This window comes from Pseudoalteromonas luteoviolacea, from assembly GCF_018100925.1.
Lineage (GTDB): Bacteria > Pseudomonadota > Gammaproteobacteria > Enterobacterales > Alteromonadaceae > Pseudoalteromonas > Pseudoalteromonas obscura.
In genome coordinates, this window is the sequence record NZ_JAGJEH010000007.1 from 1 (window position 1) to 57,671 (window position 57,671).

At 42.0% G+C, this 57,671-nt stretch carries 49 protein-coding genes (1 of these 49 running past the window's edge); 21 read left to right on the forward strand and 28 right to left on the reverse strand.

Going from position 1 to position 57,671, the window contains the following annotated elements; genetic code table 11:
- The 10 genes from J8M00_RS15635 to J8M00_RS15680 form a co-directional block, all read right to left on the reverse strand.
- Positions 1-5,069 (reverse strand): beta strand repeat-containing protein (locus J8M00_RS15635; protein WP_247687419.1); only part of this gene is annotated, 5,069 nt, incomplete at its 3' end.
- Positions 5,066-6,253 carry a TIGR03032 family protein gene (locus J8M00_RS15640; protein WP_211011475.1) on the reverse strand — a complete coding sequence of 396 codons (1,188 nt, stop codon included), beginning with the start codon at positions 6,251-6,253 and terminating at the stop codon, positions 5,066-5,068. The genes J8M00_RS15635 and J8M00_RS15640, both read right to left, overlap by 4 nt.
- Before the next feature lie 59 nt (positions 6,254-6,312).
- A complete protein-coding gene (locus J8M00_RS15645) occupies positions 6,313-7,281 on the reverse strand; it encodes a S8 family peptidase (RefSeq protein WP_211011476.1) in 969 nt (322 codons plus the stop codon).
- 191 nt (positions 7,282-7,472) lie between these two features.
- Positions 7,473-8,021 (reverse strand): phage tail protein, encoded by a 549-nt coding sequence (locus J8M00_RS15650; protein ID WP_211011477.1) that lies wholly within the window; start codon positions 8,019-8,021, stop codon positions 7,473-7,475.
- Positions 8,022-8,034: 13 nt separating this feature from the next.
- On the reverse strand, positions 8,035-8,562 hold the full coding sequence (locus tag J8M00_RS15655) for a phage tail protein (RefSeq protein WP_211011478.1): 528 nt from the start codon (positions 8,560-8,562) through the stop codon (positions 8,035-8,037).
- A 15-nt stretch (positions 8,563-8,577) separates the two neighbouring features.
- Positions 8,578-9,126, reverse strand: a complete 549-nt coding sequence (locus J8M00_RS15660) for a phage tail protein (RefSeq protein ID WP_211011479.1) — start codon at positions 9,124-9,126, stop codon at positions 8,578-8,580.
- Between the two features lie 29 nt (positions 9,127-9,155).
- Positions 9,156-9,461 (reverse strand): DUF6916 family protein, encoded by a 306-nt coding sequence (locus tag J8M00_RS15665; protein WP_211011480.1) that lies wholly within the window; start codon positions 9,459-9,461, stop codon positions 9,156-9,158.
- A 65-nt stretch (positions 9,462-9,526) separates the two neighbouring features.
- The gene (locus J8M00_RS15670; RefSeq protein WP_211011481.1) at positions 9,527-10,039 is read right to left on the reverse strand and encodes a GNAT family N-acetyltransferase; all 513 of its coding nucleotides are present in this window, start codon (positions 10,037-10,039) and stop codon (positions 9,527-9,529) included.
- Between the two features lie 42 nt (positions 10,040-10,081).
- Entirely contained in the window at positions 10,082-10,696 is a 615-nt protein-coding gene (locus J8M00_RS15675; protein WP_211011482.1) for an aspartyl/asparaginyl beta-hydroxylase domain-containing protein, read from the reverse strand.
- A gap of 5 nt (positions 10,697-10,701) precedes the next feature.
- Entirely contained in the window at positions 10,702-11,409 is a 708-nt protein-coding gene (locus J8M00_RS15680) for a hypothetical protein (RefSeq protein ID WP_211011483.1), read from the reverse strand.
- Between the two features lie 489 nt (positions 11,410-11,898).
- Here J8M00_RS15680 and J8M00_RS15685 point away from each other — a divergent pair, with 489 nt between their 5' ends.
- From J8M00_RS15685 to J8M00_RS15715, 7 genes are all read left to right on the forward strand, one after another.
- Positions 11,899-15,744, forward strand: coding sequence for a TOMM system kinase/cyclase fusion protein (locus J8M00_RS15685; protein ID WP_211011484.1), 3,846 nt, complete (start codon positions 11,899-11,901; stop codon positions 15,742-15,744).
- Complete coding sequence (locus tag J8M00_RS15690; RefSeq protein ID WP_211011485.1) at positions 15,745-15,984, forward strand: hypothetical protein; 240 nt, start codon at positions 15,745-15,747, stop codon at positions 15,982-15,984.
- A gap of 35 nt (positions 15,985-16,019) precedes the next feature.
- Complete coding sequence (locus tag J8M00_RS15695) at positions 16,020-16,976, forward strand: hypothetical protein (RefSeq protein WP_211011486.1); 957 nt, start codon at positions 16,020-16,022, stop codon at positions 16,974-16,976.
- Positions 16,973-18,532 carry a hypothetical protein gene (locus J8M00_RS15700; RefSeq protein WP_211011487.1) on the forward strand — a complete coding sequence of 520 codons (1,560 nt, stop codon included), beginning with the start codon at positions 16,973-16,975 and terminating at the stop codon, positions 18,530-18,532. Before J8M00_RS15695 ends, J8M00_RS15700 begins: the two co-directional genes overlap by 4 nt.
- Before the next feature lie 378 nt (positions 18,533-18,910).
- The gene (locus J8M00_RS15705; protein ID WP_211011488.1) at positions 18,911-20,251 is read left to right on the forward strand and encodes a hypothetical protein; all 1,341 of its coding nucleotides are present in this window, start codon (positions 18,911-18,913) and stop codon (positions 20,249-20,251) included.
- A gap of 15 nt (positions 20,252-20,266) precedes the next feature.
- Positions 20,267-21,085: a hypothetical protein gene (locus J8M00_RS15710; protein ID WP_211011489.1), complete on the forward strand. Its 819-nt coding sequence runs from the start codon at positions 20,267-20,269 to the stop codon at positions 21,083-21,085.
- 286 nt (positions 21,086-21,371) lie between these two features.
- On the forward strand, positions 21,372-21,977 hold the full coding sequence (locus tag J8M00_RS15715; protein WP_211011490.1) for an outer membrane beta-barrel protein: 606 nt from the start codon (positions 21,372-21,374) through the stop codon (positions 21,975-21,977).
- On the opposite strand, the gene J8M00_RS15720 is transcribed toward J8M00_RS15715, so the two are convergent.
- Positions 21,960-22,856, reverse strand: a complete 897-nt coding sequence (locus J8M00_RS15720) for a LysR family transcriptional regulator (protein ID WP_211011491.1) — start codon at positions 22,854-22,856, stop codon at positions 21,960-21,962. The genes J8M00_RS15715 and J8M00_RS15720 overlap by 18 nt on opposite strands.
- A gap of 103 nt (positions 22,857-22,959) precedes the next feature.
- Between J8M00_RS15720 and J8M00_RS15725 the strand changes: the two genes are divergently transcribed.
- The 3 genes from J8M00_RS15725 to J8M00_RS15735 all read left to right on the forward strand — a co-directional run bounded on the left by J8M00_RS15725 (position 22,960) and on the right by J8M00_RS15735 (position 26,802).
- Entirely contained in the window at positions 22,960-24,168 is a 1,209-nt protein-coding gene (locus J8M00_RS15725) for an MFS transporter (RefSeq protein ID WP_211011492.1), read from the forward strand.
- On the forward strand, positions 24,138-24,671 hold the full coding sequence (locus tag J8M00_RS15730; RefSeq protein ID WP_211011493.1) for a GNAT family N-acetyltransferase: 534 nt from the start codon (positions 24,138-24,140) through the stop codon (positions 24,669-24,671). Before J8M00_RS15725 ends, J8M00_RS15730 begins: the two co-directional genes overlap by 31 nt.
- A gap of 169 nt (positions 24,672-24,840) precedes the next feature.
- Complete coding sequence (locus J8M00_RS15735; protein WP_211011494.1) at positions 24,841-26,802, forward strand: methyl-accepting chemotaxis protein; 1,962 nt, start codon at positions 24,841-24,843, stop codon at positions 26,800-26,802.
- A gap of 17 nt (positions 26,803-26,819) precedes the next feature.
- Here J8M00_RS15735 and J8M00_RS15740 read toward each other — a convergent pair whose 3' ends face one another.
- The 4 genes from J8M00_RS15740 to J8M00_RS15755 form a co-directional block, all read right to left on the reverse strand.
- Entirely contained in the window at positions 26,820-27,884 is a 1,065-nt protein-coding gene (locus tag J8M00_RS15740; RefSeq protein ID WP_211011495.1) for a hypothetical protein, read from the reverse strand.
- Between the two features lie 5 nt (positions 27,885-27,889).
- Positions 27,890-28,969 carry a hypothetical protein gene (locus J8M00_RS15745; protein WP_211011801.1) on the reverse strand — a complete coding sequence of 360 codons (1,080 nt, stop codon included), beginning with the start codon at positions 28,967-28,969 and terminating at the stop codon, positions 27,890-27,892.
- 399 nt (positions 28,970-29,368) lie between these two features.
- Positions 29,369-30,412 (reverse strand): GGDEF domain-containing protein, encoded by a 1,044-nt coding sequence (locus J8M00_RS15750; RefSeq protein ID WP_211011496.1) that lies wholly within the window; start codon positions 30,410-30,412, stop codon positions 29,369-29,371.
- A gap of 274 nt (positions 30,413-30,686) precedes the next feature.
- Positions 30,687-31,430 carry a helix-turn-helix domain-containing protein gene (locus J8M00_RS15755; protein WP_211011497.1) on the reverse strand — a complete coding sequence of 248 codons (744 nt, stop codon included), beginning with the start codon at positions 31,428-31,430 and terminating at the stop codon, positions 30,687-30,689.
- Between the two features lie 115 nt (positions 31,431-31,545).
- Between J8M00_RS15755 and J8M00_RS15760 the strand changes: the two genes are divergently transcribed.
- Genes J8M00_RS15760 through yiaA form a run of 3 tightly spaced genes read left to right on the forward strand, consistent with a single transcriptional unit; the run spans position 31,546 to position 33,169 of the window.
- Positions 31,546-31,902, forward strand: a complete 357-nt coding sequence (locus J8M00_RS15760; protein ID WP_211011498.1) for a hypothetical protein — start codon at positions 31,546-31,548, stop codon at positions 31,900-31,902.
- Between the two features lie 2 nt (positions 31,903-31,904).
- A complete protein-coding gene (locus tag J8M00_RS15765; RefSeq protein WP_211011499.1) occupies positions 31,905-32,705 on the forward strand; it encodes a DUF2145 domain-containing protein in 801 nt (266 codons plus the stop codon).
- Positions 32,706-32,707: 2 nt separating this feature from the next.
- A complete protein-coding gene (gene yiaA / locus J8M00_RS15770; RefSeq protein WP_211011500.1) occupies positions 32,708-33,169 on the forward strand; it encodes an inner membrane protein YiaA in 462 nt (153 codons plus the stop codon).
- Between the two features lie 21 nt (positions 33,170-33,190).
- On the opposite strand, the gene J8M00_RS15775 is transcribed toward yiaA, so the two are convergent.
- Together J8M00_RS15775 and J8M00_RS15780 are read right to left on the reverse strand one after the other, a co-directional pair.
- Positions 33,191-33,625 carry a GNAT family N-acetyltransferase gene (locus J8M00_RS15775; protein ID WP_211011501.1) on the reverse strand — a complete coding sequence of 145 codons (435 nt, stop codon included), beginning with the start codon at positions 33,623-33,625 and terminating at the stop codon, positions 33,191-33,193.
- A 342-nt stretch (positions 33,626-33,967) separates the two neighbouring features.
- Complete coding sequence (locus J8M00_RS15780) at positions 33,968-34,936, reverse strand: LysR family transcriptional regulator (protein WP_211011502.1); 969 nt, start codon at positions 34,934-34,936, stop codon at positions 33,968-33,970.
- A gap of 155 nt (positions 34,937-35,091) precedes the next feature.
- On the opposite strand from J8M00_RS15780, the gene J8M00_RS15785 reads away from it, so the two are divergent.
- On the forward strand, positions 35,092-36,291 hold the full coding sequence (locus J8M00_RS15785) for an MFS transporter (protein WP_211011503.1): 1,200 nt from the start codon (positions 35,092-35,094) through the stop codon (positions 36,289-36,291).
- 9 nt (positions 36,292-36,300) lie between these two features.
- On the forward strand, positions 36,301-36,843 hold the full coding sequence (locus J8M00_RS15790; protein ID WP_211011504.1) for a hypothetical protein: 543 nt from the start codon (positions 36,301-36,303) through the stop codon (positions 36,841-36,843).
- 66 nt (positions 36,844-36,909) lie between these two features.
- Here J8M00_RS15790 and J8M00_RS15795 read toward each other — a convergent pair whose 3' ends face one another.
- Positions 36,910-37,389 carry a nuclear transport factor 2 family protein gene (locus J8M00_RS15795; protein WP_211011505.1) on the reverse strand — a complete coding sequence of 160 codons (480 nt, stop codon included), beginning with the start codon at positions 37,387-37,389 and terminating at the stop codon, positions 36,910-36,912.
- A 133-nt stretch (positions 37,390-37,522) separates the two neighbouring features.
- On the opposite strand from J8M00_RS15795, the gene J8M00_RS15800 reads away from it, so the two are divergent.
- Positions 37,523-37,927, forward strand: a complete 405-nt coding sequence (locus tag J8M00_RS15800) for a winged helix-turn-helix transcriptional regulator (RefSeq protein ID WP_211011506.1) — start codon at positions 37,523-37,525, stop codon at positions 37,925-37,927.
- 17 nt (positions 37,928-37,944) lie between these two features.
- Here J8M00_RS15800 and J8M00_RS15805 read toward each other — a convergent pair whose 3' ends face one another.
- Entirely contained in the window at positions 37,945-39,003 is a 1,059-nt protein-coding gene (locus J8M00_RS15805; protein ID WP_211011507.1) for a Kelch repeat-containing protein, read from the reverse strand.
- 266 nt (positions 39,004-39,269) lie between these two features.
- Positions 39,270-39,656: a thiol-disulfide oxidoreductase DCC family protein gene (locus J8M00_RS15810; RefSeq protein WP_211011508.1), complete on the reverse strand. Its 387-nt coding sequence runs from the start codon at positions 39,654-39,656 to the stop codon at positions 39,270-39,272.
- A 213-nt stretch (positions 39,657-39,869) separates the two neighbouring features.
- Between J8M00_RS15810 and arsH the strand changes: the two genes are divergently transcribed.
- The gene (gene arsH / locus J8M00_RS15815) at positions 39,870-40,613 is read left to right on the forward strand and encodes an arsenical resistance protein ArsH (protein WP_211011509.1); all 744 of its coding nucleotides are present in this window, start codon (positions 39,870-39,872) and stop codon (positions 40,611-40,613) included.
- 46 nt (positions 40,614-40,659) lie between these two features.
- Positions 40,660-41,235: an RNA polymerase sigma factor SigZ gene (gene sigZ / locus J8M00_RS15820; RefSeq protein WP_211011510.1), complete on the forward strand. Its 576-nt coding sequence runs from the start codon at positions 40,660-40,662 to the stop codon at positions 41,233-41,235.
- 47 nt (positions 41,236-41,282) lie between these two features.
- Here the strand turns inward: sigZ and J8M00_RS15825 are convergent, their stop codons facing one another.
- The 5 genes from J8M00_RS15825 to J8M00_RS15845 all read right to left on the reverse strand — a co-directional run bounded on the left by J8M00_RS15825 (position 41,283) and on the right by J8M00_RS15845 (position 45,142).
- Complete coding sequence (locus tag J8M00_RS15825) at positions 41,283-41,456, reverse strand: hypothetical protein (RefSeq protein WP_211011511.1); 174 nt, start codon at positions 41,454-41,456, stop codon at positions 41,283-41,285.
- Between the two features lie 69 nt (positions 41,457-41,525).
- On the reverse strand, positions 41,526-42,869 hold the full coding sequence (locus J8M00_RS15830; RefSeq protein ID WP_247687420.1) for an N-acetylmuramoyl-L-alanine amidase: 1,344 nt from the start codon (positions 42,867-42,869) through the stop codon (positions 41,526-41,528).
- A 468-nt stretch (positions 42,870-43,337) separates the two neighbouring features.
- Positions 43,338-44,051 carry an SAM-dependent methyltransferase gene (locus J8M00_RS15835; protein ID WP_211011513.1) on the reverse strand — a complete coding sequence of 238 codons (714 nt, stop codon included), beginning with the start codon at positions 44,049-44,051 and terminating at the stop codon, positions 43,338-43,340.
- A gap of 134 nt (positions 44,052-44,185) precedes the next feature.
- Positions 44,186-44,485 carry a DUF3088 family protein gene (locus J8M00_RS15840; RefSeq protein WP_211011514.1) on the reverse strand — a complete coding sequence of 100 codons (300 nt, stop codon included), beginning with the start codon at positions 44,483-44,485 and terminating at the stop codon, positions 44,186-44,188.
- 177 nt (positions 44,486-44,662) lie between these two features.
- Entirely contained in the window at positions 44,663-45,142 is a 480-nt protein-coding gene (locus J8M00_RS15845) for a DoxX family protein (protein WP_211011515.1), read from the reverse strand.
- A gap of 283 nt (positions 45,143-45,425) precedes the next feature.
- Between J8M00_RS15845 and J8M00_RS15850 the strand changes: the two genes are divergently transcribed.
- Together J8M00_RS15850 and J8M00_RS15855 are read left to right on the forward strand one after the other, a co-directional pair.
- Positions 45,426-45,908: a MarR family winged helix-turn-helix transcriptional regulator gene (locus J8M00_RS15850; protein ID WP_211011516.1), complete on the forward strand. Its 483-nt coding sequence runs from the start codon at positions 45,426-45,428 to the stop codon at positions 45,906-45,908.
- 47 nt (positions 45,909-45,955) lie between these two features.
- Positions 45,956-46,921 carry an MBL fold metallo-hydrolase gene (locus J8M00_RS15855; protein WP_211011517.1) on the forward strand — a complete coding sequence of 322 codons (966 nt, stop codon included), beginning with the start codon at positions 45,956-45,958 and terminating at the stop codon, positions 46,919-46,921.
- Between the two features lie 199 nt (positions 46,922-47,120).
- Here J8M00_RS15855 and J8M00_RS15860 read toward each other — a convergent pair whose 3' ends face one another.
- The gene (locus tag J8M00_RS15860) at positions 47,121-50,300 is read right to left on the reverse strand and encodes a methyl-accepting chemotaxis protein (protein ID WP_211011518.1); all 3,180 of its coding nucleotides are present in this window, start codon (positions 50,298-50,300) and stop codon (positions 47,121-47,123) included.
- Positions 50,301-50,708: 408 nt separating this feature from the next.
- Here J8M00_RS15860 and J8M00_RS15865 point away from each other — a divergent pair, with 408 nt between their 5' ends.
- Complete coding sequence (locus tag J8M00_RS15865; RefSeq protein ID WP_211011519.1) at positions 50,709-50,882, forward strand: hypothetical protein; 174 nt, start codon at positions 50,709-50,711, stop codon at positions 50,880-50,882.
- Between the two features lie 422 nt (positions 50,883-51,304).
- On the opposite strand, the gene J8M00_RS15870 is transcribed toward J8M00_RS15865, so the two are convergent.
- Both J8M00_RS15870 and J8M00_RS15875 read right to left on the reverse strand, forming a co-directional pair.
- Positions 51,305-57,337, reverse strand: coding sequence for a DNA repair ATPase (locus J8M00_RS15870; RefSeq protein WP_211011520.1), 6,033 nt, complete (start codon positions 57,335-57,337; stop codon positions 51,305-51,307).
- Positions 57,338-57,430: 93 nt separating this feature from the next.
- Positions 57,431-57,671, reverse strand: partial view of an SPFH domain-containing protein gene (locus tag J8M00_RS15875; RefSeq protein WP_211011521.1) — the final stretch only. The gene runs 1,859 nt beyond the window's last position; 241 of the gene's 2,100 nt are visible here — the last part of the coding sequence; its start codon lies beyond the right edge, outside the window; the stop codon is at positions 57,431-57,433.

A 57,671-nucleotide genomic window follows, 5' to 3' on the forward strand; every position in this document is an offset into this window, starting at 1 on the left:
CCCACTTCTGCGCTACTAAAGGTAAAGGACGCCGCTGTTTTTTCGGTGTTTGAATACGCGCTATCACCAAATGAAACACCGTGACCGCTCGGTGCTTGTGTATCTATAGTTAAAGATAAATTACTTGCCGAATTCGCAGTATTGCCCGCATTGTCGACAGATTGCGCCGAGATGGTATGGCTGCCAGTCTGTAAAGTAGAGGCTGTAATACTCCAGGCGCCACCAGACACAGTAGTACTCCCAATATTACCGTCGAGGCTAGACGACAAGTTAATTGTGTCACCAGTTGTGCCAGTACCTGTGATAGTCGGCGTCGTATCATTGGTAATATTATCTGTATTTGACGTGCCAGAGTCACTACTTGCGGACAGATCCGGCGTACTTGGTGCATTTGGCGCACTGGTGTCAATGGTTACATTTAGAGCACTAGAAGCACTACTCTCATTACTGCTTGCATCCGTCGCTTTTGCCGTAATGGCATGTGTAGTCGCAGAGAGCGTACTGGTCGTAATTTGCCAGTTGCCGCCCGTAGCCGTGCCACTTCCGATCACCGTACTGCCAGACTGATCACTATACAGTCTAACAGTGCTGCCAGACTCAGCTGTGCCACTAAATGTTGGCGTTGTATCTGAAGTGACATTATCAGTGTTGGATCCGCCGGTATCTGAAGCAGAATCTAGGTCCGGTGTTGATGGAGCGCTGGGCGCAACATTATCAACCACAGTAACAGTGAACGATTTTTGGAATGTTGTCGTTGCATCATTTGACTGAACACAAACAATGTAATCGCCAGCATTCAGGGCTGCCTGCGTTTGTAAGCTAGAGCCACTGATTTGGAAGCTACCATTGCCTGTGTGTGCAGAACAGGTACCATTTGCACTACTCCCGCTATTTACCAAGGTGTAGCTATGTGTGTTAGCACTATCAACGTCAGTAGTAGATAACGTACCCACATTAGCCCCTGAACTTGTGGCTGATTGATTAATGCTATTGGCTGACAACGCAATATCTGTTGGCGCATCATTTTGCGCTGTGATGTTTACTACCGCTTGATTGGAGCCTGTGCTATTGGCGGTACCATCATTAAATGTATAATCAAGTGTTACACTAGAAGGTGGATCTTCCGATGTATTCCCATAAGAAATAGATTGAATGACCCCATCGACTATAGCCGACGTTGCACTCGCATTAAATGTAAGCACCAATGTACCGGCTGAGTTGGTTGTCACAGTACCAACATTTGTGCCGTTGTATGTAAAAGAACTCCCTTGTGTTAGTGTTCCAAGTAAATTCAAGTTCGCGAAAACATCTTGTGAACTTGCCCCGCCATTTCTGGCTATTGTCAAAGACGCCCCGTTGTAGTTTCCGTTTCCACCATTTAACGCATCTAGTTCTGTATCAGCAACGGTTGCATCACTATCAATCGCAACTGCCGAACCATTTTCTGTAAACGTAGACAACCCGTTCAATGAACTGAATACCGGAGTATCATTCGCTGCAATTAGCGTAATGAGTGTATTGGCACCACTATCGGCAACTGTAAAGTCTAAGCCCGCACCTGGTGCGTTTGACAGCGTCAGTGCAACTTCCACGGCGGCAAAATCGGTCGCATCCGTATCCACCTGTAAAGTGCTGTTGCCGTTGAAGCGTACATTACTGGTAGTTAGGCCCGTCACACCAGTAATCGTTAGCGTATCACCAACTGCTAAATCGGCGATTGTATCGCCATTGAGATCCGCAGCAGCACCAATAAAATTATCGTTGCCACCATTACCTGTCATCGTATCGGTACCCGTACCAGGCCTTATAGTGTCAGCACTATCGCCGCCCGTTAATATATCGTTACCTGTTAAGTCAGTTGCAGCAATCACTAGGCTATCGCCAGCAAGCGCGGAAGCGTTGATTGTCACGCCAGCACTAATGGCCGCCCCAGACGTATTGCTGACTGTGATACTGCCACCATTGGTGGAGAAGTTATCAGGTATAGTCACAGAGAATACACTGTTAGAGCCAAGTGCAATCGTTTCAATGCTCGACACAGTGGTAGAGGCAAAATTAAATGTGCCACCATTTACCAATTGCAAGCTTTCGCTCCCCGCAGCACCACTAATCGCTGTTGAAAAGTCGCTGACGTTCTGTGCATCAAGGGTCACTGTAGCACCACTTGCAAGTGACAGCGTGCCAACGCTACTAAAGCTCGCCCCAGTAGTATCTGCGCCATCACTTGCCAACACAATATCAGCAACCGTCGCTTCACCAGTGAGACTGCCCGTAAAAGTATTTCCAGCGATATTAAAAGTAACCGCGTCACTAGATGAAGTTGCAGTTGCACTGGTTGTCGCGCCTACATTGACTGTCCTTGTATTTGAGCTGTCATCACCGATTACATAATTCTCAATGCCCGAAAGCACCGTTATATCTCCATCTCCTGTGATGTTGATCGTTTCGGTGCCAGCAGCCGTGATTGAACCGCTAAAGCTCTGGTTTTGGGACGCAGTCATAGTTACCGAGGCACCTGTCACTAAAGACAAATTGGTAATATTTGTTATCGTAGCGCCACTGATGTTGGCACCATTGGACATACTGAGCGTATCTGCAACTGTATTATCGCCGGTGAGAGTGCCTGTAAAAGTGAGTGTACCAACGTCAAATGTAATTGCATCACTACTACTTGTTGCGGTTACCGAGTGCCCGGCAGCGCTAAGCGTGACGGTTCTTGAGTTTGTGGTATCGTCATTGACTGTGTAATTCTCGACCCCCGAAACTGTCGCAATGTTCCCATCCCCACTTATCGACATTGTTTCTGTGCCTGCCGCCGTTACTGTCCCAGAAAATTGCGATAATTGGGCTGCGGTGAAACTCGCCGATGCCCCGCTAGACAATGTAAGGTTTTCAAAACCAGATACCGTGGCTGCGGCAATACTACCGCCATTCCCTATAGAAAGCGTATCGGTGCCTGAACCACCAGCAAGCGTTCCTGTCGCAACCAAGGTGCCCACAGTAACCGTGTCATTATTCGTACTGCCTGTAACATTTTGGCTCGCAGCACCCAGTGTAAACGAGTTTGCGACTGACAGAATGTAAGATTCAATTGCCGCATTACCAGTTAACCCATCTGTCGCCGCAGAGATAGTGATCGTGTCAGTGCCCGAAGCTGTAACAGAGCTAAAACTGTCATGCTGAGCTTCGGTCATAGTGACAGAAGCACCGGAGTTAAGCTCTAGCACTTCTGCATTTGATATCGTAGCCCCAGCAATATTTGACCCATTGGAAAGACGCAGCGTATCTCCTGTGCCTCCACCTGCGTTAAGTGTGCCTGTTGGGGTTAACGCTGCGACATTTATAACATCATTGGAGCTACTACCCGTTACATTTTGCGATGCGCTGCCCAAACTAAATGTCATAGCAGCATTTAGCACATATGTTTCAATATCGGGATCACCGGTTAATTCGCCATTGCCATTGGCACTGGAAAGCGTGAATTGGTTTGTGCCATCGCCATTGATCGTGGTGAAAGATTCATGCTGGGATTCGCTTAAGGTCAGATTGCCGTTGTTTGCAGCTGATAAAGTCTCAAAATTGGTTAAGGTAGTAAGGCCACTGATATCGACACTGTCTGAAACAGCTAGGGTGTCGGTCCCACCGCCGCCATCTGCGGTTGAGCCCGATGCATGGGACGTTTGCGCAATTGTCAGAGTTTCATTTTCACTGGTAAACAAAATAGCTGGATTTAAGTTGGCACCAGTTGTTGTATTAAATGACGCGCCAGACGATGTCGTCGACGTCACATTCGTGACACTGACGGTTGAAGTACGTGACACACTATTGTCAGTACCGTCATTTACGACCACAGTCACAGATCTAGCAGTCGTATTAGGCGTTGAAGATGTATTGTTATAAGTAATCGCATCTAAAAATGTTTGTACTTGAGCAAGCGTCGCGGTTGCCCCAGTAATTGAAATGGTATCTTGCAATGTGACATCTGATTTTCCTGAAATGCCATTTAAGGCATTTTGAGCGGCTCCAGTTACATTGAGTCCTTCAGAAGCACCATCTTGATCATTGGTCAATGAAACCGTGATTGTCTTAATGGTATCTGACTCTGCATCGGTCACGCTGGCGCTATTAGTAATGCCAACTCCGCCACTTCCTTCAGAAAACGCAGAAGATCTATCACTGCCCCCTGCAGCTGAATCTAGATCGACAACGGGAGCTGTGTTTGCCGCAGTCACTGTTGCACCCACTTTAAAGGTATATGTGCCTTCATTGGGATCATTGCTGGTTATCGTCACCGTTGCTTCAGGAGAGCCTACCGTTGTCGGATCAAGTTGAACGACAAAGGTTGTACTCGTTACGCCGTTTAGTGAACTAGACCCCGGTTGGCTCGAAATGGAAAAGTCATTTGATGCAGAAATACTGACTAGTGGCGATCCACTTAAAGTTAACGTAGAACTTGCAATCACATTTTCGATGGTAAACGTACGAGTAAAATTACTTGCGCCAGTTTGATGTGAACCAAAATCCGTGTGGTCACTGGCACTCGGTGTGTTATCCCCAGAGGTAATGGTTTGGTTGTTCCCTCTTAAGTTGATATCAGGATCTGGCGCAGCAGCAACGGTACAGTCATCAGTATCAGGAAACCAGACTCCTCCACCGGGGCCAGCCTCACAGCTATCTTTACTGAGATAGGCCGACGTACAGCCAAATGACACTCTACAAGATGCCGCAAGTTCTTTAGCAATACTGACTTCACCACTGACTTGCGTGGAGTTCATCCCCTCACTACTAAGTAACCCTTGCTCAGCTAAAAATGCCAGTGTCGCGGCTTTCGCATCTTCTCCATCACGCGATTTTGAACTTGTCTGCTGAGCGATGTTAAACACCTGAATAGGTATTTCATTCTCAGCAGAATGAAAGTGTGTATCATCACTCACTTTAATCGTATCTAGCGTCGGCACTTTATGGCTGGATGAAAAATAGCTCTCTGAAATATCTGAAGGCGGATTCGCAGCAACAAGAGAAGGGATCACGACTCCCAGTATTGAGGTGGTCATATCAAGCTTTTTCATTTCAATACTTCCTTCGTAAAATCGTACAAGTGCGCAGAAATAGCATCATCACCACTGACCATTTCGGGAAACGTAGAGTTGGGAATAATGCTCAGATCATAAAGCTGACTTACATCACCTTTAAATTGCAGTTTTGATAGGGTTTGTCCGTTATGTTTATTTACTATCCATATTCCACACACCGTATCCGTTTGGGTGTGCGCCGCCGTCAATGGGATATCGCTGAAAACCTTAGATGCGCGAACTTGGCTGGTAGCAACCAGCATTAAGTCACCAAAAAATGACAGTCCGCGGGTAAATCCAGGTAAAGTGCAAACTGTTGACACTTCACGGGTATCCGGGTTGTAACTAATAACTTCGCCTAAACCCGAATTACACAAGTAAACAAGTCCATCGTCACATCTAGGTGAGTGCGGCATTGATAATCCACTTAACAATATTTCATTGCTATCCACATCTATCAACGTACCATTTTGCTCAGTACGCCAAGAATCTTGACTATCTTGTGTATTAAAAGTGGTTACATATTTGGGACGGCCATTTTGCATCGCCATGCCGTTTAGATGACAGCGATCCTCAGCTTTTAACTCACTGATAAAATGCGGTTTCCATCGCGCTGTAAAGCCAGATTCAGACGACACTGTGGCAAGACAAGAAAAACTCGAATTCACTACCCACAAGCCTTCATCTCCCCAGGCGATATCATGGGTATTCAGGGTGCCCGTTGTAAGAGAAGAGCGCTCAGTAAATAATTTATCGCATTGCTTGATTGCACTGATCTGCTCCTCTCTTAATTGCTTAAACGAGGAAGTATCACGCTCTTCGTCTTGCAGCTTGCTGGCCAGCGAATCCAAATCGTCTAACTCTCCACGGCAAACGCTATCGCGAGACATATCACTCGATTTAAAATTCACAATGCGATTGACTGTGCTTACTAAAAAGCGATCTTCACTCACACAAATGCCCATTGGCCGAACAAACTTCTTAACGCTACAGCTAAGCGCATCAGCCCGACTGCGAAGCAACATGACTGCATGTGATTGGTAGCTTGAAACTACCAACGAAATACCTAATGCTTGAAGAATTTTAGGAAAATTCTCACTGTATTCACTTGCAAAATCAATGTTAACGAAATCAGATTTATCACCTGCCCTTCCGTAACCCTGTTCCCGATACCCTTGCATGTCTCTACTCCTTTGCGAGCGGCTGGATAACACCACTCAACAATCAAACAAGCTTAAAGTTAATTATTATTATTGAACCCAATTTCACTGCTCGATAGACCACAGCTAAGCAAGTAGGAGAGCTCCCCTGTTACCAAAGCTGCAGCAGTGGAAGTACCACTGGCTATAAAACTTGTGTTCTTTTTTTTCAGAGATAATGTCGCAGGCGCATACAGATCAACACACCTGCCAAAATTCGAAAATGGAGCCAAAGTGCCGTCACCCGACAGCGCTCCGACCGTTGTTACTCCCTTGACTTCAGATAGTTTATTACCGATACATGCATCCTTCCCATGGTTGCCAGCCGATACGACCACATAGGCTACGCCACCATGATTTAACCCTTGCTCAATGACCTCTGAAAGCAACTGAGAAACAAAAGGCAAAGTCCAGCTGCTGTTAATAATGTCTACATTCATTTTCAAAGAGATACTAAACGCCAAAATCATCGCCGAGTTAAGCGTACTCGCTTGTTTAATGGCAACGAGTTCCGCGTCTACTTTCGCCTTATTTTTTGTTTTAAATTGCAGCTGATGTGCAATAACACTGGCAATCATGTTGCCATGTGTCGCTTCTGATTTTGTTTTGGCAGAAATGATATTTTGGCTATCCGCGTCATAGGCAAGTAGAACATTAAAAAGTGAAAATGCGGATTCAGACAAATTAAAGCCATCATCTATGATGGCGATGCGACTGGGTTTTATCGATGAATTGCATTGATAATTTCGCAGGCGCTGTAGAGTTTGCGAACTTGCGTGATTATTAACCTTGCGCTTTTGTATTTGGGGAGACCGAACGATGGCAAAGTCCGGCTGCACAAAAGCGCCCTTCAAGCGGCTGATTGATTCATAAGTCGACAAAAATTCGTCTTGCGTCGGCGTAACAAGTACAATTTCGTTAAGTCGATCATTGGCAAGTACCTGCAAACTTAAGATTGATTCTATTCGTTCTAAGTGCTTTTTTTGCTCATTATTTACTTTAACAAGCATTTTTTCATTGAGGTAAAATTGCAGTCCAATATTACTGTTGTAAATATTCTTCTGGCTTGTTGAATACAATTGTATTGTTTCATTATTATTTATGAAGTTGATAAAGGGTGCCTTGGAGCCACTTTTAGCAGTAGCTCCAATACTTAAGAACACCATGAAACAAAATATAAACTTCACTACAAACAGCTCATCTAACTTCGCGGTGGAAAAATACCGTCCATACAAAGACAAAACTGTATTGCAAGATACGGTTGTCTATTTTCATGAGCTTGATTTTGGCCATTGCTCAATATTGCTTGAGAATTCAAAGTAATATTTGAGCCTCCTAAGTCATCAGAAGAATAAACTCGGGCTACACCACCGGTTGTTGCCCTTGCTGCTGACAATAACCCCGTACCATTTGACCTATCAACAAGGCCATCTTTAATGGTTTTACCCGCATTTAATTCATGGGTATGAGTAGGCAGTTCGCTTTCCAATAACACCACATCGGGCAACCCAACTCGATTTCCCAAATCGCCCGGAGATAAACCGGGCCCAGTGCCAAACATGGTTGGCGTTCGACCTTGTAAATCTGGTAACTGCATGTTTGTTTGACCATTGCCACCATAAGTCGTACCTATCACAGCAAACAACGCCTGATTTTGAGATATATCGACAAATTGGCCATCACAAAACGCATAGCTAACGGGAGCAAAGGTGTAAGGCAACATATCAACCTGACCAATAAATGGATCCATTTTAATTCTCCTTTTAGTTACGTGACGGATAGAGGCCGTTCATACAAATAATAAAGCCAAGGTAGAGCATTGGCATACGGTTTTCATGGGACTCGTCTCCACCAGCAGTGCCGATCGCTCTTGCACTAAATGGGTTGGTTTCTAGTCCCGCCGTTGTATCGGGTAAAAAGTGCAGCTCACTGCCAATATATGACTGCCCGTCTATTGGTGCTTGTAGCTCTGAAGTGGCACTTGTTACTTGCACTGGGTGGCTATGTGCCGGCAGTTGGCTCTCCGATAGCACGACTCGCTCAACGCCATACCTCTGTCCCAAAGATCGGTTAGTTAATCCCGGGCCCTGACCATCCCCCACAGGGACCCGCCCACGCATATCGGGTAGCCCATAAGTGGTACGCCCATCTCCCCCATAATTTGAGCCCAACAAGCTAAACAAAGACTCGTTGTCTGTGATTGCCTGCAACTGTCCGGCACAATAAGACCAATGGTAGGGGGAATATACGCCTGCAAACATGCGAATTTCACCTAAATATGCATCACTCATACTCTGCTCCTTTAATTAGTTTCGTGGCGGGTACGCGCCGTTAAGCGCAATGACAAAGCCAATTACAGTAGACGGCTGTAAATTAGTATGAGGCGCATTTTCACCAACGGTTTGAATACTTTGTGACGACAACGTATCGAGCCCACCAGAGTTTTGCGCATAAAACTTCTTCACGCCTGTTGGGAATTGCGTATTAGCCGTAGAAATCGTGTATCGAGCAGTTGGATTTGCATTACTGAAAGGTAAAAAGCTATCGCCTTCTAAGGAATCAACTTGAAAATCGTGACTGTGCCCTGTCTGAGCATTATTGAGCGTAACTTCCTCAAAGCCACCTTTTTGCCCTTGTTGAAAAATGTCATACTTTCCCGGAAAAACTGGCGTTCGGCCACGCATATCGGGTAACGCAAAATTCGTCCTTGCGTCACCGCCAAATGTATCTGACAACAAGGAGAACAAGGCGGGATTGTCATTGACTGGTATCAACGCACCATTACACGCCGCCCAATGCACAGGTGGAAAGTTGAAGGCAATCATTTGCATCATGCCTAAATAAGGATTAACCATAAAAACCACTCCTTAACTTTGACTTGGGTTTAACCCACTTCTTGAACACGTCTACGTGAAATAACTATCTGATATTTATCTTGATCATAAATACTCATAAACATCGGATATTCACCAAACGCACTATGCTTAAAAAGATAGTTGTCTTGCGGAAGCTGGTTGCTTGGGTCTCCCTTTAGCGAGATACAAAATGAGGTAAACTCATCAGTGTCTATGCGGCCATCTTCAACATTACTAATCGCTAATTTGCCAACTAACTGCTCGTTTTGTGTTGAAAACACCTCGACCTCTTCACCAACTAACGAATGCATTAACTCTTGTGTCACTTTTGTCATTGCTTGCTACTCTGCGTCTATTTTTTAAAACTTCTGATCAACCATAATTGCTGTGATTGCCTGCGTTATACACCAACAATGCTTTTCATTGCCGGGGGGTACCAAATGAGCAACTCATGGGGCGTTTGCACTTCCATCACTTGAAAGCCAAGCTCTAAATACAAGCGTTTAGCGGCTAAGTTGTGACTTAGAACCGCCAATGTAAGAGGGACAGCCGACTGTGCGGCGCAATGCTGGAACGACTGTACAATTGCGCGCCCGAAACCGTGACCTCGCGCAGCAATTAAAAAACCGATATCAATCAACCTGATCTCATTGTGGCCAAAATCCAATGTGGCTTTGCCAATAGGTTCACCGTGTTTTTCAATAATGAAATACATCGCATTGGGAAACTGAGCACCATAGCCTTGAGTTTGCGCTTTTAGCTGCATCTCGACGATTGATTCAATAAAATCACGCTCGCCATCAATACACTGCAAATCCTCTCTTACTTCTCTATGCAGCTTTTCGATAAATGGTTTATCAGTTGCCTTTGATGGGCGTATGTGTAGCCCTTCTGGTATGGTAAATTGCACCATTTTCCTTATCCTCTTTTGTGCACCTATTGAGTATATGCAGCATTAAAACTTTTGCTCGGAACTTTCTATTAAATTTTTCAGCCAAACACCTACTTTACAATCAATAACCAAATTGATTCTCGCTTCAGCTCCTAGGTTAGAAACACTGTGTTCTAAATCCGCATTGAGATACCATACTTCATTGCACTTCATCGGTACGATCCGGTTGTTTACGACAAACTCAACTTGTTCTGCACCGGCGATTGGCACATGTATCCGCGCCTCTCCATATTCCATCGACAAGTGGTGATCTCTGTGTGGCAAGATATGACTACCAGCCTCTAAACGCATTAACCTTATCGACTTAAACGAGCATTTAAATTGGGCTAGGAAGCTTTTCAATATGGGAAGCCTATTCATGATTGGTAAGGGAGCAAATTGAGCGTTCTGTTCTTCAATTGAAAAACACTGGAGGATCGGGTGTGCATTAACGTGGGCTTGATTGGCATAGAGTGGTAATACGTTCCAATGTCCTGAAAATCCAGAGGAGTTAACATGTGAGTACCAAGTCAGCTCATTTAATGCTAATACTTCCTCTTTCAACGCTGTAAAATCGCAGTTTAAAGCTAACTTAGCAAAAGCCACTGGATTATTATGCGTCCCTATATTGGTGCTCATTGCACTTAACCTATAAATCGACCTGAAATATCGAACTTATAGACTGTGTCTGCAAATTTTCCACCCACAACTTCTATAAAATCATAACCATCAATTGAGAGTAATTTAGGCCGATTAGTAAAACTTGTTGGCGCATAACTCATCAAATATACGCCTTGGCTGTCAAACTTCTTAATATTATTGGAGTAGGTGTTAAGAATATGGATATGACCCGCTTTGTCACATGTTATCGATTTAATGCCACTAAGCTGATGTTTAAGCTCAACGCCAAACTCACCAAAACTACCAAGTATTTCTCCGTTAAAGTCGAGCGTATATACGGTAAAAGTGGTTTCACCTATAACAAATATACGCTGTCGCTTTTCATCAATTGCAAAATCCTTAACGTGCACCACCAATGGTATTTCACTTATTTTTCTGCCATCTTCGTCATACATGTAAATGCTGTTCGAAGATTCAAATAAAATATAGGTCTTGTTTGAGTACCGTCTTGCGACCCTTGGCTTGAGCCTTACTTTGACGATTTTTTGTTGCGGGTTTTCTACTAAACTTGTGGGGTAATCTAACTTGCTCAATGATAATTTCTGCTCGCTCAATCGTTCAGTATATCTAAACTCAGAAGCCTTTGAGTGAGCTATAAATGACTTTGAAGTCATCAACATACCAGAGGTGCTCAATAACACAGATGACTTGATAAATGCCCGACGTTCCATTTTCTGTCCTTTGTTTCAACGGTAGATGCGATTATTACAGCATTATTAATAATAATAAATTACACGAAATTACATTATTGTAAATATTTGGGTTGATAAGCCCATACTTATGTCTAGAAACCCCCCCCCCTTTCCAAATAGAGTCGTACATAATTGCTACTACCAACTAAAGAACTAAGAAGCTAACAAATTTTTTATTGCAAATTTGTATATTTTGCACAAACCAACAATCCCAATTAATGCAATTATATAGATTAAAAACTAGAATTAGTGCTGTTTTGCGATTCAAAAAAGCCCATTTAATCCCGAAAAACTGAATAAAAACTTAAGGCAAGCTTTTCTTACTAGGTAAAAAATCGTATGTATTATGGATGTAAAATTAATTATAACTTGTAATCGTAAACGACTAAAAAACGATGTAATATCTACAACTCAATTGCTGTACCAAACGTTTCTTGGCAAAAATAATTAACTCGAAGAATAAGCATAATGTCATTAACACATTTTTCTGATCCATATATAGAGAATAACTTTGAATCCTCCCACTATGAGCTGCTTCATAAGATTGGTGAAGGTGGTTTTGGTAAAGTATATAAGGCAAGAAACAAAAATACTGAGCAAACTGTTGCAATTAAATTTCTTGCCCTTGAGCCCCATTTAGAAGAGTCAAAAAAGAAACGCTACGTTGAACGATTCAAGCGAGAAACCGCGCTGAGTGGGCAGTTAGAGCATCCACATATAGTGCGTCTTCTAGACAAAGGGCAAGTCAATGAACACCTTCTTTATGGTGTTTTTGAATATATCGAAGGTCTATCTCTACGTGAACATTTGATGCAAGAAGGAGCACTGGATGCTGTCGGTGCCACCGATATCATGCTGCAAGTGCTCGATGCGCTTATTCATGCACACAAAAAAGGGATTATTCACCGAGATATCAAACCCGCCAATATCATGCTTACACAAGCGGGGGCGAAAACACATGCCAAAATTCTAGATTTTGGTATCGGTACCTTGACCCAAGAAAACAGGCATCAAGACTTCTCAACTATCACTTTAACTCAAGAGACGATTGGTACCCCTTCTTATAGTGCTCCAGAGCAGTTAAGAGGAGAACCGGCTTCAGAAAAAACAGACTTATATGTGTGGGGTCTGGTATTACTAGAATGCCTAACAGGCATGCCAGCGGTGACGGGGTCGAGTGTAGCCTCGATTTATCACAAGCAGCTCAGTGATGTGCATATTCCCATCCCTAGTGCCTTGCTCGGCCACCCTTTGTCCGGATTACTGCGCAGAGTTCTACAGAAAAACGCCACTGAACGTGTTATTTCAGGAAAAGAGATATTTTCTGAACTTCACACCATGAACGTCTCCAACTTGGTAGGTATCTTGGCAGATGTGCAAGCGCAACATGGCTACGATGACCACACGGTTGTTTTGCGTAACGACGATCCGAATAGCCCAGTGTCGCAAGACTATACAACACTCACAGAACGTAAGCAGATCACCGTGTTGGCATTGCGCTTGAGTGCAAAAAGGCTGAACGAAAGCGCAAAAGACTTTGACGTTATCGACACCTTATTTAAATCTCAACGCAACCACTGTATCGATATAGCAACACGATTTGGGGCATACCATGTCGGCAACCTTGCCGATACAATGTTGTTTTATTTTGGTTATCCCGTAGCAAGCGACAATGATACCCGACTGAGTGCTAGAACAGCTTTAGATGTGATCAGTGAACTAGGTAAACGTAATGCACTGATGCAAGAAGCCCACGGGGTTCAACTCAATGCTCACATCGGTATACATTCGGGTATTTTCGTAACCTATGCCAACTCGGTACCTGAGGGCAATATTGCCAATATAGCTATGGATCTGGCAAGACTGGCAGGGGAAAGACAAATTCTCTGCTCAGCAGAGTCTCGAGCTATTTTAGAGCCCTATAGTGACTTCGACTATTTTGACAATATCCAACTTGGTTTATCTTTTGGGCAACTGTCCATATACAACTTAAAAGGTGAAAAGCGTATCGAAGCGTTTGGCTTTATGCGCGGTACCAAGAGTCACCATAAATTAATTGGTCGACAACTAGAGCTAGACAAAACACTGTCTGTAATTAATGGCGAAAACAATACCCGCATCGCCCATATCTATGGTGAAGCAGGTATTGGGAAGTCTCGATTACTGCAAGAAGTTAGGGATAATGCCAGCAAGTATCAACATTTGGTTGCTCAGTGTTTACCAGAACACCAAAACAGTGCTCTGTACCCAGTTCTCAATTTAGTTAAATACCTATTCAATACAGACAATCAAACGACAGATAATATCACGCAATTATTCACTGATGTCTTAACCGACTATGGCCAGTCCGATTCAGAAATCAATGCAACCATTCCTATCTTAATGGTATGGCTCGCTGTCGAATTACCTGAAGATATGCAACCATCTTCGCAATCACCAGACGAGCAAAAGCAGTTACTGTTTGCAGGTTTAAGTGCGCTGTTATTATCTCGTCAATCCAGTATCAGCGAATTTAAGCTCTATATCATAGAAGATATTCATTGGTCAGACTCTATCACCTTAGAGTTCTTACGCTATTTTGCCGCAAAGCTTCTAGATGGCAACGTTATGATAAGTACTTCAAGGCAAGCATGCCCGAGCAGCTTACATGACCTAACGCTGCTAGAGATCGAACTTAATAAACTTACTGCACAAGCTACAACAGACTTTATTGAACAGCTGTTCGACAGCAAAAATGTGTCCGACAATGTACGTTCTGTGCTGGTAAAACGAACCGATGGCATACCACTGTTTATCGAAGAGCTGGTCGATATGCTCAAAGAAAAGCAGCTCGTTCACGAGTCTGGTGGTGCTATCACATTTATCAGCCCTGACAGGCTGGAGCAAGTACCAAGCAGCTTACGTGAGTCGCTGCAACAAAAGCTTGATAACCTAGTGCATGCTAAAGAAACAGCTCAGCTTGCCGCCACCATTGGTAGAGAGTTTGAATACGAGTTGTTAGTTGCAACGTCTTCACTGAGCGAAGATCAAATTCAAAATGACTTGAACGAGTTACTTGAGCGAGAGTTAATCGTTCAACAAAGGCGCGTAAACAGTGATAGCTATGTATTTAAGCACGCCCTAGTCAGAGATGCTGCCTATGACTCACAAACTCATACAGAAGCCACAGCGAAACACGCACTATTTATAGATGCTTTAAAACGCTTGGATAGGTACACCGATCAACCATTTGTAACTGCATTTCATCTACAAAAAGTAAGTCAATTTGAAAGCGCTGCAACTTTGATGCTAGACAGCGCAAACGGTGCAAAGCAGCTGTTTGCAATCATGGAGGCCGAGTCATACTTACAAGAGGCTTTAAGAATCTGCCAAACAGGTGAACTGAGCGAAACCGAGCTGTACCTTAAAGTTAAAAATGATCTCGCGTCTGTCCGTATTGCAGGAAATGGCTGGGTAGATGAGCAAGCCAGTGATGCACTACATGAAAACTTTAAAGTGCTAAACGAAAATACAGATGCTAAAGAAAGGTTTACCACGACTCGTGGACTTTGGTTACAACTATACGCCACAGGCGAAACCGAGCAGGCCCACCAACTCGCATTGGATCTATACCAAAATAGTGAGTGGGTTCCTGACGAATTTAAGCCGGTTATTTATGAAATTCTTATTCAGACCTTATTCTCCAAAGCCGAGTTCTCAAAGATCATTACCGTACTCGATGAGATGCCAGACAATATATTCAAAAATGACTCCGAGACTATTTCAAATAACTTTGGTTTCTGCTCCGAATTAGTTTGTATCGGTTTTAGGGCGTTTGCAGAGCTTTATCTAGATAACCAAGCTCAGGCCGACAAACTGATCACACAACAAACAAAACTCGCTCATGAGGTTGGCATTGTCGATGTGCTATCGGCCACACACGGATTCCAAGCAGAATACCAATTAAACAAAGCTCTGTTGGCTGCCGATAAAACCACTTTTATCCAGTGTGCCGAAGAGGCAAAGCGCTTATCTCAAAAAGGTGTGGACTTGGCGAGAGAAGCAAAAAATGACGGCTGGAAAGGCTATTGTGAAATGCTGCATTTTATTGCCAGCGTCGATGCGGATATCTCAATTGAACAATTTGAGATGGGTATCAAACAGTTTTCTGGCTACTTGTCACATCGCGCCTTTTACTATTCCGTATTAGCCAAAATGACCTATTTATTGTGTGGCGAAACCAACACACAATTCCTTGATATTGCAGAAGAGTCTTCCGATGTATCAAGTTCACTTTATGTAAAACCTCAACTAAATACACTAAGGAAAATTTAGATGAAAACATATCCTAAAGGGCTACTGTCTTTTACTTATAACGCTGCAAACGATCCAGAAGTGAGAGAGCTAGTGTTACAAAACCTACCTCAGGCTATGGCGCTTTTCGACCTATCTGAATCACAAACAGAACTGGTACAGAAAGTAGTGAAAGAGTCATTCTTAACTGATGATCTATGGGCTCAGTACTGCGAAGAGCTTCGTCCAGAAATTGACGACGATATCGCCAAAATCTGGTAATGGAGACATGCGAGGCGCTTGCCTCGCATCACACTATGAATAATCTATCTCAACTACATCAGCAATTGTGCCACTCTCATGGCTTGTTAATTAATCAAAACAACCAAGAAGCAACCAAATATCTTGCTGACAAAATCCCCCAATTTACCAAAGGCGTTTGTTACGAATACCGGGCTGCTGAACTCAATCACCCATGTGACTTTCTCGTCGCCTATGACACGTCTGAAGAAACGCTTCTGCAACTTAGAGGTTTGTTTGATTCGATTGAACAACATCAATCCAAACAAATTAATGAATTTTTAGATCTCTATACTCAGCACCGCTGCCTAAGAGACATACCACTTATTTGGTTGAGCTTTGACTGGAGTAAAACCCACTACCCTATTATTCCGACATTTTATATAAGCACACAACACTATAGCTATGTAAAAGGAGAAAAGCTTAACGACACAATTAAGCATGCACTGTCGACATTGGCGCCCAACTCTCTTGCTCTAGGCGAAGCACTTGCCAGGAAATTAGAATACGGTAAGTTGAATCATATTGGGTTTACTTTTGCCAGAGATAGCCTAAAGACGAAATTCACAATCACATTAGAGTGTGAACACGTTTTGCCTCAGCTTGCGCTATTTGAGTGGCAAGGTGATGTAGCTCATTTACAAAGCGTATTGAACATTGCGTCTGAACTGAGCCACAAAGTACAAATCAGCATTTCATTCACTGATCAATTGAGCACAAAAATAGAAGTTGAGCTGCCTTGGGTGAGGCAGGAAAAAGATAACTATATTAACGACGAGTTTATTGAAAGAGTCATCGATATTTGTGACAAAGAGCCTAATTATCACAGGCTGAACGACGTATCTAAATGGCTTGAAAACAATCCAAATAACAAAGCTTTTTATACCAAGTTTTCAATCTTCGAAGATGGCAGCTGCAATCTGAAAAGTTATCTACATTCAAGCCCACAACCAAAAAGAAGATTATTCGGATGATTAAATCACTTACTCTAATTTCCAGCGTAACGCTTACAAGCATAATGAGTTTTCAAATAGCTGCCGAGCAACAGTACGCTACATTTCCAGATTGGTTGAGTAAAAACAGCTGTGATTATGAAAATCACAGTTTATTTTTACCTGACGATATTACAACACTGCCTTACTTTCCACCTGACGCCTATAACAAAAAAATCTGTAGAACGATAAAACCTCTCACGCCAAGTGATAGCAGTTACAATAAGAAGCTGGCATTTTTAACCAACCAGTATGACTTATTCTCTTGGGCTCAGTTTATAACTTTGAACCGAGAAGTGGATAAGCAGTTCAATGTCACGGCGAAGAACTTACAGGTATGCACAGGTGCAAACTGCAATACCCCTATTTGGTTTAACTGGAGAGATACAGACAGCGTTTTTATGGAAAATGGTTGTACACCAGATGGTTGGGATTTTACTAAAAACGCGTCTGTTAACCCAGCTTTAAAAGCCATTAGTCAAGTTGCCCCACTTGATATGGCAATAAGCCAAGCCATTTTGGTCGATCAAAACAATGAACCTGTTTATTACCAAAAGCTGCTGTCTCCGAATATATTTAATTTGGTCACGCAATTTGAAAACCAAAGTGCATTAGTTAAACCATACCAGCTCTATAATATAGATGGGCAAATTGACTATTTAAAAAGTTATGGCCAAGTTATCGCAAACACAGGTGGCTATGTTAATTGTCCGGATGATGTCAACAAGATCTGTAATAGCATTCCAGCGCTAGAAAACTATGGTCCGACAGATAATACTGGCGGACTGACCATTAAAGTAGCTTGGAAAGTGCTAGGTGAAAATGACGACCCGAGCAAGTTCATACATATGCAAAAAAGTGTCAAAGTGTATGAAAACCTGGACAATGGAGAGTATAGTAAGTCTGCTAAAAACGTCACTAAAACATTAGGTGTCGTCGGTTTTCATATCAGCCATAAAACCGTTTCTTCTCCAAACTGGGTGTTTACAACATTTAGCCACGAAGACAACATATCTGGCAGTAATCCATTGTTCAATGATCCCAACTGCCCAACCTGTGCTGTTAATCATGCAAATGGCGGTGAGACAAAAACACAGGTCACTAGATTGGAACAAATAGGCCCCATTACAAAACAGGTCAATCAGTTTGTAAAACAAAAGTTAGCTAAAGAAAAGTCTGTCCTTCAATATTACAACTTGGTCGGCACGCAGTTTTCAACCGACAGCAGCGATCCTGAGCGTGAAACTTTTCCAGGTAAAATTGCTAACTATTCTGGAGGCGCACCTCATCCGGTATTTCTAACCAATGAAGTGCTCGAAACGTTTCTTCAGCTTGGTAATACCCCAGTTGGTAAAGATAATAAGCTATTCTATAAAAGCTCATCATGTATGAACTGCCATGTGAGTGGTGGCTTTGCGCAGGCCGCAATCAACAATGTGCCAAAAGATCAGCTAAAATCGAGTTACTCCATTTCTCCAACTGACTTTATGTTCATTTTTGAAGATGCACATTGGCTAAACAGCCAAGCCTGTAAATAATCTCGTATAGGGCTATTTTTATAATAGCCTTACTTACAGAAACATAAAAAACTATAAATCGCTGCAATACAAAGCATTGCCAATATTACGTAGCAACAAATTTTCACACCGGCATGTTTGTCCACAGCTCTATTATCAACAAGCCACCTCACGCCGTAACGCCACAACACAAAAAACCAACTAAAAATTAACACTTTCATATTACCTGATGATAAATTAAACAACTCGTATTGTGATATCTCTTGTTGTCTTGCGGCAGTACAAATTTTCCACCGCACACTAACAAACAATATAAAGTTGTTGTTATTTAGCATTAAATATCAAAAGTTTAAGAAGTATTTTTAAATCCATATCTTTTCTAGTTTAAAAGGGAATTTGATGATTTATAGTGTACTTATCTATTTAACAGCGGTTGCTAGTTCTTCAGTGGATGTTGACCATGCCTATTTGCACCAACTCCCAACCCAGTGTGATAATTACACTCAATTGGCCAATCAAGGATATCGCATACTGCCCTGCTTCTTTGCTACATTGGGCAACAATCGGACAAACCAGTCAGTCATTCGCGATGCTTACCGACAATTTCATGCGTTAAATTGGGATGTATTGGAAGGCCTTCCTGGCGTTGCCGACTATCGCTCTAATTACCTATCTAAAAGAGACACATACCCGGTATGGCAATCATGGCCTAACTTAAACTCATTTTCCAAGTTAGATGACACATCTTGGCAAAAAGCCAAGAAAGAAATACCTGATATATGCCACGATTTTGTCTCATTTCAAGATCGCGCTTTGTTTGAAAAAAACCATCCAAATATAACCAATTTAAATACACCATTATTACTTGAAACGCTTTTAAACCCTCAAGGTAACATTCTAATAGATAGCAATGGTAACCCAGTCTACTACTCTATTCACATGAACAAAGTAGCATTTGACTACTTAAAAGATAATGAAACGGCTGACCCCAAAATATTTCCCGCAGCTGATGCATATGCAAACAAGAGAGGGTCAATTTTTGTTAAAGCCGCATGGCTAATAAGTTCTTTTTCAGATGCAGAAAACTACCATCGAGCGGCGGCATTTATCGTTGAAAAAGAGCAACAACAGGTAACAAATTGCAAACTAGCGGTTGTCAGTCTTTCTGCATTACACATAATCAATAAAAATAACCCGACGCCACAAGCTTTAGCGCCAGCAGATACAAGTTACAAACTGAATATGTGGAGCTGGGCAACATACCTGCACTCAGGCGCGGTTCCAACTAAACAGCAAAATTCAAAATCAGAGGTTGATCTGAATTCAAAGTACCCGCTTTTTAGTGAGCGTTTTATTACGATTAAAGAAAGCTGTTATGATCGGTCTGGCAATTTAAATACTCAACTTCCTACCTGTAAAATAAATAAGCCCACTTGCTACTCGAATGCTTCAGGTTGTGAACCCAGCGCTCTTTTAGGCCTTCTTTCTAATGAAGACAAAGATATCCTAACAATTTATAACGCTAAAACAGCGGAGCTGTTAAAGAGCTCTGTTTGGGGGAATTATCGTATTCTAAATAGTCAATGGTCAGATATGGGGATCATCAAACCAAAATATTTAGCCAACCCCATTTTAGAGCCATTCGATGGGCTAGATTCGAGCTGCAGCGGATGTCATTCCGATGCAAATACACAGAAATTTAATGACTTTGTATTTTCTACAAACCTAAAACTTAACTAGAATAGGGAATCTAATATGAAAAGAACTTTACTGTTTTCGGGTTTACTACTGGCATTTTCGGCTATCTCTGTTGAGGCTGTCGGCTCATCTTCTTATCAATTCAGCAAGCAAAACGCTTCAGTCCACTTAACCAGTCAACAATTATATAAATACAAAGACAGCCTTTGTGCCCTCCAAATCGTAAATACTATGGTGCTAGATGGTGATCTGCAGTCTGTTACAAGTACCATGTATCCACTTCTTAACAGTGATGCGAAAAATGCAGAGTTGCAGAAAGAAAAACTGAAAAATCTATACTACGTACCTTATTCAGAAGTAAGTGCGCAACAAGGCACATCTATTCACTACTTGATTGAAAAAGCTTATGGTCCCATCACTAAACTTACAAACGTCTATTTAAGCAATGAAATGGCTGACGAATTAGTTGCGCAAACAGCAAGCTACAATGCCCAAGCAAAATTGACTCTAACATTAGGGAATGCAGCAGTTAGAACGGCACTCACTCCAGATCATGGTGTTGCATATGAAGATGAAACTGAGCTTCACAATTATTCTGGAGACAGGAGCTTCATCTTAAACTCCCAAGATCAAAAAAACTTAGCGCTACTTTTGTTCTCAATTGCAAACAACAAAGCGCAATATGATAAATTCCAAGACCTACTTAAAAGTAAGAATATCAAAAAGATTAGCAATAACTTTAAGGCTATTGCACTTCCAAATAAACAATTTATCTCACAGACAGCAGCTGACAAACTGGCTTCTCTTACGGTAAAACACGACCATACTGAATTGGTATCTTTTATAGGCACTAATATTTATAAACCTTCTTGGTAAAGAGAGCGAATGTTCACCGTTTTAATTCGTAGATAACATTCAACCTTGAGTGACTGGATGTCACTCAAGGTTTTAAAATTTGACTTAGATTTATTTGCTTTATGCATAAGTACTTCCTCCTTCTAAAAGGCACTTTCGGAACTATGATGCTCGAATATACAAATTTAACCCATCTATACTGTGCTTAAAATAGATCTGATAACACATACAGTTTATTTATAACTGCTCTCCAATTATCTAAAAAATTATGCCAAAATATGCCCCAATACGCATAAAAGGATTATGTATGAAAAATATATTCTGCCTCATTACCTCTGTCGGTTTATTAAGTTCAGCTCAATTCGCACAAGCTGCGGATACCGGCTTTGGAGTATCCGTCTTCGGAGGACACTCTATCAATCACGACTTAACAACCAGTAAAGACCAAACAATCGACCTTGAAGACAATAGCCACTTCGGTATATCTGTCGATAGACTCATCAACCGAACACGCTATGGCATGTATTACAGCATCAATGAAACTGAGTTTGCTGATAACGCCATCGCAAAAGTTGACATGGAGTACTTACTATTTCAAAGCGCCATTGAGCTGCCTATCAATGACAGTTTATCAAGCTATGTTGGCGCACAGATTGGTGTAAACCGCATCACACCAAACTTTGCCGAAGCGGATGAGTTTTTTGCGTCGGGCTTGTTCACTGGCATCGACTACAATATTGGCGCTGGTTTTCACGCATTTACCGAGCTTAGATGGATGGCAACCATTGTAAAAAACACGTCTCAAGTTGTCTGCGACGATGACCCAAATACACAAGACAATTGTATTTGGCACTTCGATGGTGACGTACTAAGTCAGTTCCAATTTAGTGCTGGTCTAAATTACCGTTTTTAGTCGCGTTAAACTTTGCTTTAGTTCATCAATAAAAAGCCTAGTTTTATATGGGGTGAAGCGGGTGTTTGGGTAATAGGCCCACAATTGCTTCACCTCTGATTTCAAATCTGGCAGGACCGGAATTAAAACCCCTTGCTTTAGCTCTCTGGCGACATATTGCGGGGAGATAAAAATTAATCCCATCCCCTGAATGGCTGCCTTCATCAATGCATCAAGATGGTCGGAGACAAAATTGTAGTGACTAAAATCAAATAAGCTGCCGTCTTCTAAAATTATCCCGCCTTTCTTCTGGTAGTAATTACTCAACAACATTTTATGGGCTGCCAAATCTTCAATGGCCGTTATTTTTTCACATTGTGATAAATAGCTAGGTGCTCCGAATACCGTCATTTGATAGTCAGCCAATCGAATTCCTTTGTGAGCCGCAGAATCAAACTCTTCATAATAACTGGTGATCACCAGATCATGCTCGAGATCTGGCGGAGAGCCCGGCGTCAATATATTCAAATGAATTGTGAGGTTTTCATACTTGTCTAAAAATTGCTTAATGACAGGCATTAATAAACTACTGCCTATGGCCTGGGTCGCAGCTATTTTTAGGGTACCTTGCGGCTCAAGCTCACTCCCCTGTGCCTGCTCGATCATATCGTCAAACTGCCCTACCCAGTTTCTTGCATAGGACAAAAAGCGAATGCCGTTTTCGTTTAAGCTTACTTGCCTTGTCGTACGCACAAAAAGTGTTTGACCCAACTGTTTTTCAAGCCAGTCAATTCGCTTGCTCATTGCCGACGCAGACACACCTATGACATCTGCGGCCTTGGTAAAACTGCCCATATCCGATAATACAACAAAGCTGCGTACAGCACTTAGCCAATCCATATTATTTCCTATGAAGAAAAAGTCTTTTAATTATTACCTTATTTTTAGGACATTAAAAGCACGTTATAGTAGCGCCTATTGTGCCCCACCATGAGTAACTGCCTTGAATAGATATATTGCTTTGGCCGCTTTTTTACTGTCATGCTCTCAATTGGCCAGTCAAATATTTATGCCCGTATTGCCTGATATCACGCAAAATCTTGCGCTTACTGAGGGAGCAAGTCAGGCAATCATTATTAGCTTCTTTGTTTCATTGGGGGCTGCACAATTAATTGCCGGTCCGTTATGTGACAAATACGGCAGCCGGCCTATTTTTATCTGCGGACAAATCATTTTAGTACTGGGTACATTGCTGTGTGCTCTAGCCTCTGATGCCAACACTTTTCTAGCTGGCCGGGTGTTGCAAGGTATTGGTAGCGCAGCCCCTGTACTCGTCAGCCGAGCAATTTTATACGCGACGTTTAAAGGTAATAAACTAAACAGCTCAATGGGGAATTTAGCCATATCTGCCAGTTTAGTCGCTTTGATCACACCACTGATTTCAGGCACCCTCGCAGACATGTTTTCATGGCAAGGAATGTCCATTGCACTTATTGTCTATTATGGCTTCGTGATGGTTTTTGGCCTGATTGTATTTCCCACGCAACAATCCTCAAATATATCATTACGCCCCGCTGCACTTGTAAAGCAATATGTCGATATTTCCCTCAGTCGTTTTTTTGTATCAATGGCTGTATTAAAATGGGCACCGACATTTTTATATTTAACCATTCAGCTTTACTTCCCCTTTCTTTTAAGGAATCAATTTGGCTTTACCACCGAGCAAATTGGTCAAGCTATGACAGTGTGTATGGGCGGCCTGCTTATCGGTTCTTCTCTTGCCAAAGCCATGCAAAAACGAGTCTCCCATTTAAAAGTTGTTGTCTATTTATGGCCTGCTTTGCCAATAAGTGCGCTGACTTTCCTATTTTTTCACGGTTCCGTCTACGCCGTTGTCTTCGCTTATTGCGCCATATTGTTTATTTTTGGTGGGTATTTTCCCAGCTATATGTACTATGTCGGACACTTCCATACATCGCGTTCCAGTACCGCCAATGCGCTTGTAGGCGCCACCGAACTGCTGATATTTTCAGTAATAGCTTGGCTTGCTAATCAATATTTAATTAGCGGCCCAGACTCTATTTCAATCATTGTCGCGACAATTTCTATCATCGTATTATTGGCTGCAAAACACCTCTCTTTTGCAGCAAAATCTAATCACTGTATTCAAGGAGAAGTAACATGCAATTCGAAACCGAACGACTCATTATAAGACCTTTACAGTCCACCGATTTGCAAGCTGTTTATGACTCTCGTCGGAACCAAGAGACATCAAGATATATTGGTAAACCAGAAACCCTAGATGATGTTAAAAAGCGCATTGAAGAAGCCAAACAGCCTTTTCAAAATCTAGAGGGGCAGAGATTACTGCTTACCTTAGAGTGCAAATCATCGGGTGACTTTATCGGTGAAATGTTATTCAAGCATACCCAATTGGCCAGCCGCATTGGCGAAATAGGCTACCGATTGAGTCCAGAAAAACAGAAAAAAGGCTATGCTTTTGAAGCGACTAGCGCACTTATTTCGAAGCTTTTCACAGAGTTCGACCTAAATAAAATCACGGCTATTTGCGCGACTGAAAATACCGCTTCATGGCAACTGATGGAAAAACTCGGAATGAAAAAAGAGGGTTGCTTACGCGAATATATGTTGCTCCAAGACAGGTGTGTAGATAGCTACTTATACTCCATATTGAAAAGAGAGCACGTACGTTAATTATTGACCTTCTTCGAAATGAATGGTGAATGGCTTAATAAACGCAATAAATGGCGCTTTTACTTGTCAAATCCTCAACATTGGATTCTGAAATTTTATCTCTTTATTGGCTAACGCAGATATCAATCAACATCTATACTGTTTAAAAGCATTGATGTAGGAGTTAGTTATGAGAATGCGCAAAAAGCTCATCAGTAGTTTTGTCCTGACGGTGATAGTTCCAATATTAGCAATATCTATCATGAGCATTACGCGCACTAAGCAAGAATCTCTCACGCGATTCACCGCTTCATCCGACAGTGAAATACGTCAGGTTGAAAATACCTTCGTATTATTTTTCGAACAAATGAAAAACAACGCGCGATTTTTAGCACAAAGCCAAGCAGTTGTGAATGTCAGTGACGACACTAGCACATACTTTGGCGCTGAAAAAATGATGACCCCAGAGACGTCTGGAGACAACGAAGCTGAGATTTTTCGATTATTTGAGAGTTTTGGCGTTACCCACCCTGAACTCTTATTTGTATACCTTGGCACCGCTCAAGGTGGCTTTATTCAATACCCAGCTGAACCTCTTGGCGGCTATGATCCCCGCAAGCGCCCTTGGTATCAAGAAATAAGCCAAGCGTCAGACAAGGTCGTCATTACCGAACCTTATCAGGGTGTCACAGGGCAAGCTATGGTATCGGTTGCCACCGCAATTAAACGCGACAGTGCACTTGTCGGCGTACAATCACTGGACGTCACACTGGCAACATTAACTGATATTGTAAGTAGTATTCAGCTAGGAGATACTGGATATCTGATGTTGCTGGACGGTAATGGTACGATACTGGCCGATCCGAAGAACCCAGATAGCAACTTCAAAAATGTCGCTGACCTGTCATCACCTAAATACCAAGTAATCAAAAATATGAGCAGTGCACATAAGGATGCACTTGTCGCCATCGAAGACGCAGAAAAACAGATGATGGCTAAATCATATTACTCCAAAACATTAAACTGGACCTTTGTTGCTTTGATGGATGAAGACGAAATTCTCTCTTCAGCCTATGCGATGTCTTACAATATCAGTGTTATCGCACTGATTATGTTGGTACTGTTCATCGTCATTGCGATTGTACTTGCCAATAAAATCGTCTATCCCATTGAAATGGTTTCAGAGGGGCTCAAAGAAATAGCGCAAGGTGAAGGTAATTTGTCAAAACGGCTGCAAATAATTGGCAATGATGAGATCAGCGAGCTTGCCTCATGGTTCAACCAATTTTTAAATTCGATCAATGCGCTGGTTATTGATATTAAGAACAATGCCAGTAATTTGAATGAGCAGGCTCAGCAATCTCACGGCAGTATTGATGAAATTCGGGGACAGTGTCATCACCAAGCCAGCACCTCTCAACAGACAGCTGAGCACACCCATGCCATGGAAAATATGGCCATGACGGTCAATGATAATTGTACCCAAGCACTGAGTGAAATATCCAATACCGACTCACATGCTCAGCAGGGTAATGAGCTCATTCAAAGCACGGTTAAACAAGTTGCCACCTTAAACGATTCACTGGGTAGCTCAGCTCAAGCAATGAGCGAGCTTGAAGATCAGAGCAACAATATTACCAATATTCTCGAAGTCATTAGAACGATTGCCGAACAGACCAACTTACTGGCTCTCAATGCCGCCATTGAGGCTGCTCGTGCCGGTGAACAAGGGCGAGGCTTTGCAGTAGTTGCAGATGAAGTGCGTACTTTGGCCCAGCGCTCTCATGATGCGACGAAAGACATTGAAAAAGTACTCACAAAACTCACTGAAAAAACTAGGGCGGTGTCTAAACATATGACCTTAAGCGTTGAGGAGTCTAAATCAGCCATTGAGCAGTCGGAGCAAGCTCATCAGGCATTTGAAGAAATTGCGGATTCGATTTCGAGGGTCAAACCCATTATCGCTAACATTTCGCAACAAGCAGAGCAACAAGGCGCGTACTCAAGCGACAGTCGCACTCAAATTGAAGGCGTTAACCAGTCAATCAAACAAGTGAGTCAATCTGCGGACACCTTGTATGATGGCGCTAAACAATTGGTCATATTCGCTAACAACCTCAATGAACTCGTTGGCAGATTTAATACTGATTGAGGCCGTTTTACACCAAGTTATAGAGGGGTTTGCTGCGCCATCCCCTCTAAAAACTGCAAACTTGCACGCTCCTTATCGCTGGGTTTGTATGGCTCTCTTTTTAAATCTGATAAATCAACTGTGTGCAATGGAATTTCTGTGATTAAACTTTCACCATAACGGGTTCTTTCCCCTGGTACTGACGACATGCGTTCGACAATGAAAGTCGTCAATTTGAGGTCATTGCTTAAATTAGGCAATACAGATTGATGAGCTTTCAGCGTGATTTTCTGTTTTCCATTGGCCAGCTTTGACTTTGTCACCAAGTGCGCCAAAGGCTTTCCACCGTCAAATAAGTTTGCTCTAACCCGATAGATACCCGCATCTTCCACATCTAGCTCTAAAGCAATGATTAAGTCACTGCCTTGCACGTCTATGTACTTTAGCCCGACGAGTTTTGCACTCGGCTGTACATATTTAGCCTGTGCCACAATCGCAATAGGATCGCCACCCACATCTGCCGTCACTTTCAATTGTATATCACCGATAAAAGTGTCTTTGGCAGACAACTTGGTGACCGCTTGTCCCTGCTCAACTCTCAATTCCCTCTCAAGCAGTACCTTGCGGTCATCGACTAAACTGACAAGCACTTTCGCTTGTGTAATGCCTTCTCCGGTCAACTGTAATTCAATTGGCTCTGGATAAGTGAAGCGGTATTTATTGAGTACCAAAGCAATCGTGCCGCTCAGATCTGAATTCGGAACTGTGACCGGAATAAAGCGATTGGGCTCCAAACGATCAATATCGTGAATGCTTAAGGGCTGAGAATAAGGTGCAAAACGTAGCGTTTCTCGATAATTGGAAGCGATAGCTTTCGCCGCCTTTTGTGTACTGGTAAGTTGAAATGGCGACATATTAATCGCACTCGTAGCTTGCTCTTTGTCTAGCGCAACTACATCGGGCTCTTTTTGTTCCTGAATATCTTCTACTTCTTTGAGTACATTGGGCGATTGCTTCGGCTGAATGCTGCTATTTGGCGTAATTGCACGCCAAATAACAAGTGCCAATAGGGCACTTGTTATAACGACAAAGATTTTCTTCATAATGTCTACTCAGGGATAGCAGCAAAGAGCAGCGCTGACATGCTGGTGTTCTCAGACTGTCTTACATATCTGTACTTTTTCTTCCACAGCCAAAAGCCTTTCTCTTCCTCATAAGTAGAGAATGTCACGCGTTTGTTCGGTGCTATATCAATCGAGGATCGAGCTGTCGTTACTCTGCCATTTGCCTGATTTGATATCACCGAGTGATGATCATAGTTATCACTCATTAACATTGGGTAGTGGTAAGGTAAAAAGTGTCTCACCCCTCCGTCCTGATCAGAGAGCTTTCCGTCCATGCCAATATTTACACTACAACTGTCAAATGCCGCTACTTGGTTGGCACCACATGCAGAATGGGCCGCTACAACACTGTCGTCAATCCCAGGTAAAAATAGCTTCGTAGCATTTAGGTACAAGTCACCATCTGCAACAAATCTGAGTCTAGGAGTACGATCTCCTGGAAAGCTCGCAATTTGACGCGCATTATTCACTTTTAAATCGTTTAAAACTCCGAGCGTTTGACCCACAGAACGTCCGAGCCAAGCTCTAACAGCGGCTTCGACAACCGGATTTGCTAAACCATTGGCAACATTCACAGCTAGGTCGGCTAATTCACTGCCGCCACCAGCGCCTGCAACATCGAAGGTCGCGACGATATTTAATGGCTCAAGCCCTGCATTTTCTAGCCAGTTCGCTTGGTTGTCTATGATGTATCGAGTGATCAAATCACCCGTTGAATGTGTTAAGAAGATACACCCTGGCTGACAAACACCTTGTTCCGACATAGTGCGTAATTTTGGCCACAAGTAGTCACTTGCAATTTTGCCTTCTACACGCTCATAAGACGGCCAATCGATGCGTTCATCGGCGAGGACTCCCCAATATTCAGCCCAATATGCTTCGCCATCACTGTCGATTTTTCTCGGGTCAATGGCTGTCAACTGTTGAGATTGAAAACCATGAACCAGTACTGTTTTATAGGCCTTAGCGCTAACACTGATACTTGCACCCATAAAAGTTAACACCAAACTGCTGACTAATATCTGCTTGATTAATTTCACTGACGCACGCTCCATTTTATTCATTAAGAAACGTAAACACACCCCAACGACTTCGTGTTTCACTATTAAATGATTACCAAGTAAATACTCAAAAATCAAACTAAAATATTAATTTATTTTCACACTGTTAACTTTTTAGATCAAAAAACACTCTAAATATCACTGTTTTAGTCAGGTTACTAAGAGGCTAAAATTAAAATAAATGAGGTTCTAGTTTAAAGGAATATGGAAGGGATCTGCTCGTTATTGTATTGTTTGAACTCTAAATGCAGAGGTGATGCAAGGGTGTTTTCCCACCTATTTTTATTGAACGTCATAAAATAATGATGAGAAACTCAAAAGAAATGGTCAAAAAACAGTGAAGCAGAATAAAAACAGACGAGCTTTAGTTAACCCGCTTAACGAGTTATATTTGCAAGTCGTTTAACCTGCTACTTCTACACGATTTCGGCCATGGGATTTGGCAAGGTATAACGCTTTATCCGCGCATTCTACTAGGCTGTGCCAAGTCATTGTCTTACCGAATAATGCAATGCCAAAACTGGCAGTAATATGTTTCAAAACTTCGCCAGTTTCTTTGTCTTTCAATGACAGTTTAGCGATGTCCTCACGAATACGATTGGAAAACCCAACAGCTTCACTAATGCTGGAAAAGGAAATTAAAATACAAAACTCTTCACCACCATAACGATAGGCTTGACCTTCGGTGTCGCTGTGCAATTGAAGTTTTTGTGCTACTTTTCTCAAAACATCGTCGCCACGCTGGTGACCAAACTCATCGTTAAATTGTTTAAAGTGATCAATATCAATAAAGATCAGCACCTTTTGTAACTGGTTATTTTCATCACAAAACTTGATAATATCGTCGTCAAACTTTCCTCGATTAAGTAAGCCAGTTAATTTATCAGTGCTCGCTTTTTCCTGCGCATCCGTTAAGGTATCTTGCAGTTGCTTTATTTCACTGTACGCTACTTCAAGTTTCTTCTGAAAGCACAGAGCATTGTGTTGCATAACAATGGACTCCTGAGTCAGTTTAGAAACATAGTTCAGTACATCATTATAGATTTCGGGCCCTGCGTTGGTATTTTGCTTTTTCAGCTGATGTAAACCAACATGGCACTCAGACAACACGGCTGAAAATTCTTCTGAACAACTCAATGTGTTATTTATCTCTTGTTCAACATTATTAAGTGTGCCTTTTACTAGGTCTGACATCTCATGGAACAGAGCAAGATCTTGCTCACTTAAGAACTCATCAAACAACGCTTTAGCTTGATCCGGCGGGCAAGTACCATGCTGCGCAAGGATCTCCTCAAGTTTCCGATTGAGATCGGGCTCTTTTCCTAGAACATAGCAATACCAAATCGCATAGTTCATAGGCGATAACGGTATTTGGTATTTAACCATAAAAGGTACAGCTTGTTTTAAACAACTTGCAGATTGAGCGAAAGAGCTATTTTGTTCCATGTAAGACCCATCAAACCACCAATTTCGGCGGCATCATTATTAATTTTTGTTCTGCTTTGAGAGCCAAGAAATACAATACTAAATAATTAGAAAAAATTAATCAATCTTGATTTTAACACCCTAATAACAACGACTAGCAATGTAAAAAATGCATACGAATTAAGTATAAATAATGTCTTAGGAATAATTTATGTAGCCAAACTATCACAAAGTACCCCTATAAGGTATTTTGTAATTGCATTTTAATCAACTTAAAACCGCCTATTTTTCCACTTTAGTCGTCTGGATCTCGTAACATGCTCTTGAATTGACCTAGCTGCCAAGGCCGCATCGCAAGCAACAACCCTACACCTCTGCGTTTGCTCAGCGGAAGCTTAATATCTTGCTCGTTTAACTTTGCAATCTCCTTAGTCAGCTGCTGCAGCCTGCGTTTGATGGTCGCTATCGTCGCATCGCTATAGCTACCTCTCAAATAGAATCGGTAGCTGTCTTCTTGATTAAATTCTCCTTGCAGGAACTTTCCCAATACGTGTTGTTCAATATAAGACTCTAAAGGACCGCCAGGTATCCAGCTAAAATCTTGGGCAATAAGCAATTTATATTTATTGTTTGGCAATAGTTGGATCATTTTTAAGCGGTCAAGATGCGCAAATAAACGGACACATTCGAGCGCCTCTATTTGATACTTAGTGATGATATCTTCAAATTCCCAACCGTCCCGAACACATACCGCAACCAAAAACAGTTTTGGATTGTCCATCAACTCCTGCTCTTGTTGGACGGTCAACTGGCTGATCTGTGACTGTTGTGATTGGGATAAAACAAATAAATCACAGAGTGTTACATCCAAAAGTTCGCAGACACTTTCCAACTTTTGTAACGAGAATAGTTCATTTGCGAACATTCTTTTAATGGTGGCTTCACTTTGCCCTAAGTGATTAGCAACATCCTTATAAGTCAATTTTTGCTGTTTAAGAAGCAGCTTTATAGTGTTAGAAACAAGTGGGATTTGGCTCATGGTATTAAATTTTAATACTTAAAGTATCTTTTCATAATACAAAGTATAAGTATGTATACAAGTCCGTCCAGTTTGTTAATTTAGATAGCAACAAAACAGAACGGAGTGTTTTCATATGCTAGGACAAACAATTAAAACAGCTTTAATTACCGGCGCCGCATTGGCTTCTTTAGTTTTTACACCAGCAAGTATCGCGTCAGACAATGCATCAAACGCCAGTCACCATACGAGTCAAGCCATTAAATACAGTGCATTGACTATGGGTGATAGCGTGGTAGCTGGCGCAGCAATTTCAACCGCTGTAGTTGCTGTGCCCATGGTCATTACGGGTACAGTGGTGTTAAGTGGAGGTATGGCAAGTATCGGGATGGCAAACGCAGCGCTTGATTCAAAAAGTTCGAAGCCACTACCAATTAGTGATGATGTGATCATTGCAGGACCGCCCCCATCAGCAAAGTTAGAAGGAGAATAAACATGGGCATTAAACGATATGCAATCTACTTAACCATCGCTTTGCAAAGTATGAGTGTGGTAGCTGGCAGTGAACGCTCTAGTGAACACCATTTCGAACCAAGTGAAATTGCACAATTTGCGAAACACGTTGAGAAATATAGCGCTGCACATCGTGCCCATGTATTTATTATTGGTCGGGTCGGACAGCCGAGCCATACATTACCTGAAGGCGTCGAATTTACCCATGTAGCCATTGCCGTCTACTCTCAAATCACCACAAATAATGGCGAAAAGAGGTACGGATACGCTATCCACAACCTATATCAACAGGCTAATAATCCTGCAAAAAGTGAATTGGTGATAGACTATCCAACTGACTTCTTTTGGTCGGTCAAAGAACTTAAAGCTGGTATTGCAATACCTAAATTGAGTGTACAAAAACAGATCCTTGAAGCCATTAATAACGGCGTTGCAGAGCAGGTTCACAACCCAAAGTATTCGCTCATAGCAAACCCATACAACAATCAAAGACAAAACTGTACTGAGCACACGCTCAATGTGATTAACGCAGCATTGTATAAGACTTCAGATATGGCACAGCTCAAAGCAAACACCAAAGCTTATTTTAACGCGCAACCTCTGCCAGTGAGTCGCTTCAAGCTGTTTTTTGGTTCCGTGTTTAAAGACGAGATCTACAGAAAAGATCACAGCGGACGTGTCCGTATCGCCACCTTTACAAGTATTCGTGACTACTTGGAGCAATATGATTTGCTGGCGCATTCCACCGTTATTACACCAAAACAGTCATCTGAGGAGATTTAATTATGGACAATCATCAATCACAGCAAAGCTCGAACAAAGCATTTAATATTGCTTCTATCGTCGTATTGGCCATTGGCATTGTCACCTACTGCATTGGCCTGTTTAATGCCCAAATGCAGCTAAACGAAAAAGGCTACTATTTAGTTATCCTACTATATGGCCTGTTTAGTGCGATTTCGCTGCAAAAAAGTATCCGAGATAAGCAAGAAAATATTTCGACATCAAGTATCTATCAATTACTCAGTTTAATCTCGACCGGCGCAGCGATTTTGCTATTAATGATCGGGCTATATAACGCAAATTTGTTGCTCAGTGAAAAAGGGTTTTATGGTATTGCCTACCTGATGAGCTTGTACGCTGCAGTAGCTGTACAAAAAAATATCAGAGACAGAGAACAGGCAGTTCAATCAGAAATCACACAAATGGAATATGTGCAAACTTCTACCCAACCTGCGGGGGAGTAATACCACGCAAGCTGACAATGGTCAGCTTGCAATTTGAGTTGCCATGATGAGCTTGCTGTCTTTGTTTGCCACAACCTCAAAACCATACTTGTTGTAAAGTGCTACGAGATGCGGCTCGCATTTTAAGTATAAAGTTTGCCAACCAAGCTCTGATGCTTTTAATTTTGCGTGAGAGACCAACACTTCTGCTACCCCTTTACCCCGAGCACTTTCATCGACATACACACCGTCTAGCCAACAAGTATCATGACTAAATGTTATTTCCGCTGCCCCAACAAGTTTGTCATGGCAATAGGCAACAAAGCCAGCCCTTTGCTTAGTACAAGATATTTTATCGACAACGTCTGTCAGTGTTGCATTGGGGTTTTTACTGTCCCACTGCGCAAAGTACCAGCGAGCGACTTGCTCTATGGCTTCGCTACTGTCTGATATTGCAATTACTTTGATATTTTTCACGGCTTGACCTTTGTTCTTTTTTTATGCAACCAAACTTCCACTACAACGCAGAACTCAAAGATGTAATTACTTAAATCTTACCCTTTACGTATATAAAATTACTCATTTCTAATTACTTTAGCTATTAAGGTGCATGAAGATATAGGTGTTGAGGACCTGAAAATGAATGAAAGCGCACAAAGCTGTGCGCTCCAAAGACGTGGCGAAGGGGTCTACTCCAAATGCGTGTAAAGCGCTAAAAACCCTTCGATTAAGTAAACGTAGAACAAGGCAAATAAGATCACATTGTTTCAAATATAAAATTAAAAAGGCCTATACTCTCCCAAGTCTAAAGCCCCAATTTCAATCACTTTCTGTATTCGCTTGGTGATTCACAGTGTGTACTGCCCATGTTTGATATGCGCTTTCGCCTTTTTGCGCTAAGGCTTCGGTTAAAAATTCTATAAATACGCGCACTTTAGTGGGTAAATAGGTGCGTTTGGGGTAAATGGCAAAAACCCCGTTCTCAATTTCTGGTGGCCTAAAGTGAGGGTAAATGGAGATCAGTTTACCGCTCTCAAGGCCGCTTTTAGCAAGAAAATGAGGTAGTTGAGCAAACCCTAAGCCATCTTCACACATTGATACCATCATTTCACCATCGTCGGTAATGTGACTAGATTTCAGATCATATAATTGATACTCATCTTGTTCATCAGGTAAGTATATTGGCTGAAGTTGTTGCGTCTCTTTGATTCGAAAACCAATCCATTTGTGTACATTAAAATCATGTTGGCAACGTGGGGTGCCATGTTGTTGAAGGTAATCTGGCGAAGCGCAGACAAAAAAGTCCATTGGACTGAGGCGCTTGGCAACCAAACGGCTATCTTTAATAAACCCAGTGCGGATCGCAATATCGACACCACTTTCAATCACATCTGTGTGTAAATCGTTGATTTGGAGTTCTAGCTGAATGGCCGGGTACCTATCGCAAAAAGCAGCTAAGATTGGACGCAAATACAAGTGTCCATAACAAACAGCAGAATTGATTTTCAACACCCCGTTCGGTGAGTCATTCAGGTGACGAAGTTCATCTTCGCATGCCAATAAGTCTTGCAGTAATTTGCGAGCCGTTGATAAATACTGATTTCCAGCCTGTGTAATACTGAGTTGCCTAGTAGAGCGCTGCAAAAGCGTTACTTGTAATTGCGACTCCAAGCGACTGATGGCTTTACTCACTGTAGATGGGTCGGTATTGCACATCGTTGCAGCTGCGGCAAAACTGCCACTATCACACGCGGCTATAAACAACTCCAATGCTCTAAGTTTATCCATGTTCTTCGCATTTAACCGTTTCCTACTACTTACTATAACAGCAAAGACTCATGAATTATATTCACAGGTGTATGGAATACATGGTTATTTTTCACAGCCTTTTCCCGCCATAAACTATTTGAAGTACACATTCAGATGAGCTTGGAGACTTAGTTTTGAAAAATATCACCCCACAACCACCTCGCCAACACAGTATTTGGATATATATTGTGTTCGCTTTCATTGCCATGTCAGGCCTGTCATATATTAATTTTTTGCCTGGCTTGGTCAATGCGCTTGCTGGCAATATCGGCTACTCAGAGTCTGAAGCGGGACAAATTGTCTCACTTAATGGATACGGCGCTTTATTTGGTACAGCCACGGCTATTTTTGTTGTTCGTCGTTTCCCATGGAAACCGTTACTCCTAGCTTCATTCGTACCTCTGCTTTTACTGGAAGTATCAACTCCCAGCATCGACGGTTTGAATGCCATGTTGATAACCCGGTTTTTTTCAGGGTTTACTGGCGGTCTCGCCGTGGGCGTATCATTCTCCATGCTAGCAAGATTGACTAACAGTGATCGCGCATTTGGCATTTTATTGTTCACCCAATTCACTATAGGTGCCTTGGTGATGTATTGCTTACCTTTACTTGAATCTAACAACAACCACTTTGCAGTATTCTATATTATGGCGGCTATTGTGATGGCGGGCTTACTATTGACCCTGTTTATGTCACCTCATACGCTGCCAAAAGCTGCTATCTCGCATATGCAAGCCAATATAAAATCAATTGCTCATTCCGTTCGTTTGATGCTCACTATCTTGCTTTATATCAGTGCTGCAAGTGCACTATATACCTATGTCGGGGTTATAGGAATTCACGCCAACTTTGGACAAGAACAAGTCAGCACTGATATCGCATTTACCGGCCTACTAGGCTTAATTGGTGCCATGTTACCTATGTTAAAATCGCGACTCCTTAAAAGACAACCACTCATAGTTTCCGGTGCGTTGCTGTGCGCGGCTGCTAGCATCATGCTATTGCAACCTGCTCTATCGCACGCCATCTACATAGTGGCGTTAGCCTTGGTGTTTTTTACTTGGCCTGCTGTACAATCGTATTTGTTCGCTAGCGCTGCCGATTTAGATCCAAGCGGTCGCCTTTCAACTATTGCCTCGCTCATAGCTTCTGTTGGTATGGCCTCTGGTCCACTGCTCGCCGCCCTTTTAATTGAACCCGGTAATTACACTTCAATGCTCTATACCTGTAGTGCCTTATTTGCACTGAGCACAGTCGTTTTACTGATCCCACTGAAATCTCACAGCAACATAAACTCGCTGCAACCTAACCGTTCTCACTCCGAAATAAGTTAAGAGATAGCCATGATTAAATATTTACTTAATAAACAAATACTCGCCATGAAGAGTCAATATCAATACGATGTGCGCTATATGGAAGACATCATAGCAGCGGATCTACCTGCCTTTTTAAAATACTGGGGCTTTACAACCATGTCTTCTCATCGGGCCCATGTCCCAATGGCCCCTCTATTTGCTGCACGCATTCGAACACTCATCAGTGAAGATTGTGGGCCCTGTATACAGCTAGCCATTGACATGGCACTTGAAGCTGGCATCGATACAACAACCATTACACACATTGTCAGCAATCAAAAAGACAAAGTTTCTGAAGAAGTTGCACTTGCCATGCTCTTTACAGATTTGGTTTTAGCCCATGACCCCGGTGCTGATTTACTAAGAGAGCGTATCGTTCAACTATGGGGTCAGTCTGGCTTGATCACGCTTGGATTTAGCATTAGTGCATATCGGGTATTCCCAACATTAAAATACGCTTTGGGTTACGGGCAGACCTGCCAGCAGCTCAAGATAAATGACTCGGCTATTTTACCAAACCATATTAGTTAGCTACCTGTTGTAGCGCATCAGTTAGCCCCCTTACTCTGTTGCGCTCCCAAAAATACACACTTGGTATTAAAATACTCCATTACTGTTTTTGATTTTGCCCCCCATAAACAAGCTATATAAACGCATTGAAACATCCAAAGCTTGAATGGCATCCCAATGCTCAACAAGCTTGCCGTCTCTCACCGTCCAAGTATCAATAATATTCATGCCTTTTGTGTCATCGCCACGGTGTTTCGCTTTTAAAGTCGCATGTGAGTGAATAATTACTTGATCACCATCAACAAACATACGCTTGATTTCATAGCTGAATTCAGGAGCCAGTTTAACAAAGTCGCGTAATGTTTCGATTACTCCGGAAATGCCATCAGCCATATTGCGATTATGCTGCTTATATGGACCTTGACCAAAACGCGTCATCACCTTTTCAAAACTGTGATCGTTCATCAGTAATTGTACAAATTCTGCGACAATTTTGGCGTTTTTTGTCTCTTGCTCATTCCAATGTAGGCTAATTAGCGCGTCTGTGTTTATTTTTGGGCTATTCATCTTTTGCTCTCAATTTACGTGTGACACATATAAAAGCGCCACTCACATTTAACTTTTAAAATGCAAGTTAAATTATTTGATTGCAAAATGCAAGTAAATTATTATAGACCAAAATTGTTCAAAGAGACCTATCATGACCAAACGTTCTGATTGTCCTATCTCTAATGTTCTTGACCATGTGGGAGACAAGTGGAGCTTGTTGATCATTAGAGATCTAATGTTTTTCGGCAAACACAGCTACTCAGAGTTACAAAATTCTGATGAAAAAATGGCGACTAATATTCTCTCGAGTCGACTCGAGAAATTAGAAAAAGAGGGGCTGATATACAAACAGAAAGATAAACAAGATAAAAGAAAAAAAGTATATCGACTAACCGAAGCAGGTATTGATATGCTGCCTATCATGTTGGAAATGATTGTGTGGAGTGCTAAACATGCGCCTGAGACAAATATCCCCAACCAATTGGTATCGCGAGTTCACACAGACCGAGCAGGCTTAATTCAAGAGTTAACAGAGCAGCTCCACCAGCAGCCATAGACTGCCAGTTTAGAAAACTAAAAGGAGAGCCGCTCCACAATAGCGGACGTGCCCGTAGCACCCGCTTTGATAGCGCCACCAAGCAAGTATATTTGATTACCTAGGCTCACCGCTCCCAAACCATGACGTGTCGATGTCATAGTTAGCGACTCTGTAGCCCAGCGCTGTGTGGCCGGATCATATCGGAAGATCTGGTCAAATGTGCGGGTTTTCATTTCTCGCTTTCCCTTGTCATTTTTAACATAGGTGTACTCTTCACCACCAAATACATAAATCTGGCCATTAATTACAGCGCTCGCCAATCCTGCACTTGGCTGTGGCATGGGCGCTAAACTCTGCCAGCGATCTTCCTTAGGATCGTATCGCCAAAGATTGTCGAGATTTTTAAAATCGAGTGAGTTTATTCTTCCCCCCATCACATACCACTGCTCATTTATGACTACAGACGTAGCCGAATTACTGGCAATTGGTAACGGCGCAGCGCGAGACCAGTGCCCCTTTTTTAACACCCAATGCGCGTCGGTATCAGTCAATTTACCGTCCACCATAGTGCGCCCTCCAGCAACATGGATCTGGCCGTTAAGCGCCCCATACACGGATTCCCCCATGGGGATCGGTAATTCGGGGCCGACTTGCCACGCTTCGCCTTCGTCCCGCATAACATAAACAGATGACTTCACTTGCCATGCATTAGCTTTGGTTGCATCAAACCCGCCAATGGCATATAGCTCATCGCCGCTGGATATCAGCCCTAGATGATGTCGTGATTGAGGCAACAACGGGCCGCTCAGCCATGCTTGACGCGCATCGTCAAACACATAGGTACTATTCGAAGCGGCTAGGTGTGCCAATGTAGCCATGTTAGAGGAAGTCTGTTCAAAAGCCCCTGCAACATAAATTTTTCCTTTGAACACAGCGGGGTAAACTTCCTGCAATGGCGTTGGCAACATTTTCACTAGTTGCCATTTAAGCGCAGCTTGCTCTTGAGGGTTGTCATCTGATAAGTCTGTGGCGCACCCTTGCAGTATGAGGGTGACTATCATAGCGCTGAGTGTAGAAGATACTTTATTTTTCATGAGCACATTTTGCATAAAAACAGGTCATAAAATTAAAGCATGATGGCTTTTAGTTAGCTGTGACTTTTTTCTTAAATTACAATATATAAATAAAAATCAAATAGATAAAATTTAACAAAGCAAACATAGTTAATTGTTCGGCCGACGATGCCACGGCGCAAAGAAAAAGTGAACCCCATGACCATTCCGTCTGGGTATTCTAATCTTCAACGCCATTAACCCGGCTTAGCATATTGACGTTTTAACTAACCCGTCAGTCGCTTCTTTTATCGCCGACACACACCACTTTCGCACCGCGATTTGCCAGTCAATAAGTATGAGATGCGATAGCGATTTTTTGCAAAAGCCAAATACAATTTATCAGCAACCGGTCTGACGACAGGCCAGCGTAAAGGGGCGTATAACCACCCCATGCCAACTAGGCGCCACGCGTTGTAGGTCACATCTAACCCAAGTAGCAAGTTTCCGTGCATATCTAGTGCATGCAAAATTAGATTGGCTTTGTTTGGGTCTATTTCTGGGTAACGTCCAAACTCTTCACTATAGATGTCCACAATTAAAATACGATTCGAGTTATCTCTTTTAGTCAAAGCTGCCATTTCTTTAACACACAGAGGGCAGGTGCCATCATAGAAAATTGTCAGTTCTTGCATTTTTATACCCAGATACTTTTTAACTTGTTACGTCAGTAGGGACACCCTAGATCACCAAACACAATATCACTCTTTCAAATTTATTGAAGTTTATTGCTCACATTTTATTAAGGATGAGTAGCCGTATTAAAAAAAGACCAAAAAGTTTTGACCCATCGTCGTCTTTTTTTCTCTTTGCCCGTCTTATGTGTGTACTTAATTTAGGAGGCGTAGATGAAATACCTAGAGACTCAAGCATTTAAATTGCAAACACCTGAAACACAACCCAACCTTCATAGCCCAAAGGTTTTAATGTTGTACGGCTCACTAAGGACTAACTCTATTAGTAAAAAAGCCGCGATTGAAGCGGGCAATATACTCACCTACATGGGTGCAGATGTGAAGTTTTTTAACCCCGAGGGTTTGCCTTTATTTGATAATGGTGACAGTGCGCATCACCCTAAAGTAAAAGAACTCAGAGACTTAGTTAACTGGTCGGAAGCACAAGTATGGACATCACCCGAGCTGCATGGAAATATGTCTGCTGTGCTAAAAAACCAAATTGACTGGATCCCTCTGTCCATGGGCGCAGTGCGGCCTACACAGGGAAAAGTGCTCGCAGTTATGCAAGTGAGTGGTGGCTCACAAAGCTTTAACGCGGTTAATAATATGCGTATTTTAGGACGTTGGATGCGTATGCTCACAATTCCGAACCAATCATCCATTGCCAAAGCCTACAACGAATTCAATGAAGACGGCTCTATGAAAGCGAGTGGTTTTCGAGATAGAGTTGTCGATGTTATGGAAGAACTTATGCGCTTTACCTTTCTCACTAGAGACAACAAAGCATTTTTCGTCGACCGCTACAGTGAACGAAAGGATCAACAACAGCAACAAGCAGCATTGACCACAGCGTTGGCTGACATAATTGAAACTGAACCAGCTTCGTCTCCAACAAAAAAGGCATCGTGCTGCTAAGCTAATGTAACTGCAGTCATTGACTGCAGTTTATATGAGGGTAACTATGACCACAGAGCAAATTTGGAACGAATATAGAAGTAGCTTGAAAGCTTTTCTTCACAGCAAAGTCGCTAACCCAGCAGACGTAGACGACTTACTACAAGACGTGCTTCTAAAAACACACTTGGCGATGAACAGTTTAAACAAACCCAGCAGTATCAAAGCTTGGTTATTTCAAATTGCACACCATACAGTCATCGATTACTACCGAAAAAATGGCTTGGAGAAACAAATTGAGTCGCAACCTCTGTGGTATGAGTCTGAGCAGCGTAATGTCAAAATTGAACTAGCAAAATGCATCAAACCCTTTATCCAAGCCTTGCCTGAAAAAAGTGCTCACTTGCTAGACGAAGTGGAGTTAGAGGGGAAATCGCAAAAGCAACTTGCGCAAGAATTAGAAATCAGCTACTCAACCCTCAAATCACAGGTTCAAAAAGCGCGTACCGAATTGCACAGTGTTTTTCATGCCTGTTGTGAATATGAACTCGACAAAAATGGCAACTTAATTGAGTATCATCCCAAAGCAGATTTTGATGCCAAGAACATATCGGCCTCTAAATGCGGCAAAAAAGCATGTTAAGCCCTTTGACCTGTTAGACCGATACAGCTAAATTGAGAAGTTTATTTTTAAGGCACAGACTTCTTGGCTTTTTTAGGGAATAGTCTAAACCAAAATGCTGCTTCAAAAACAACCCCTAAAACGACAAATGCAAACATCCCACTTGCACTGCCATAGCTATAAGCACTCAGTGCAGCAACCAAAAGTATAAAAGCGATCAGTAATCTGTATGCTAATTTCATATATCCTCACCTATCACGTGTTTAATCCATCAATATTAAAGAAAATACTACAAAACTTATCTTGGTGCATCAATGCGCTGATTTTGGGATTGTCAGAACTTGGCCAACTCTAATGACATTGGAACTCAATCCATTTGCCCGCTTCAGACTTGATAAAGAGACCTGATACCGCTGTGCGATTAAAGACAGAGACTCACCGCGACTCACTTTGTGAGAACGAGCACTATTGGCAGCTATCAAAGTGCCTTTTGGCGGGTAACGATTGAAATAGTTTTCAATCGCGCGAGTAATAGACTTGGCCAGTTTTTGCTGGTGGGCTGGGTCATTTAAGTTTTTTTCGTCTTTAGGGTTGGAAATAAACCCTGTCTCGATTAACACTGACGGAATATCGGGCGCGGTCAATACTGCTAAGCTTAACCCTACAGGTTTGCGTTTATGCAACTTCGTAACCTTTTTCATTTCCTTGAGCACAAACGTTGCGAACTCATAGCTACTTTTTGTTGTGAACTCTTTCGTCATATCAGCCAAAATAACCGCTAAGTTATCATCTTGGGTATGTTTAATCGTTTCACCAGCTCCCCCAAGTAATTGGGACTCTTTTTCTCGATTTGCAATCACTTTAGTAAACTCAGAGTTAGCCCGTCGGGCTGATTGCACCAAAACTGAGGCGCCATTTGGCTGAGCTGAGGTGAATGCATCTGCATGAATTGATATCAGAAGATCTGCCCGGTTTTGGCGTGCCATTCTAGGTTTTTTGTCATGGCGTACAAAATAATCACCGGTTCTTATTAACACCGCTTTCATACCTGGCTTTTTATTGAGCAAAGCTGCGAGTTTTTTGGCAATCGCCAATGTGACGTGCTTTTCATAGCTTCCTTTGTATCCAATTGACCCTGGATCATCGCCGCCATGCCCCGCCACTATCGCAATAACAACATCCCTATTTTCTTCTGGTTGTTTTGGCTTTATTACTCTTTTTGGCTTTTTAGGATCATGTAATTCAACAACAAGACGGTGGCCATATTGCCCAGTAGGGGCGAGAGGAAAAACCACCAATTTAAATGTGTTTTCTAACTCTAATACAATACGTTTGGTGTGCTTATTTTTAGGAGTGCTTGTGCGGATTTTTTTTATTCGTTGATCATTCTTTAGCAGCTTTTTAAAGTTAACTTGCGAGTCGCTATCACTAAAATCAATCACTAATCTGTTTGGTGATTTTAAGCTAAAGTACTTGTAATCAGGCTTTTGCTTTAAGTCAAAAACTACTCTAGTGCTTTCTGGTGCAGACCATAGTCGTACACCTTCAATGCTATTTGCGGCATAAACCCCCAAGCTACAGAAAAAACCGACAATGTAGGTAAGTAACGCAACATACTTGACTGCAAGTTTGATTGACACAAAATAAGCTTTCAACTTCATCCCTTAGGTACAAAAAACCGAAGAAACCACATCTATGTCTTTAATATAGAGTGTATTCAATCAAAAATAACGCAGATGAGATGAAAAATCCATTATATTACAATAATACTGAAATGAAATTATATCTATTAAGCTAAACTAAGCTTACCAAATTGAGTTGCCAGCTAATGTTCTTCTAGCTGATTAATGGTAATTTAGCATTTGCCGTTTTTACCAATCACTCCTCCACTTTTTTGTGTTAAGAAACACTTCACCTTTGCGTTCTCGCAGCCTCCTAAACTAGTTTAATATACAATCTGACTGCCAATTCATCGTAAGTTAGTCAAATGAAAAATAGATGGATAACATACTTGAGATTGGAACAATGCCGCCTTCTCGATATGATTAAAGATATATACTAAGGGGAATATGCCATTATATTTATCGAACGGTGGCTATTTAATACAGCCATAAATGACAGAGCTAAAACTTGGTTTTCTTTTCAAATAAATAAAATCCATACCCCAAGGTTTCTCTTCCCCACCTAAGATACGCATCCATCCAAGTATTTAGCTGTTCAATTTTTGCTTGTATATCTGCATCATTTGGACAATCTTTGAGGGCTGCTTGCGCTTGCATTACTCGGCCCCACTCAAAGTTATCCCACTCCTCTACACTGCTGGTCGTTGCATATAAAGCCTGAAAACCATGCGCTTGTGCCACTTTAACGGTGGTAAAGTGCGACAGATAGAAGTTTTCGGGTACTCCCAAAAAGTTTAAATAGGCTGTGTCTGGTCGCTGTATCCAAAAACACTCACCCAACAACATCCTTCCATTGGGTTTTAAAAAGCGAGCCATAGTACCGAGTGCACAAGAAAGATTACCATAGGCGTGTGAGGCTCCGTTACATACAATTAAGTCGTAACTACCATTTGATACCTCCACGTTTGAAATATCATCACACACAAACTGAAACCTGTCAGTGTTGAAGCGACTTGATGCGAACGCACTCGCCTTCTGGATCAACGTAGCATCTATATCTATGCCGACAACGCAACTTTCATATGCTTCGAGGATTTTATGTAGAAGACGCCCATTACCACACCCAATTTCTAACACACTTGAGCCTTTTGGTAATTGCAGTAAGGATATTAAATGTTTTTCTTTGGCACTTCCTAGTGGGCTATTATACTCCATCGAAACAACTCCTTTTATAATTACAAACTAGATATAACAACCGTGCTAAGCTGAACACTGTACCTATAATGCAATCGAATCTATCCGTGATTGATATTTAAGCTCAAAGCTTTAGCCAAATGCTCATAAGATTGTTATGGGTGTACTGCCGCACCGCCATATTTTTCTGCAAGGCAGTTAATTATCTCAGTGGGGTCTGTTAAGGTCTCGCCATCCGGCAGCACCAATACTGGTAGCCACTGTTTGTCTTCACCTAATAACTCAACGAGCACCTTTCGAGGCTTTGGGAAATCGAGCCTATGCATGTCTACTTTCGATTCCCAGTGTTTATTCACCAACAAGGCGCCCTCTATCATGGCGCAATGCGAACATATCCATGATTTATTTGGCCCATCTTCAAATGGCATCTTTAATACAAACAGTTTTGGTTTCATGACATACTTCCTAGCTTGCTCAATATTGATAAAACAAAATTATACTGAAAACAAGCAGTAATAAAAACACGCAGCTCCCTCAAGCGCCTAAAGAAAACATAAAGCACATGCATAAATTTAAGCTCATTTAATTAACAGGTAGTTGGTAAGCACAGCCTAATCAATCAACGTAGGACCCTATGTTTTATTCCATTGAACTTGGGTTGGTTTAATGCATAAGAAGTAAGCCCAAGAAATTAAAATGACTTGCAAAGGACCCCTAATCAATAGATATATAGGTCCCCATTGATGACCACCAAGGCCTACACCATTGACGGCTGCATAAATATTGGCGGGAAAGAAAACGACAAAAACAATCACGGCCAACCGTGCTGCAAAACGCTGAAGTTTAGGAATAAATAACGCAATCCCTATTGCCAATTCGAGTACACCAGTCAAATAAATCAAAGTTAACCGAAAAGGTACCCAGGGTGGTAGCATTTCAACCATACCTTGCGCTTTAACAAAGTGTCCGATGAAAAAGAACAGATAAGCCAACCCTAAACCCCAACAGGCGAACTTTCTAATATTAAGCGGTTGCTTTTGAGTCTTTGAAAATAAATAACTGATTGCTAATGGGCCAATTAACAACAATAAAATAATAATAGGCGTTACCATAATATTCCTTTTACATCCCTTTCCTTAGCGACTGTTTTCGTTATCACGGTATGCAAACTAACCTTGCTCACCCATGCCACATCTCAGCTCTTTAACATTAACTATTTAACTATTTAACTAGAATACTATTTCTATTTCAATCATTCGTGCATTATTCAAGCAATTACGTGAGCGTAAAATCTAATACACAATCTGCTTTATACCCGAACAAACTACACAAGTACTTGTATAGTTTCATTTCAGTGCTATTGTACAAGTACTTGTATAAATAGAGTGCACTTTAATGAGTTCTTATTTTGACAACTTGGACAATGCTTTTTTGGCTCACTTTTGTCGGCGACTATCAGACCTAATAATCGAACAGGGCGCTAAAGTGACTGAAAGTTATGGGATCACCACTCCTAGTACAGCTATTTCAAGCATTTATTTTATTGAACAAAATCATGGTGTGACAGTGGCAGAGCTAGCATCTGCATTAGAGGTAACACATCAAATGGCAACGCAAAGAATCAATACACTAGAAAGCCTCGATTTGATTTACCGAAAGCCTAACCCACAAGACAAACGCGCAAAAATGATTCACTTAACGGAGCTGGGAAAACAAGAGGCAGTCAAATTAAAGCCTCTAACAAAAAACATGTCGCAAGTATTTAGTGAACTGAATCAACAGATAGAATGCGACATTGTGGCAAAAGTGCGTTTAGCTGAGCAAGCATTGATAGACAAACCTCTTATGCAGCGCCTAAATGAATTACACAACCGATGAAAGCGATGCCTTACTAAAATCACAATTCTCTGTCATAGGGAGCAAAAATGAAAACTTGTGCATTTATTATACTTTTCTTGATAACCGGGTGTTCCACACATGGAGCACACTTTGTCGATGCCAAACCAATGAGCAATGATTTATTCACCAGTTCAGTGCTAAGTAAGCCAAACTGGCACCATGGCGCAAAAAACTGCGCATTTTCACCGCAAGCGCCTCATGATGTTTATCAACATGATGAAAGTACTTTTATAATCAGACAAAATAAATGCTTAACTTTCGAAGCTCCATTTATTTACGTTTTGGCAGGAAAGAAGTCCGTATTGGTAGTGGATACAGGTGCTCTTGATCAAAGCTCTTCCTACAATCTATATCAAGAGTTGGAAAAGCTGTTGGGTAAAAAACAGCTATCAAGCAAACAGCTTTTCGTGCTCCACTCCCATGGACACAGCGACCATTACCAAGGAGACTGGTCATTTTCAGGACAGAAAAATGTAACTCTAGTCAATCCAGCAAGGCAAGCAGTGCACACATTTTTTCAATTTGAAGATTGGCCAAATGGCCAAAAAACCATCGACTTAGGCGATAGACAGATAACCGTGCTTCCAACGCCTGGCCACCAAGAAGAAAGCATCAGTTTATATGATGACAAGAATAAATGGCTTCTCACTGGTGACACCTTGTATCCAGGCTATATCTATATTAAAGATTGGGCATCCTATAAAAAAAGTATTGATAAACTTGCTAAATTTGCTAAAAAACATGAAGTAAAAGCAATATTAGGTGCCCATATTGAAATGAAAAACAAGCCAAAGCTCTATTACCCAATTGGCTCTACTTTCCAACCTAATGAGGCCCCATTAGATCTAAATGCCAATCACCTTTATGCACTTAACAGCGTGCTGAAAGCTCAAAACACACCCAAAGAGCTAATTTTTGATAGGTTTATCATCAAGCCGATGAACCTATTTCAAAGAACACTTAGCGATCTCATTCGGTTGTTTAGTACCTAAAGTGTAAAATTTATCGTGAGGGCTGCGGCTAGACCGCTAGCCTCACATTGAGCTGAAAAAATGCTTGCTATTAACATCGCGATTGTCGTCGTTATTAAGTCAAAAACAGCATCTAGCTGATAATTATGTCAGCTTCAAGAATACATTAAACCAACCTGCGGTAACTAAATTCCCACTCTGTTGCAAATACAACCCCAAATCATAGCGTGTGGCCTATTAGATTGTGTGCTGCATTTCCTTTAGTTGTAAAGCCACTGAGTTTTCGTTTCATGTCTCCTGCCTGCTCAGACATTGATACAGCGGTGGCAGACGCTTCTTCCGCCATTGCTGCATTTTGCTGCGTCATTTCTTCCATCTGTAAAATCGCCTGATTAACTTGCTTGATTGCGCTGTTTTGCTGATCGGAAATAGTTGCAATTTCAGCGATCATTTCACTAGCGCTCTGTGCCGCATTAACAATTTTACTCAGTGTATCACCTGACTGATTAACTAACTGTGTCCCTATAGATATTTTGTCAACATTGGCACGGATCAATTCTTTTATTTCTTTGGCTGCTGTTGCAGAACGCTGCGCTAAGGCTCTTACTTCCCCAGCAACCACGGCAAACCCCTTACCTTGTTTACCCGCCCTCGCAGCTTCTACTGCGGCATTAAGTGCTAATAAATTGGTTTGGAAAGCAATTTCATCAATCACGCCTATGATGTCAGTGATCCGTTCACTGGCTTGGTTAATTTCATTCATACTATCTACAGCATCCCCAACAACTTTGAAGCCACTTTCGGCCTGTACTTGGGTATCAGCAGAGAGTTGATTTGCATTTTGTGCTTTGTCGGCGCTACTGACCACAGACTCTGTAAGTTCTCCCATCAAAGAGCGCGTTTTTTCTAGCGCTGTCGCCTGTTGCTCCGTTCTTTGACTTAAGTTTACCACTGCACTGGACAAGTCATTCGAAGAGTTATCCGTTTGATTTGCACTAGCCATCACTTGTTCGACAACTGAAGAGAGCCTATTCAGGCTTGTATTTATTGACTGACTTAGTAAAGCAAAGTCACCAGCGTAAACGTCGCCCATTTGCTGAGATAAATCCCCCTTTGCGACCTGCGTCATGACCGACTTGCAGTCATCCATCGGGGCAACAACAGCCTCTAATAAAGTATTCACACCTGTAATAATCTGTTGAAAGTCGCCCTGATGTTTTGAGGTGTCTGCTCTGGCTGCTAAATTACCATTACTCGCCGCGTCAGCAAGCGAATTTGCATCATCAATCAATTGACCTACTGCATCAATACAGGTGTTTAAGTTTATCTTGAGCAATTCAAAGTCGCCATTATATTGCTCAGTAATATGCCCTGGAATATCTCCGCGTGATATGGCTTCAACGACGTTGGCCGCTTTCGTCAATGGCCCGACCATCGCATCCATCATATTGTTGACACCAGTAACAATTTTTCGAAAGTCTCCATTGTGCTGAGTCAGGTCCACTCGTTTTTTTAAGTCACCAGCTACAGCTGCATTCGCCAAGCCGTTGACATCTTTTATCATCAAACCAACAACTTCAATGCAGGTATTCAAATTGTTTTTAAGTAACGCAAAATCTCCTTGATATTGCTCATTTATCAATGCGGGCACATCACCTTTGGAGATGAGGTGCACAGCTTCTGCGGTTTTTTTCAAAGGACCAACTATTGCCTCTAGCAGTTCATTAATCCCCTCGGCAAGTACTTTCATAAACCCATCAAAATGAGCGCTATCAATACGCGTATTTAGCTCGCCTTTAGCTGCCGCTTTAATTACTTTTTGGATCTGAGATTCGGCATCTCGTTGCTGAGTGAGATCTTGCCACTCTAGCACGACCCCGAGCTTTATTTGCTCTTTGCTGACTATAGGGTTGAGCGTTAACTTCAAAGATTTTCTACCCAGTTTTAGTTCTTCGCTGTGAGTTTGACTCAAGTTACTCAACTGTTGTGACAAAGCCGCCGGAGAAGGATGCAGTTTGCTCGCATCAGACCCAACAATATGTTCCGCGTTAAAGCCTGTGAGTGTTTCTTCAATCGCAGTTTGGCTTTCTGTAAATAAGGCCTGTGAGGCATTGTTTTGGTAAATAATGGTATTTCGCTCATCGGCAACCATCACATTCGCAGAGACATTATCTAATGCCTGTTTCAGTCGATTATTTTCAGCGGCTTGAGTACGCTCCAACTCCATTCTTTGTTGCAGCTCTTGTCGCGACTTAAGCAAGCTAGACTGCATACCACCCAACGCTTCTAGCAATTGACCTGATTCATCTTTGGTATCCGCATTGATTTTATTTTCTAAATTTCCTTTAGAAATCTCTTGAGCAATATTCACCGCATTATTGATGGGGGATGTGATGCGCTGTAGCACAAAAAATACAAAACCAAGTGTCAGCGATAGGGAAACAACCATAAGCACAACCGCAAAATAAACATCTTGGCTCGCTTGTTCCAATGATTTGTTTGACAGCGTGGCAAGATTACCAGACAACTTATCTGAAACAGTTTTCAACAAATTTATCTTCGCTGTTTGCATCTTAAACCAATAAGCCGCATCTATGCCAAAATTACCCTCATTCACTTTTGCAAATGCCGCATCACGCATCTTTTGCGTTTCGGTCACGGCTTCATTCTCCATTGTCGCGAGGTAAAATCGTTTGTTCTCTTGCGAAGCCAGACTTAAGAACACTTCCATATATGTATCCTGGACCGTGATCAAGTTTCTGAGCTTCTCATACTGCCCTGGCTTAAACTGATTTTCGGCAAAAACAGCGGTAAATACCGCACGCTCGACACCGGCTCGCTCTTTGCTGTTTAAAAAGTTGCGATAGGCGGTCGCGGCATTCACAATCTCACTTTGTGTACTCAATTTTGCCAAAAAAGTGATTGTTGATAAGAAAGCGCCATTGGATCGCGTGTAATAGCCAATGGCATCGCTTGTCGATATAGAAAATCCGCTGATCTGTTCACGCATGTTTCCTAGTTGCTTTTTCAATGTAAGCGCACTGTTTAGCTGAGTAGCAAATTCCCTACCAAACTCATTTACATCAAACGCCATTAAAAAATTATCTAATCGACTGGCTGCTTTGTCTGTGTCTTCTCGTTGCTTAGGTAACACGTCAGAGAACTTAGCGCCTTTACTTCCCAAAAACCCAGCAGTTGCTCCGCGCTCTTTTTGCATTTCATGGACAAATTCATTGGCCAATACAGATAATTGAGTCAGCAGTAGTAGCTTGGCATTTTCCCGCTCAAGCTGCTGACTTTCAAATACTTTGTCTATTGCGAGTGCAACCATAAACACTAAGGGGATTAACGCAATTGAAATTAACTTCCAGCGGAGTTTTAGATTGTTAAAAATACGCATATATCATTCCCTATGCAATCTGAAAAAATATATAACCATGTGAGCGTATTTAGGAGTGTAGTTAGGAATTACGAGTGCTTCAATGCAAGGTAAAAACAGAGTATTAAAAAAGTGCTAGGCTTGCGTATAAACGGATTACCGCGTCAACAACCATCATATTCGTATATAGCAATCAATTATCATTATTATACAACCCACGCTTACACTCCTTTTAGTTGTTGACCCCCTCAAATCTGATGCGATTTTTTAAAAAATATAATGGCAATTGTGTAATGTTTATCTCAAAAACCATGTTCACAAATGTAGAGATAAATGAAACTCGTTAAATACTAAGGTCTATATTGGCCTTAGACACAGTTGCAGTACAGTTAAAATCGAACAAATTACAGACAAACAAGGACAGTAAAAATGAAAAAAATGATGCTTTCTACGATTGTAAGTGTGGTTGTTGCCATCACTAGTTATTCCGCACATTCTGCTACTACAGTAAGCGCTTGGGGTGGAGCTGAGCATTTAAATTATGACACTGCAAGAGGGGGGGGCAATACTCAATCTGAAACGTCGCTACCCAAATGTGCGTAATGTACGCGTCACACAATGCTTTAGAGTTACATACCCACCTGCATACAGAAAAGGGGTCGTGACCTGTGAAGCGGTTGGAGAAATCTAGTAAGTCCAAATGAAAAATAAAGGGCGTTAATTGTAAACGCCCTATATAAAACATCTGTGTATAAAACAGACAAAACTAACAACATGAAGTCATGTTTAATAGCTACTTTGCTCAGGATAGTTATTTTATAGTATCCCAAAGCGGGCTTGTGCTGCTGTTAAAAAATAGACAATATAAATTGAAAGCTATATGTGTTTTACAGAAAAAGCTAACACCGTACCAACTGAAATACTTCTCCTCAAGAATTCTATCTAAGCCTTGAAACTCTATTTAGAATAAATTAAAAGCGATGCTTAATAGCATCGCTTTTAAAAGGACTGGTAATTAAACAAGTTTATAGCATATATGGATTATCGCTATTTTGTGATGACCCCTGAGCTTTTGCTGGCAGGCTTTCAATGCGTGCCAGACGCTCTAAAATAACATCAACTTTTCGACCCAAGTTTGGATCAATATCACTCGATTTTTCAGCATGCTTCATCAATTCAGGTAAAGTGCTGCTTACTAACTCACTCAAAGCGAGTGCGACCTCTTCACTGGGAGTTGTATGTTGCTCAGCAATATTTTTAGCACTGAGTTGAGCGATAACTTGGCTCTGCCCTGCTTCAATCGCTGTGCTCAACTGATGAGCTAAGCTATTTTGCCCTTGCTGGATATTGAGATTCAGATCCGCAAGTGCACCAGCAGTATCAGGCTTCTCTGCAATCGCTTTCAAGGCGCTGTTAATATCTGCAAGCAGCGCTGACTGTTTACTATTGTGCTCTGCTGAACTTTGCTCCTTAACTGACTCTGCTAAGTCTGTCAATTTCTGTATAAGCCCTTCTGCCAAAGCCTGCTGCCTAGTTGCTTGTTGCACTACAAACTCTTCTTGAGTTGAGTTTTGCTGAGCCAGCGCAGTGTTTACGTTGGCCAGTTCTAAAGCCAGTTTAGTAAGCTCCGTACGTTGATCTGACATCGCTTCGAGCTGTAGTTGCGTACAGTGCTCTGTGGAGCGCATATGGCTATCACGCTGGCGGTTCAGAGCTTCAGTAACTTGCCGCAACTCTTCTGATAACGCAGCTTTCAAATCTTGTTGAGATTTAAGCGAGTTATCGGCATTTATAGTAGCTAGCTGAGCCTGTTCAGATCTTTGCAGATGCTCTTTATTTAATGACTCGGTTAATTGGCTTATGGCTTGGCTTACTTTGCTTGTTAGCGCTTCATTTGTATCTGCACCGCGCGCATTATGCATGTCGATTTGCGCCAGCTTTTGCTGATGTTGCTCTGCTAACTGTGCTGAAAGTTGTGCAAATGACGAAGTAAGCGGTGACTGTTGTGCACTGTGCTCAATCACCTTTGCAAGCGCTTGCAGACTGCCCTTTGTATCTTGCTCACCAACTGCGCCATTTAACTTCTCCAATAGCGCTGAGTAATTGTGGCTCAGCTGGTCTTTGTCTAGTTTCGACGCGATACTGGTTAACGACTCATTTAACTCACCTAGCTGCTCAACCGCGAGTAAAACTGGGCTACCTGCATCATTTGCTCTATTGAGCAGCGCATAGTCATCTAAAATTTGCTGCCAACGTTTGGCTTCTTGCTCACAAAGCGTGTTGCGAAGTTGCGCCAGTTTAAGTAAGTTTTCCTCACTGCCTTTACTTAGGGTTTGCGCCTCGCCTCGGTAATGATCTTGAATAAGGTTTTCTAATTCCTCATCATTCATCGCCGCAACAACTTTCTCTGCCATTTTGTTCATATTGCGATAGCTACCTTGTAACTTAAATGGCGGCTCAACACGATAGTCATCATCTTGTGCAGCCGACGCAATATATTGAGCATTCACTTTTAATACAGTGTTTCGGATCTGGATCAGCTTCTGCAACACGGAAATAATTTCATTTGCTTGAGCTTGAGAATAATTGTGCTCAAGTTCATTCAGTGAGATATCTTCTCCCTCGGCAATGCGGACCAATTTATACAGGTCTTGCATATTGCGATTGGCTAATGGCGCAAGCACGGCATTGGAAGTCAAGGCGTTTTCAATGAAGCTCATCGCAAACTCTTGCTCACACCCTGATAAGGTATCACCCAAATTGTATATATCAGCACGGTTGGCCAACATGTCTGGTATTTTAAAGCTCTCACCTGATTCGGTATATGGATTACCGGCCATTACAACTGCAAATTTTTTGCCTCTTAGATCGTAGGTTTTACTGCGGCCATTCCATACCCCATCAATTCGCCTTGACCCGTCACAAAGGGAAATAAACTTTTGCAAAAACTCTGGGTTGGTATGTTGAATATCATCCAAATACAACATCACGTTGTTGCCCATTTCAAAGCTCTGGTTGATTTTTTCGATCTCTTTTGCAGCGGTTGCATTCATTGCTTGCCCGGGATCTAAAGACACCTGATCATGGCCAATTGACGGACAATTCACTTTCACAAAGGTTAGCCCCAAGCGATTTGCGACATATTCAATTAAAGTCGTTTTACCATAACCTGGGGGAGAAATTAGCAATAACATCCCCATTAAGTCTGTGCGTTTATTATTGCCTGACGCGCCTATTTGCTTTGCAAGGTTGTCACCAATTATTGGAAAGTAGACTTTATCAATCAACTGGTTTCGAACAAAGGAACTCAAGGGTTTAGGCTTAAACTCATCCAATTGCAATCGCTCTTTTTGCTCGGCCAAGATCTCCGATTTGATCTCGTGGTAATGACTAAAGCCACTTACATGCGTAGACAAATACGTCTGCGTCCGAGCAATAAATTCAGCGTAGTCGAGCGTTAAAGTTTGCTCATTAATACGGGTATGTTGGCCTAGCAATCCAGTCACCTGATTTGAAACCGTGACATCTTGAGGTTCAAATTGCGTCTGTTTTAACTGCTGTAATAATACAACGTTTGCCGTTTCAATCAGTAACTCCGCACTGTATTCATCACTTTGCTGCTGCCCATAAGCATTCAACCAGCTTGCCATCATAATGGCTTTGTCTTGTAGATGTTCAAGGGCCCCTAGCGTATCTTGCAAAGACGCCGAAAAACCTTTGCTTCTCGCCATACTATTGAACTGCTCAGCAACTTTTTTAACTTTGCTAGACATCACAAAGCTGAGCTCTTTTTTGCTTTGCGCCAGTTCTTTAATCAAATACTCTGCACTCAGTTGTCCCGATAAAGCTGATACATATGGCAAATAGCGACTTAAACTAGATTGCGCAAACCCTGTTATTTCATCACTTAATTGCCCTGCTAATTGGGCCTTGAAGCGCGTATCTCCCAATACTGTTTCCATTAATTGCGCTTGCTTAGCTTGCTCGGACCACTGTACTAAGGTTCGAGTATCGCATTGGCTTGCAAATAATTGCGCAACAACACGCGCTGACGTTGGGTAAATCAATAAACCAAGTGCCTGCTTTTGAGCCAGTAAATTCTGTAGTATTAAGGCTGCATCATGATCATGAATGCCTTTTTCATAGCCCTCTTGGTATCTCGGTTCAGCAAACTTTTGCACCAATAAGAGCAATGTATCGTCGGCAATCGCTTGTTCAAGCTGGCTATGCGTCAGAGCATTTAACGGGTCATTTGCCGCACTCAACACCTGTGCAGCTAAGAATTCACCACGGTAAATATCGGTATTTTCAGAAATTAAATTCTGCTGCCAATAAGGTCGATATGACAAAAGCGTGTCACGAATACTTTGCTCTTGGACGGGCTCAAAGTACTCAGTACCGGTGAGGTGAAACATGAGGTCCTCATCACGAGGTAGCAAAGTGAGATCTAACAGTTGCTTGTTGACACCAAAGTTGTGTTTGCCGATTCTGACCGAATTGCCACCATCGCTATATATATCCTGTTTGTCTCGCAGTGAGCGGATTCCTTGATCTTTGCAAGCTTTTAGCTTTGCTTGAATATCATCCGCCTTGATCTCATCTCCGAGCTCTTTTAGTTCTTGGGTCAGCCCTCGCAGCTTACTTATCATCGGATCTGACGCAAAATAGCTGTTGATTTCATCTATCTCGGAGAAGTTTTGCGAACGCCTAGTCACACCTTGTAAAATGCGTTCTGCGGCATTGGCTAAATTGAGTGCTCTGCGCTGCCTCTCCTCTATCAGCTGCTGCTTATGCGCCTCAAAACTTTCATATACATCATCGCGTTTGGCCATGATCTCCGCAAGGTACTCGTCATACTCGCTAAACTGAGATTCCAGCTCTTCAAGTTGAATAAGTAACCTTGATAGCTGTTCATCGCATTGCTCTGGTGTACGAGCATTGTTTAAACTGCTGGTGATACTTTGGCTAAAGAGCTTGAAGCGCGCCGCAAATTCCGCTTTTGCTTCAACACTGCCCAAACTTTTACGTCGAATTTCAATGCTGGCTTTAGCTCGATTGACCAAACCATACACGCCACTGACATCTTCAAGAATTTGCGTTCTGATCCGACTATCGTCAATTTCCAGATCAAGCATCGTATGATTGAGCAAGTCCAGTTCACTACCAAGTGCATCCAGCTCTTTCAAAAAGCCAATTAGTTCACTAACGCTTTCGCTTTTTTCACTCAGCGCTGTCAACTCACTTAATTTGCTTTGATAAGGCGCTAAGGCAGAGTCTTGTTGCAAAAAATGTGCTGTTGCTTGACTCAGGTTTATAAACAGCTTATCTAGCTCCGTTTGTAATGTAGTGAGCCCTCCAACATCAATATACTTCACTTCTTCAAGGCTGATGATTTTACCTTTTAAAAGCTTGAGGGACTCCAAGCCTGTAACAAACTCGGTTGCGAGTTTAAAAGCGTCCGGTCGAATATCTTTGGTTGTCGACTTAAATTCAGCGTTAATATCCAATAGGGCTTTTTTCGCAGTTTCCTGAATTTGGCTGACTTTTTCAAATTCATCTAGCACTTGCTCAGAAGTTTCAAATATTTCGTGTAACTGAGCATTAAGGGGTGAAAAATCCGGCTCAGTAAGCCAGTGATAGCGATCTAGAATGCTGCGGGTTAACGATATAAGACTTTCATAATGTGAAACATTTGGATTTTGCTCATTAATCGCTTTGCAAACACTGTATAAATCAGAAATACCACGTACCAGATCTGGATTGCCAATTTTCCCCAACATACTCGTTGGTGTTGGTGCATTCGCTGCAAATTCTGCGGAGCAAAAAGGACTTTCCCACACTTGAATTGGATGGACTCGCTGAGCTTCTTCTTTTTCAGCTTTAAAGGTGATGGTGAGTCCATCGTTGTATACCCCATATCCATGACAATAAATTGGGTTTTGGAGATTCTTATCGATCAGGTTATAAGCAAATAGCGCATAGCGCCCTTCACTTGGCTCGTAAAAGACGTATAAAACATCTTCACCATTGGGGGATTTAATTTGTTTGTGGAATTCAAGGTTGTCAATGTGGTCTTCAAAGGAGCGAGTTTGCCCTGATTGTAAATAGTAACCGCCAGGGAAAATGATACCGTGATCATCTGGTAGTTGAACACATGCATTCGAAATTGCATCTTGGCGGACCACGTTTTCCGTCACGCAGTTGAAAATAAAGTAGCGCCATATCTTTTCGCGATAAGGTAGCACCTTAAGTAAGATAATTTCACCCAGTTGGGCATATTCAACATTGCAATCCGCCAAGGACTGGTTTTTGTCATCGACAGGTTCAGCATATATCCCTTCGCCACTTTCGGTGTTATTTTCAACTTTAATAGTCAGATCGCCACCAACTGTCTCTACAAATACTTTGTCGAGAATATTAACGTGGGGATGGCGTCCCTCTACATGGTCACTACGGTCAGTTTTAATCCATTCAAAGTCATAATCTTGGTCGTGATTTAAATCGCGCTCACCACGATTATCAATGTAATCTAGAGTATTGTCTGGCGCTATTTCCCACCGAAACACACGAACGTCGGACAGTTTATCACCGATTTGAAACAGCGCGTAGAGCTTGCCGTTTTGTTGAAATAAATGTTGCAGCTTTGATGCTTTGTAATAGGTATAGAGTTCGTCAAAATCTCTTAAGAACCGCTCATTGGTTAAGAATTTCGTTTCGTTTGGGTAAGGTTCTACTTCGTAATGATCATCTTGGTTTACGAGCTTTTGTACAGTAAATACATCACCTACCTGTGTGTTTTTCTTCAGTCCTAAAAACACATTGTAGGCAAATATCAGTTTGTCGCCGATAAGTACAATATCTCGTGGTATGCAATTATGCTCGGTTCTTACCCTGGCGCGCCCTTTGACTTTTATTTCAGTACTGCCAAAGGTCTCAATTCGGTTTTGATTTAGTGAGTCGATGTCTTTACGTAACTGAGCACCAGAGTTGCTCAAACGACGCTTGATCAGATCATATGATCCCTGCTCTAGTGCGACATTATTTTCAGAGTCCGCCATAGTCTACTGTCCTGTGGTTCATGGAGGGTAAATAGAAAGGTATGCTGAATGCACGCCCAATAAACGTGCATTCATAGTCTTGTAATAGCGCTGTTAGCTTTGCTCGTTTGACTCAACTTGTTTTGCATTGCCGTTAAGCGTACTGCCTAACAAGTTCAAAAGCTGCTGCTTCTCAGCATCACTACTATTACCTAACTGACTGAAAAATTTGCTCATAGCTACGTTTTTCATGGTCTCTGACGATGCGTTTGCACCACTTAAAACCCCTTTAAGGTCATCCATGATATTTCTGTCACCATTTAAGTGATCTTTAAATAAAGTTTGAACCGTATCA

Coding starts and splice junctions, on each gene's coding strand:
- J8M00_RS15640 (WP_211011475.1), bottom strand. CDS start 6,253: ATGCAAGGGTATCGGGAACAGGGTTACGGAAGGGCAGGTGATAAATCT.
- J8M00_RS15645 (WP_211011476.1), bottom strand. CDS start 7,281: ATGCTTGTTAAAGTAAATAATGAGCAAAAAAAGCACTTAGAACGAATA.
- J8M00_RS15650 (WP_211011477.1), bottom strand. CDS start 8,021: ATGGATCCATTTATTGGTCAGGTTGATATGTTGCCTTACACCTTTGCT.
- J8M00_RS15655 (WP_211011478.1), bottom strand. CDS start 8,562: ATGAGTGATGCATATTTAGGTGAAATTCGCATGTTTGCAGGCGTATAT.
- J8M00_RS15660 (WP_211011479.1), bottom strand. CDS start 9,126: ATGGTTAATCCTTATTTAGGCATGATGCAAATGATTGCCTTCAACTTT.
- J8M00_RS15665 (WP_211011480.1), bottom strand. CDS start 9,461: ATGACAAAAGTGACACAAGAGTTAATGCATTCGTTAGTTGGTGAAGAG.
- J8M00_RS15670 (WP_211011481.1), bottom strand. CDS start 10,039: ATGGTGCAATTTACCATACCAGAAGGGCTACACATACGCCCATCAAAG.
- J8M00_RS15675 (WP_211011482.1), bottom strand. CDS start 10,696: ATGAGCACCAATATAGGGACGCATAATAATCCAGTGGCTTTTGCTAAG.
- J8M00_RS15680 (WP_211011483.1), bottom strand. CDS start 11,409: ATGGAACGTCGGGCATTTATCAAGTCATCTGTGTTATTGAGCACCTCT.
- J8M00_RS15685 (WP_211011484.1), top strand. CDS start 11,899: ATGTCATTAACACATTTTTCTGATCCATATATAGAGAATAACTTTGAA.
- J8M00_RS15690 (WP_211011485.1), top strand. CDS start 15,745: ATGAAAACATATCCTAAAGGGCTACTGTCTTTTACTTATAACGCTGCA.
- J8M00_RS15695 (WP_211011486.1), top strand. CDS start 16,020: ATGAATAATCTATCTCAACTACATCAGCAATTGTGCCACTCTCATGGC.
- J8M00_RS15700 (WP_211011487.1), top strand. CDS start 16,973: ATGATTAAATCACTTACTCTAATTTCCAGCGTAACGCTTACAAGCATA.
- J8M00_RS15705 (WP_211011488.1), top strand. CDS start 18,911: ATGATTTATAGTGTACTTATCTATTTAACAGCGGTTGCTAGTTCTTCA.
- J8M00_RS15710 (WP_211011489.1), top strand. CDS start 20,267: ATGAAAAGAACTTTACTGTTTTCGGGTTTACTACTGGCATTTTCGGCT.
- J8M00_RS15715 (WP_211011490.1), top strand. CDS start 21,372: ATGAAAAATATATTCTGCCTCATTACCTCTGTCGGTTTATTAAGTTCA.
- J8M00_RS15720 (WP_211011491.1), bottom strand. CDS start 22,856: ATGGATTGGCTAAGTGCTGTACGCAGCTTTGTTGTATTATCGGATATG.
- J8M00_RS15730 (WP_211011493.1), top strand. CDS start 24,138: ATGCAATTCGAAACCGAACGACTCATTATAAGACCTTTACAGTCCACC.
- J8M00_RS15735 (WP_211011494.1), top strand. CDS start 24,841: ATGAGAATGCGCAAAAAGCTCATCAGTAGTTTTGTCCTGACGGTGATA.
- J8M00_RS15740 (WP_211011495.1), bottom strand. CDS start 27,884: ATGAAGAAAATCTTTGTCGTTATAACAAGTGCCCTATTGGCACTTGTT.
- J8M00_RS15745 (WP_211011801.1), bottom strand. CDS start 28,969: ATGAATAAAATGGAGCGTGCGTCAGTGAAATTAATCAAGCAGATATTA.
- J8M00_RS15750 (WP_211011496.1), bottom strand. CDS start 30,412: ATGGAACAAAATAGCTCTTTCGCTCAATCTGCAAGTTGTTTAAAACAA.
- J8M00_RS15755 (WP_211011497.1), bottom strand. CDS start 31,430: ATGAGCCAAATCCCACTTGTTTCTAACACTATAAAGCTGCTTCTTAAA.
- J8M00_RS15760 (WP_211011498.1), top strand. CDS start 31,546: ATGCTAGGACAAACAATTAAAACAGCTTTAATTACCGGCGCCGCATTG.
- J8M00_RS15765 (WP_211011499.1), top strand. CDS start 31,905: ATGGGCATTAAACGATATGCAATCTACTTAACCATCGCTTTGCAAAGT.
- yiaA (WP_211011500.1), top strand. CDS start 32,708: ATGGACAATCATCAATCACAGCAAAGCTCGAACAAAGCATTTAATATT.
- J8M00_RS15780 (WP_211011502.1), bottom strand. CDS start 34,936: ATGGATAAACTTAGAGCATTGGAGTTGTTTATAGCCGCGTGTGATAGT.
- J8M00_RS15790 (WP_211011504.1), top strand. CDS start 36,301: ATGATTAAATATTTACTTAATAAACAAATACTCGCCATGAAGAGTCAA.
- J8M00_RS15795 (WP_211011505.1), bottom strand. CDS start 37,389: ATGAATAGCCCAAAAATAAACACAGACGCGCTAATTAGCCTACATTGG.
- J8M00_RS15800 (WP_211011506.1), top strand. CDS start 37,523: ATGACCAAACGTTCTGATTGTCCTATCTCTAATGTTCTTGACCATGTG.
- J8M00_RS15805 (WP_211011507.1), bottom strand. CDS start 39,003: ATGAAAAATAAAGTATCTTCTACACTCAGCGCTATGATAGTCACCCTC.
- J8M00_RS15810 (WP_211011508.1), bottom strand. CDS start 39,656: ATGCAAGAACTGACAATTTTCTATGATGGCACCTGCCCTCTGTGTGTT.
- arsH (WP_211011509.1), top strand. CDS start 39,870: ATGAAATACCTAGAGACTCAAGCATTTAAATTGCAAACACCTGAAACA.
- sigZ (WP_211011510.1), top strand. CDS start 40,660: ATGACCACAGAGCAAATTTGGAACGAATATAGAAGTAGCTTGAAAGCT.
- J8M00_RS15825 (WP_211011511.1), bottom strand. CDS start 41,456: ATGAAATTAGCATACAGATTACTGATCGCTTTTATACTTTTGGTTGCT.
- J8M00_RS15835 (WP_211011513.1), bottom strand. CDS start 44,051: ATGGAGTATAATAGCCCACTAGGAAGTGCCAAAGAAAAACATTTAATA.
- J8M00_RS15840 (WP_211011514.1), bottom strand. CDS start 44,485: ATGAAACCAAAACTGTTTGTATTAAAGATGCCATTTGAAGATGGGCCA.
- J8M00_RS15845 (WP_211011515.1), bottom strand. CDS start 45,142: ATGGTAACGCCTATTATTATTTTATTGTTGTTAATTGGCCCATTAGCA.
- J8M00_RS15850 (WP_211011516.1), top strand. CDS start 45,426: ATGAGTTCTTATTTTGACAACTTGGACAATGCTTTTTTGGCTCACTTT.
- J8M00_RS15855 (WP_211011517.1), top strand. CDS start 45,956: ATGAAAACTTGTGCATTTATTATACTTTTCTTGATAACCGGGTGTTCC.
- J8M00_RS15860 (WP_211011518.1), bottom strand. CDS start 50,300: ATGCGTATTTTTAACAATCTAAAACTCCGCTGGAAGTTAATTTCAATT.
- J8M00_RS15865 (WP_211011519.1), top strand. CDS start 50,709: ATGAAAAAAATGATGCTTTCTACGATTGTAAGTGTGGTTGTTGCCATC.
- J8M00_RS15870 (WP_211011520.1), bottom strand. CDS start 57,337: ATGGCGGACTCTGAAAATAATGTCGCACTAGAGCAGGGATCATATGAT.